Below are 56,135 nucleotides of genomic sequence, written 5' to 3' on the forward strand. Positions count from 1 at the left end.
CTTGTAGACCGCTTCGATGCGCGCCACGGCTTCCGCCAGCGGCAAGCGGCCGGAATAGATGTCGAGCCCCTCGCCGACCAGCTTGGGCACGGTGCCTAGCCCGCCGGCCACCCGCGCCGAGCGGATGTTGCAGAATGACGGCACCGGTTCGGCGAACATGCGCGGGTCGAGTTCCCACGGCTCCCGATTGACGTCGAGATAGGCGCGCGGGAAGTTTGCCGCCAGCATCGGCGCCCCGAGCGCGACGGCGCCGCCGAACAATTCCTCGACATAGCAGTCCTCAGAGCGGCGGATGGCGTTGCGGTCCAGCTTGGCCATAGCCATGAACCGGTCCGGATAGTAGCGGCCGCTATGCGGCGAGTTGAAGAGGAAGGGAACGCGCTGTTCGGCGCCCGATCGGATTTCGAAGGGTGGAACGACCGAAAAATCCTCGGCTGCCGTTTTCAATTTGGACGAACCCGGGAATACCAATGCATCATGATGGGAAAGTGCCACCTCGCCGCCCGCATGTCCAGCCGCCGAAGCGCCAGCCAAATCAGGATTGTGCGGCCAACGTTCACTTGATGTTTACCGTCACCTCCTCATATACAGCATGGTTAACGGGCTTGCCGCACGGCATTGTCGGTTGGGTGATTCGGACGGGACAACATGGCACGCATTCTGCTGGCGGAAGACGACGACGACATGCGCCGGTTCCTCGTCAAGGCGCTGGAGCGCGCCGGTTATCAGGTCAGCGATTTCGACAATGGCGCCAGCGCCTATGAGCGGCTGCGCGAGGAACCTTTTTCGCTGCTTTTGACCGACATCGTCATGCCCGAGATGGATGGCATCGAGCTCGCCCGACGCGCCACGGAGATCGATCCCGACCTCAAGGTGATGTTCATCACCGGCTTCGCCGCCGTCGCGCTGAACCCTGATTCCAAGGCGCCGAAAGACGCCAAGGTGCTATCGAAGCCGTTCCACCTGCGCGACCTCGTCAACGAGGTCGAAAAGATGCTGCAGGCCGCCTGACGCGCTTTTTGTCGCGTCTTGACCGACGCCGCAAGCCAGGCGTTCTTTCCCTTTTCCCGCTATTGACGTGCCGAACCAAAAATGGTGTATGCGCGGCTTCGGATGGGCGTGTAGCTCAGCGGGAGAGCACTGCATTGACATTGCAGGGGTCACAGGTTCAATCCCTGTCACGCCCACCATCCAAATGATCCCTCAATTGGCCGTCGGTATTTTTCGTCGACTGAGGTTCCCGGCCAATACCGGCCTCAGGCCGCACCGAGGCGCAGATCGCCGGTCTCGACGTGCTCCAGAAACCAGGCATAGGTCTGTTCCAACCCGCTGCGCAGCGAGTAGCGCGGGCGCCAGCCGGTGGCGAACAGACGCGACACGTCCATCAGCTTGCGCGGCGTGCCGTCCGGCTTCGTCGCATCGAATGTTATTGCGGCATCGGCGCCAGCGACCGACACGATGGTGCGGGCAAGATCGGCAATGGTGATGTCTTCCCCCGAGCCGACATTGATGTGGCTGTCGCCCGAATAATTCTTCAGCAACCAGACCAGCGCGTCGGCGGCGTCGTCGACATGCAGGAATTCGCGCATCGGCGTGCCCGATCCCCACACCTCCAGGCTCTTGCGGCCGGCGCGCCTGGCCTCGTGCGCCTTGCGCATCAGAGCGGGCACGACATGGCTGGAATTGAGGTCGAAATTGTCGCCCGGACCGTAGAGATTGGTCGGCATCGCCGAGATGTAGTCGACGCCGTACTGGCGCCGATAGGCCTGGCACAGTTTCAGCCCGGCGATCTTGGCGATCGCATACCATTCGTTGGTGGGTTCGAGCGGCCCGGTCAGCAAGGCGTCCTCGGAGATCGGCTGCGCCGCGAATTTGGGATAGATGCAGGATGAACCGAGAAACAGCAGCTTCTGCACCTCGTTGCGGAAGGCGCTGTCGATGACATTGTTCTGCATGACGAGATTGTCCTGCAGAAAATCGACCGGAAGCCTGTTGTTGGCCAGGATACCGCCAACCTTGGCCGCCGCCATCACCACTGCATCCGGCTTGCGGTCTGACATCCAACGCCGCACGCCGGCCTGGTCGAGAAGATCGATCTCGGCGCGCGAGGCGGTCAGGACCTCGCAATCCTCGTCGGCCAATCGGCGCAGGATGGCCGAGCCGACCATGCCGCGATGTCCGGCCACGAAAACGCGCTTGGCCTGAAGGTCGAAGGTCATCAGCTTACCCCAATGCAGAACGGCAGCTATGCCAGTTGGCCGGCGGAGCGCCGGATCGGCTTCTCTGTTGCCGGACGCATACCGCATACAGATTTGCCCAGACAAGGCAAATCGCAAAGCCACCCGAAGCAACCTTTGGATCGGACGCTGTAGCGCTCGCGATCAGACGCCCGCTACCGTGCAGAGGCTTGTCATTCTGGCAATGGCAAGCTCGGGGTCGGCCAGCAACCCTGCCTGGTCGGCAAGGCGAAAGACATCGGCATAGTGACGGATGCCGCGCGCCGATTGCATGCCGCCGACCATCGAAAAATGCTCCTGATGGCCGTTCAGCCATGCCATGAAGACGATGCCGGCCTTGTAGTATTCGGTCGGCGCCTCGAAGATCTTGCGCGACAGCGGCACTGTCGGAGCCATCAGCGCGTCGTAGCCCGCGCGGTCGCCGTCGGCCAGCTTTGCCAGCGCCGCATTGGCGACCGGCGCGATCGCATCGAAAATGCCGAGCAGCGCGTGCGAATGTCTGTCGCCGTCGCCGGCGATCAGCTCGGGGTAATTGAAATCGTCGCCGGTGAACATCAGCACGCCCTCAGGCAGCCGGTCCCTGAGCGCAATCTCCTTGCCGGCATCGAGCAGCGATATCTTTATGCCTTCGACCTTGCCGGCATGGCGTTCGATGATCGCGACCACCGTCTCCAGCGCAGTTTCGAAGTCGCTGCTGCCCCAGTAGCCTTTCAGCGCCGGGTCGAACATGTCGCTCAGCCAGTGCAGGATGACCTTGCCGGAGGCCTGGGACAGGATGCGGTCGTAGACGCCGATATAGTCGTCGGGGCCTTTGGCGACCGCCGCCAGCGCCCGGCTGGCCATCATGATCGCCTTGCCGCCAAGCCCTTCGATGAAGCCGAGCTGTTCTTCATAGGCCGCGATGACATCGTCTAGCCTGCTGGCGCCCCCCGGCGCCAGATGGTCGGTGCCGGCGCCCGACGCAAGATCGGCGCCTTCGACGCTGTGCGCCTCGGCGATCGAGCGGCGGATCAATTCTTTGGCATTCGCCCAGTCGAAACCCATGCCGCGCTGAGAGGTGTCCATCGCTTCGGCGACACGGAAGCCAAGCCGCCAGAGGTGACGGCGAAACGCCATCGTCTTGTCCCAGTCGACCGCGGGCCTCGACCACGGATCGGTCATGGCGAGGGGATCGGCAACGACATGGGCGGCGGCGTAGGCGATGCGCGAGAAGCGAGCGCCGGCCACAGGCTGCACCGGCTGGCCGACAAGCCGGTAGCGGACACGGCCGGCGCCTTCCCCGGGCAAGGTGATGTCCATGGCTCTCTCCCTTACCAATGCCTATTAAATGGAACGTTCCAACAAATCAAGATATTTTGCCGCCTGCCTCGTGCAGCGAAAATTGCTGCATCGCAGTAGCCGAAAGCCCTGTTTGCCGGAGGATTGCGCCGCCGAGCCGCATTTTTCCCGGCTTCGCAAAAACGCGATTGACTCAAATGCGCCGCAGGGATTAGATCGTTCCAATAAATCGCACAAGAAGCCACCGGGAGGACAGATCTGGATGGCCAGCCGGGCCAAGGCAACGATACTCGACATCGCCCGTGAGGCGGGCGTGTCCAAATCGACGGTGTCGCTGGTGCTGCAAGGCAGCGGGCTGATCCGGCCCGAAACCGCGCTCAAGGTGCGCAAGGCGATCGAGGACGTCGGCTATGTCTACAACCGCGGCGCCGCCAATCTGCGCAAGGCCCATTCCAACGTCATCGGCATGGTCATCAACGATCTCACCAATCCGTTTTTCGCCGAGCTCGCGGTCGGCATGGAGCGCGTCTTCCAGTCGGCCGGCGTCGTGCCTTTCATCGCCAATACGGCCGAAAACCCGGTGCGCCAGGAAGAGGTTCTGAAATCGCTGATGGAGCAGGGTGTCGCCGGGCTCGTCGTGTCGCCGGCGCGCGGCACCACGCCTGGCGCGTTCCGTCGCCTTGAGACCGCAGGCGTTCCGGTCGTCTTCGTCATGCGCCGGCTTCCCGAAAGCCGTATCCCGGTGATCACGCCCGACAATCATCGCGGCGCCTATCTCGCCACCGCCCATCTGATCGGCAAGGGCCATCGCCGGCTGGCCTTCTTCGGCGGCTCGTCCGACCTTGTCGTCTATCACGAGCGCCTGGGCGGCTTTCGCGAGGCCTGTGAAGCGCTCGGCATCGAACCGGCCGACAGGCTGGTCTTCGAGGGCGAAACCAGCCGCAAGGGCGGTATTGCCTGCCTGGAAACCGCACTTGCCATGGCCGCGCCGCCGACCGCGGCCCTTTGCTTCAACGATGCGGTCGCCTTCGGCGTCTTGCTGGCGCTGCGCAAGCGCGGCCTGGAACCCGGCGCGGACTTTGCCGTCGTCGGCTTCGACGACGTCGCCGAGGCCGAGCACTATATGCCGGCGCTGACCAGCGTCGCGGTGAACACCGCCGGCCTCGGCGAGCGCGCCGCCCATGTCGTGCTGAAGATGATCCAATCGCGCACCACGCGCGCCGAGGATCATATCGGCGCCGTCAACCTCGTGGTCAGGGAAAGCTGCGGCCCCGATCGCAAGGAGCATGGCTGTGCAGGAATGGGAGACGCGGCATGACCGTCAGTTGGGGGCTGATCGGCGCCAGCACGATCGCAAGACAGTTCATGATCGGCGCCATCCGCGCGCAGAAGGACGGCGAGATCGCCGCGGTGATGAGCTCCAGCCCGGAGCGCGCCGCCACTTACGCCAGTGAAAATCGCATTCCGGCGGCGGTCTCGACGATTGATGAATTGCTCGGCTCCGACATCGACGCCGTCTACATCTCGACCACCAACGAATTGCATCTCGAACAGGCACTCGCCGCCATCGAGGCGGGAAAGCATGTGCTGTGCGAAAAGCCGCTGGCACTGACCAGCGCCGACGCGCGCAAGATGGTCGCGGCGGCCAGGGCCGCCGGCGTTGTGCTCGGCACCAATCACCATCTGCGCAATGCCGGCTCGCATCGGGCGATGCGCGAAGCGATCGCTGCCGGCCGCATCGGCAGGCCGATCGCCGCGCGCGTCTTCCACTCTGTCTATCTGCCGGAACACCTGCAGGGCTGGCGCATCGCCAGGCCGGACGCCGGCGGCGGCGTGGTGCTCGACATCACCGTCCACGATGCCGATGCGCTGCGGTTCGTGCTCGGCGACGATCCGGTCGAGATCTCGGCATTCACGCAGTCGGCCGGCATGGCCGCCGGCGGACTGGAAGACGGCGCCATGTGCCTCTGGCGCTTCGCATCGGGGATCATTGCCCAATCGCATGAGGGCTTCACGACAAAATTCGCCGGCACCGGCTTCGAGGTGCATGGCAGCGAAGGCTCGCTGATCGCCAAGGATGTGATGACGCAGAAGCCGCTCGGCTCTGTGTTGCTTCGCACGGCACAGGGTGAGGAGGAATTGAGCTTCGACCGCGAAGACCTCTATGCCCGTTCGCTGCGCCAATTCCACGCGGCGATCCGCGGCGAGGGCCAGCCTTCCGCCACCGGCGAGGACGGCGTCTGGTCGCTGACATCAGCCGAAGCGGCATTGCAATCGGCCAGGTCCGGCAGGGCCGTTGCCATCGACCCGAAGCTCGGGAGCGCAGCGTGAGCAAGCTCGTTTCCGCGGCTGAGGCTGCCGGCCTGATCAGGGATGGCGTGGTCGTTTCCGTGTCGTCGTCGAGCGGCCTCGGCTGCCCGGATGCGGTGCTTGCCGCGATCGGCGAGCGCTTCGACGCCGAAGGCCATCCCAGGGACATCACGACGCTGCACCCGATCGCCGCCGGTGACATGTACGGCATCAAGGGCATCGACCATCTAGCCAAGCCCGGCCTGTTGAAGCGCACTTTGTGCGGCTCCTATCCGTCCGGGCCTTCATCGTCGGAACCGCCGCAGATCTGGAAGATGATCGGCGACAATACGGTCGCCGCCTACAACGTGCCGTCCGGCATCCTGTTCGACATGCATCGTGAGGCCGCCGCCAAGCGCCCCGGCGTGCTGACCAAGGTCGGGCTCGATACCTTTGCCGACCCGCGCCACCAGGGTTGCGCCATGAATGCTGCCGCCAGCGAGCCGATCGTTTCGGTGCAGCAGTTCGACGGCGAGGAATGGCTCTATTTCCGCTCGATCGTACCGCAGGTCGCGATCATTCGCGCCACCACGGCGGACGAGCGCGGCAACCTTACCTATGAGCATGAGGGTGCCTATCTCGGCGGCCTCGAACAGGCGCTGGCCGCCCGCAACAATGGCGGCATCGTCATCGCGCAGGTCAAGCGCGTCGTCGAGAACGGCACGCTGAAGCCGCACGATGTGCGCGTGCCCGGCGTGCTGGTCGACCATATCGTGGTGGCGCCCGACCAGTTGCAGACGACGCTGACGCCCTACGATCCGGCCATCTCCGGCGAGATCTTCCGGCCGCTGTCGAGCTTTCGCAACGCCGAGATGAACGTCCAGAAGGTCATTGCGCGCCGCGTCGCCATGGAGCTTGCCGACGGCATGGCGGTCAATATCGGCTTCGGCATCTCGGCCAATGTGCCGCGCATCCTTATCGAGGAAGGCCAGCACGGCAAGGTCACCTGGGTCATCGAACAGGGCGCGGTCGGCGGCGTGCCGCTGCTCGACTTCAAGTTCGGCTGCTCGTCGAACGCCGACGCCTTCATGCCCTCGCCGCACCAGTTCATCTATTTCCAGGCCGGCGGCTTCGACGCCTCGCTGCTGTCCTTCCTGCAGATCGACCGCCACGGCTCGGTCAATGTCTCGAAGCTTTCGGCGCGGCCGCATGTCACCGCCGGCGCCGGCGGCTTCGTCGACATCACCGCGCGAGCGAAGAAGATCGTCTTTTCCGGTTTCTTCAATGCCGGCGCCAAGTTGTCGCTTGCCGGTGGCGGCATCCGCATCGACCAGGAGGGCAAGGTCAAGAAAGTCGTCGGCGAGGTCGAGCATATCTCCTTCTCGGGCAAGCGTGCCGTCGCGCAGGGACAGGATATCACCTATGTCACCGAGCGCTGCGTGATGAAGCTGACACCGGCAGGGCTGATGGTGACCGAGCTGGCGCCGGGCATCGACCTTGAGCGCGATGTGCTGGCGCAGGCCGAGATCCCGCTCGCCGTCGCCAACGAGCTGAAAATTACACCGGATGCGCTCTACTGGGACCGGCCGATCGGCCTGTCGCTCAATGGCGGCGCATCGCTTGGAGGCGCACATGGCTGAGCGTCTGGTAATCTTTGAAACCGACGGCCCCATCGGCATTGTCACACTGCGCCGGCCGGAGAAATTCAACGCGCTCGATATTCCGATGCTGCGGGCGCTGGAAGCGGCACTCGACGAGGCCGAGACAGCAACCGGCGTCCGCGTCGTGCTGATCTGCGGCGAAGGCAAGGGCTTTTGCGCCGGCGGCGATGTCGAGGCTTGGGCGGAAATGAGCGCCGCCGATTTCCAGGTGCAATGGGTGCGCTACGGCCATCGCGTCTTCGACCGGCTGGCGCGGCTGCGGCAGCCGACGATCGCCGTGCTTGCCGGCCATGCGCTGGGCGGCGGGCTGGAACTGGCGGCCGCTGCAGACTTCCGCGTGGCGGAAACACAGGTGAAGCTGGGGTTCCCCGAAACCTCGATCGGCGTCGTTCCCGGCTGGTCCGGCACCCAGCGCGCCGTGCGCCGCTTCGGCGCGCAGGCAGTGCGGCGGATGGCGCTCGGCGGCGAAGTGTTTCTGGCTACCGAGGCTCTTGCTCTGGGGATTGTCGACCGGGTGGTCGAGACCGGTAAGGCGTTCGCTGAAGCCAAGGCCTGGGCCGGCAAGATCGCCGAGCGCGGCCCGCTCGCGACCGAAGCCGCCAAGCTGATGATTGCCATCGCGGAGGGCGAAGAGAGTGCTGCCGCGACCGAAGCGCTGGCCAGCGGCTTCATCGCGCTGACAAGCGATCTCAGGACCGGCGTCGATGCTTTCAACGCCAAGCAGAAACCGGCGTTCTCAAGATCTTAGGACCTGAAACGCACATGAACGCACCTCTCAACATCGCCATGCCCGCCGAGGCAGCCGCAGCGCCGAAAAGCTACCGGCTGCTGATCGGCGGCAGGTTCGTCGACGCCCAGGACGGCCGCACGCTGGAGCGCAGCAGCCCTGGCCACGGCTTCACCGTCTCGCGCTATGCACAAGCCGGCGCGGCGGACGTGGAGGCTGCGGTACAGGCCGCGCACAGGGCCTTCGAGACCGGCCCGTGGCCGCGCATGAAGGCCGCCGAGCGCGCCGCGATCCTGCTCAAGGCTGCTGACCTGATCGAGGCGCGGCTGGACGAGATTGCCCGGCTCGACGCACTGGAATCCGGCAAGCCGATTGCGCAGGCGCGCGGCGAGATCGGCGGCGCCGTCGATATCTGGCGTTATGCCGCGGCACTTGCCCGCACGCTTCACGGCGAAAGCTACGCCAATCTCGGCGATGCCATGCTCGGCGTCGTGTTGCGCGAACCGATCGGCGTCGTCTCCATCATCACGCCGTGGAATTTCCCGTTCCTTATCGTCAGCCAGAAGCTGCCCTTCGCGCTCGCCGCCGGCTGCACGGCGGTGGTCAAGCCGAGCGAGATGACCTCGGCCTCGACCTTTGTGCTCGGCGAGATCCTGATGCAGGCCGGCCTGCCGAATGGCGTCGTCAACATCCTTGCCGGGTTGGGCGCCGATGTCGGCGCACCGATGGTCAGCCATCCGCTGGTCGAGATGGTGTCGTTCACCGGCTCCACCCGCGTCGGCAAGATGACCATGGCGTCTGCCGCCAACTCGCTGAAGAAAGTCGCGATGGAGCTCGGCGGCAAGAACGGCCAGATCGTCTTTCCCGATGCCGACCTCGAGGCCGCCGCCGACGCGGCGGTGTTCGGCGGCTTTTTCAATGCCGGCGAATGCTGCAATGCCGGCAGCCGGCTGATCGTCCATGAGGCGATCGCCGACGAGTTCCTCGGCGCCGTCAATGCCCTCACCGCCAAGGTGGTTGTCGGCGACCCGCTCGACGACCGCACCAAGGTCGGCGCGATGATCTCCGCCGACCATATGGCCAAGGTCACCGGCTACGTGACGGCAGCGGAAAACGGCGGCGGCCGGATCTGTAGCGGCGGCAATCAGCTTGCTTCGAGCGCCGGCCAGTATCTTGATCCGACCATCGTTCGCGATGTCACCGAAGACATGGCCATTGCACGCGAGGAAGTGTTCGGTCCGGTGCTCTCGGTGCTGACTTTTGAATCGATTGAAAGGGCGTTGCACATCGCCAACAACACGCCCTATGGTCTGTCGGCGGGCGTGTGGAGCGCCAGCATCGATACCTGCATGTCGGTGGCGCGGAATGTGCGTTCGGGAACCGTTTGGGTGAACACGTTCATGGAGGGTTACCCCGAGCTGCCTTTCGGCGGCTACAAGCAGTCCGGTCTCGGACGCGAACTCGGCAAGCGCGCCGTCGAGGATTATACCGAGGAAAAGACAATCCAGTTTCATCGCGGCCAGCGCACCGGATGGTGGGTCGGCTGAGTTGGGAAGAACCCGGCGGGCATCCGCCGGTCGTGTAAGTTCAACAAGGGAGGAAGTACATGTTGCGCAAACTGCTTATCGGGACGGCTCTCGCATCGGGCGTTGCGTTCGCGGCCCATGCCGAGGACGTCAAGGAAGTCCAGATGCTGCATTGGTGGACGTCGGGCGGCGAAGCTGCCGCTCTGAACGTGCTCAAGCAGGATCTGGCCAAGGAAGGCTTTGCCTGGAAGGACGTGCCGGTGGCCGGCGGCGGCGGCGACGCTGCCATGACCGCGCTGAAGGCGATGGTGGCAGCGGGCAACTACCCGACCGCCTCGCAGATGCTTGGCTATACCGTGCTCGATTACGCCGCAGCCGGCGTTATGGGCGACCTGACCGAGACGGCGATAAAGGAAGGCTGGGACAAGTCCGTTCCCGCGGCCCTGCAGAAATTCTCCGTCTATGACGGCAAGTGGGTCGCGGCTCCGGTCAATGTCCACTCGGTCAACTGGCTATGGATCAACAAGGCGGTGATGGACAAGATCGGCGGCACCGAGCCCAAGACCTTCGACGACTTCATTGCGTTGCTGGACAAAGCCAAGGCGGCGGGCGTCATCCCGCTCGCGCTGGGCGGCCAGAACTGGCAGGAAGCGACAATGTTCGACTCAGTCGTGCTGTCGACCGGCGGGCCTGAGTTCTACAAGAAGGCCTTCAACGACCTCGACGAGGAGTCGCTGAAGTCCGACACGATGAAGAAGTCGTTCGACAATCTCGCCAAGCTCGTCACCTATGTCGACCCGAACTTCTCGGGCCGGGACTGGAACCTCGCCACCGCCATGGTCATCAAGGGCGATGCGCTGGTGCAGGTGATGGGTGACTGGGCCAAGGGCGAATTCAACGCCGCCAAGAAGGTCCCGGGCACCGACTTCCTGTGCTACCGCTTCCCGGGCACCGACGGCAGCGTCGTCTACAACTCCGACATGTTCGGCATGTTCAACGTTCCGGAGGACCGCAAGGCCGCCCAGATCGCCCTGGCCACCGCCACGCTGTCGAAGAGCTTCCAGTCGGCCTTCAACGTCGTCAAGGGCTCTGTCCCGGCCCGCACCGACGTGCCGGACACCGACTTCGACGCTTGCGGCAAGAAGGGCATGGCCGACCTGAAGGCCGCCAATGAAGGCGGCACGCTGTTCGGTTCGCTGGCGCAGGGCTATGGCGCGCCTCCCGCGGTTGCCAACGCCTACAAGGATGTCGTCTCGAAATTCGTGCACGGCCAGATCAAGACCTCGGACGAGGCCGTGACCCAACTGGTCAGCGCGATCGAAGACGCCAAGTAAGGCACCCGCCCATGTGAATGATCTCCCCGGCGCAAGCCGGGGAGATCCCCTGCGGCGAGGTTTTGCGGTTGCGCCGACCGGCACGCTTTCGTGCCGCAGAGCCCGAGACAGCAGAATTCCGGACCCGCCATACGGAATGGACAGATGAGCACAGTTGCTGAAACCAGTATCACGCTGACGCCGGAGCACGATGCCCGTCCGGGCGCCACGGTGCGCTCGCGCCTTCAGAATGCGCTGCCGAAGCTCGTGCTGGCGCCGAGCTTCGCCGCCACAATCGTCTTCGTCTACGGCTTCATCCTGTGGACGATCTATCTGTCCTTCACCAATTCCAAGACCTTTCCCTCCTATGCGATCACCGGGCCACGCGCCTATCAGCGGCTATGGCGCTGGACTTTCGAAAGCGATCCGCCGTCCTCCTGGTACACGTCGATCACCAATATGGGGATTTTCGGCTTCCTCTACATTTCCATCTGCCTGGCGCTCGGCCTGTTCCTGGCGATCCTGCTCGACCAGAAGATCCGCGGCGAAGGTGTGCTGCGGCCGATCTACCTCTACCCGATGGCACTGTCGTTCATCGTCACCGGCGTTGCCTGGAAATGGTTTCTGGACCCCGGCCTCGGCCTCGAGCAGACACTGCACCAATGGGGCTGGACGAGCTTCCATTTCGACTGGATCAAGAACAAGGATTTCGTCATCTACACGGTGGTCATCGCCGGCGTCTGGCAGGCGTCGGGCTTCATCATGGCGATGTTCCTGGCCGGCCTGCGCGGCATCGACGGCGAGATCCTGAAGGCGGCGCAGATCGACGGCGCCACCACCTTCCAGCTCTACCGTCGCATCGTCATCCCGCTGCTGCGGCCGATCTTCCTGTCCGCCTTGATCGTCCTCGCGCATCTCGCCATCAAATCCTACGATCTGGTGGTCGCGCTGACCAGCGGCGGGCCGGGCGGTTCGGCCTGGCTGCCGTCCAACTTCATGTATGAGTACACCTTCAAGCGCAACGAGATGGCCGTCGGCTCGGCCAGCGCCGTGATCATGCTGATGACCATCACCGCGATCATCGTTCCCTATCTCTATTCCGAGCTTCGGGAGAAGCCGCGATGAGCGCCGTGGCCACTCCTGCTCGCCAGAGCACTGGCGGTATCAGCGCCAGGACGGTCAACCGTATTGTCATCTACGGGCTGCTGGCGCTGTTCGCGCTGTTCTATCTGATGCCGCTGTTCGTCATGCTTGTGACCTCGTTCAAGACCATGGACGAAATCCAGAACGGCAACATGCTGGCGCTGCCGCAGGAGCCGACCTTCGCACCTTGGATAAGGGCGTGGAGCGAGGTTTGCTCGGGTCTCACCTGCGTCGGCATGAAGGGTTATTTCTGGAACTCGATCAAGATGGTGGTTCCGGCCGTCATCATCTCGACCCTGCTCGGCGCGCTCAACGGCTATGTGCTGACGAAGTGGCGCTTTCGCGGGGCGACGCTGGTGTTCGGGCTGATGCTGTTTGCCTGCTTCATTCCGTTCCAGTCCGTCCTCTTGCCGATGGCAACGATCCTCGGCAGCCTCGGCCGGTTCGGCGTCAAGCTGCAGAACGCGACCGGCCTCACCTTCGGCTTCGGCAATCCGACCGTGAACCTGGTGTTCGTTCACGTCGTCTACGGCATCGGCTTCACCACCCTGTTCTTCCGCAATTATTACGAAGCGTTTCCGAACGAGCTGGTGAAGGCGGCGCAGATCGACGGCGCCAGCTTCTTCCAGATCTTCCGGCGCATAATGCTGCCCAACTCGCTGCCGATCATCGTGGTGACGGTGATCTACCAGTTCACCAACATCTGGAACGACTTCCTCTTCGCTTCCGCCTATGCCGGCTCAGGCGACGTGATGCCGATGACGGTGGCGCTGAACAATGTCGTCAACACCTCGACCGGCGTCGTCGAATACAACGTCAACATGGCGGCGGCGATGATCGCCGCGCTGCCGACGCTCCTCGTCTACGTGCTCGCCGGCCGCTATTTCGTGCGCGGCCTGATGGCCGGCGCCGTCAAAGGATAATCGCATGGCTTTTCTGGAAATTGACGGGCTGAAGAAGCGTTTCGGAGCGGTCGAGATCCTGAAAGGCATCGACCTCGACCTGGAAAAGGGCGGCTTCCTCGTGCTGGTCGGGCCTTCCGGTTGCGGCAAGTCCACGCTGCTCAACACTATTGCCGGCCTGGAAACCATCACCGAAGGGGAAATCCGCGTCGACGGACGCACGATCAACGATCTCCACCCCTCCAAGCGCGACATCGCCATGGTCTTCCAGAGCTACGCGCTCTATCCGAACATGACGGTTGCCGGCAATATCGCCTTCGGCATGGAGATGCGCGGCGTGCCGGCCGGCGAGCGCCAGAAGGCGATCGACAAGGTGGCGAAGGTCCTGCAGATCGGCCATCTGCTGAAGCGCAAGCCAAGCCAGCTCTCCGGCGGCCAGCGCCAGCGCGTCGCCATGGGCCGGGCGCTGGTGCGCGATCCAAAGCTGTTCCTGTTCGACGAGCCTTTGTCCAATCTCGACGCCAAGCTGCGTGTCGACATGCGCATCGAGATCAAGCGCCTGCACGCCACCACCGGCACCACCATCGTCTACGTCACCCACGACCAGATCGAGGCGATGACGCTGGCCACCAAGATCGCGGTGATGCGCGACGGCGAGGTGCAGCAGTTCGGCACGCCAGCCGAAATCTATAACAACCCGGTCAACCTGTTTGTTGCCGACTTCATGGGCTCGCCGGCGATGAACCTGATCCCGGCGACGATCGGCAGCAACGGCAGCGGCTTCTCCGTCGTCATGGAGCGCGAGGCGCGCCAGCCGATCTCGCTGCCGCTGGGCAATGCGCCGGCCGGCCTGTCGGCATTCCAGGGAAAACCGATCATCTTCGGCGTCCGCCCGGAAGCACTGACCGATCCCGAGGGTGCCGAACGCAACGCCTCGAACATCGCCCGCGCCGACTGTCACATCGAGGTCATCGAGCCGGCCGGCTCGGATACGTTCGCGGTCACCAATCTCGGCGGCAAGGCGGTGGTGGCGCGGCTGCGCGCCGATGCCAAAATCCAGCCCGGCACGGTCACGCCGCTCGCCTTCAACCTGACCAAGGCGGTGTTCTTCGATCCGGCGACCGAGAAACGCATCGTCTAACGGCCATGACAAATCCCGACATCGTCATCATCGGCTCCGGCATAGGCGGCGCCACGATCGCCTCCGGCCTTGCCGGCAGTGGCGCCTCGATCCTGATGCTGGAGCGCGGCGAAGCCCTGCCGGCAACGCCGCACACACGCGACACCCGCGCGATCTTCGTCGATGGTCATTATCGGCCGAAGGAGATGTGGCTCGAGGCCGGCGGAGCGCCTTTCAACCCGGGCAATTACTACTATGTCGGCGGCAATTCGAAATTCTACGGCGCTGTGCTGATCCGCTACCGCAGGGAAGACTTTTCGGAGATGGAGCACTATGGCGGCATCTCGCCGGCCTGGCCGTTTTCCTATGAGGAATTCGAGCCCTGGTATTCCAAGGCCGAGCAGCTTTTTCACGTGCGCGGTGCACTCGGCGAAGACCCGACCGAGCCGTTCCACTCTACGCCCTACCCTTTCGGGCCGGTACCAGACGAGCCGTCGATCGCGCGTGCGCGCGCCGAGTTGAAGAGCCTAGGCCTGCATCCGGCATCGCTGCCGCTCGGCGTCGACATCGAAGCCTGGCTGAAAGATGGCAGCACGCCGTGGGACGCGTTTCCCAACACCGGGACCGGCAAGATCGACGCGCAATCCGGGCCGTTGGCAGCAGCCCTTGCCGATCAGAATATCCGGCTTGAGACCGGCGCCCATGTCGAATATCTCGAGGCATCGCCGGACGCCAGGACGATCGAGACCGTCCATTACCGCCAGAACGGTGCGCTGAAGAAAGTCGCGCCGAAGCTGGTGATCCTGTCGGCCGGCGCGGTCAATTCAGCCGCCGTCCTGCTGCGTTCGCCTTCCCCTTCTTCCAAGGGCAAGGGAGGTGGCAAAGGCCTGGCCAACCGTTCCGACCAGGTCGGCCGCAACTTCATGAACCACAATTCGAGCGCCATGCTGGCGATCGATCCACGCCGCCGGAACAAATCCGTCTACCAGAAGACGCTGATGCTGAACGATTATTATCTGTCCGACGGCAAGGGCGGCAAGCCGCTCGGCAATGTCCAGCTCCTCGGCAAGATCGACGGCAACATCCTCAAGGCCAATGTCAGGCGCGCGCCCAAATTCGCGCTCGATTTCATGGCCGGCCACGCCGTCGACTGGTATCTGATGTGCGAGGACCTGCCCGATCCCGAGAGCCGCATCACGGTCGACGGCAAGGACATCGTCATGCAGTGGCGGCGCTCTAACATGCAGTCGCTCGACGGACTGACCAAGGTGATGCGCGAGAATTTCCGCGCCTGCGGCTATCCGATCGTCCTGTCGCGTCCGTTTGACAAGCGCACGCCCTCGCACCAATGCGGCACTGTGAAGATGGGCAACGATCCAGCGACCTCGCCGCTCGATCCGTTCTGCCGCTCCTTCGACCACAGCAATTTATTCGTCGTCGATGCCGGCTTCCTGCCGAATTCGGCCGCCGTGAATCCGGCGCTGTCGATCGCCGCACAGGCGCTGCGCGTCGCCGACCATATCCGCAAGACGGAGCTCGCAACATGAGCCGCCCGGCAGCGATCGTCACCGGCGGCGCGCGCGGCATCGGCCTTGCCTGTGCCGAGGCGCTGGCCAGCGCCGGCTTCGATATTCTGGTCGCCGACCTTGCTGACGAAGCCGCAGACGGGCTCGCCGCCGACATCACCGGGCGCGGCGCGAAATTCGCCTATGTCAGCTGCGACATCGCCGACCTCGACGGCCACGCAGCGCTGATTGATGCCGCGACAAGCGCCTTCGGCCGCATCGACTGCCTGGTCAACAATGCCGGCATCGGCACTGTCCTGCGCGGCGATCTGCTCGAGCTCAAGCCGGAAAATTTCGACCGGGTGCTCGGCATCAATCTGCGCGGCACCGTATTCCTCAGCCAGGCCGTCGCCAAAGCGATGCTCGGCCTGCCAAGCGATGGTGCGAGATCGATCATCACCATCACTTCGGTCAGCGCCGCCATGGCCTCGCCGGAACGTTCCGATTACTGCATCTCCAAGGCTGGGCTTTCGATGTGGGTGAAGAACCTGGCACTGCGGCTCGCCGCCGAAAATATCGCCGTGTTCGAGGTGCGCCCGGGCATCATCCGCACCGACATGACCGCCGGTGTGACCGCCAAATATGACGGGCTGATCGACGGCGGGCTGGTGCCGGCGATGCGCTGGGGCGAGAGCGAAGATATCGGTGCCGCCGTGGCGGCGCTCGCCGGCGGCAAGTTCGGCTTTTCGACCGGCTCGGTCATCAATATCGACGGCGCGCTGTCGGTGCCGAGGCTATGAACAGGTGATGCCATGACCGACTACATAATCGTCGGCGCCGGCCCGGCCGGGTGCGTACTCGCCAACCGGCTGAGCGAAGATCCGTCGCATCAGGTGCTGCTGCTCGAAGCCGGCGGCAAGGACTGGCATCCGTTGATCCACATGCCGGCCGGTTTCGCCAAGATGACCAAGGGCATCGCCGCCTGGGGCTGGTCGACGGTGCCGCAAAAGCACATGCAGGACCGTGTCTTCCGATACACGCAGGCCAAGGTGATCGGTGGCGGCTCTTCGATCAACGCCCAGATCTACACGCGCGGCAACGCCCGCGACTACGACGCCTGGGAGAAGGAAGAAGGCCTTGCCGGCTGGGGCTATCGCGACGTGCTGCCCTATTTCAAGCGCGCGGAGAACAACCAGCGTTATGCCAACGATTTCCACGGCGACCAAGGCCCGCTCGGCGTATCGAACCCGATCGCGCCGCTGCCGATCTGCGAGGCCTATTTCCGTGCCGGACAGGAGATGGGCATCCCCTTCAATCCCGACTTCAACGGGGTAGCCCAGGAGGGCGTCGGTTATTATCAGCTGACGCAGAAGGACGCGAAGCGCTCCTCCGCCTCTGTCGCCTATCTCCGGCCGATCCGCGAGCGAAAGAATCTCACCGTCAGGACCGGCGTTCTGGTGACGCGCATCGTCGTCGACAAGGGCCGCGCCGTCGGCGTCGAGATCGTCGACAGGCCGGGCGGCCAGCCAACGATCCTGCGCGCCGAGCGCGAGGTGATCGTCTCGTCCGGCGCCATCGGCTCGCCGAAGCTTTTGCTGCAGTCGGGCATCGGCCCGGCCGACCATCTGAAGGCGGTCGGCGTGACACCGGTGCACGATCTGCCCGGCGTCGGCTCCAACCTGCAGGATCATCTCGACCTGTTCGTCATCGCCGAATGCACCGGCGATCACACCTACGACAACTACGCCAAGCTGCACTGGACGGCGTGGGCCGGGCTGCAGTATCTGCTCCTGAAGAAAGGCCCGGTAGCCTCCAGCCTGTTCGAGACCGGCGGCTTCTGGTACGCCGATCCGACCGCCGCCTCTCCCGATATCCAGCTGCATCTCGGCCTCGGCTCCGGCATCGAGGCCGGCGTCGAGAAGCTGAACAATCCGGGCGTGACACTGAACTCGGCGTTCCTGCGCCCGCGCTCGCGCGGCACCGTGCGGCTGAACAGTGCCGATCCGGCCGACCGCCCGCTGATCGATCCGAATTATTGGTCCGATTCCTATGACCGCGACATGTCGATCAAAGGGTTGAGGCTGGCGCGCGAGATCATGCGGCAGAAGGCGCTGGCCCCCTTTGTGCTGCGCGAGGTACTGCCGGGACCCGACCTGCAGAGCGGCGACGAGCTGTTCGACTACGCTTGCCGCAGTTCCAAGACCGACCACCACCCGGTCGGCACCTGCCGCATGGGCCACGATGCGATGAGCGTGGTAACGCCAGATCTCAGGCTGCGCGGTATCGAGGGCCTGCGCGTCTGCGACGCCTCGGTGATGCCGCGCATCCCCTCCTCCAACACCAATGCCCCGACGATCATGGTTGGCGAAAAAGGCGCCGATCTGATCCTTGGCCGCGAGCCGCTGCCGCCGGCGGTGTTTTCCACCAACCGAGCGGCATGAGGGACAAAGAATGATCAGGCACTGTGTCTTCGTCAGATTTCGCAACGATGCCGCCGACGCCGAGCGCGCGGCAATCCATGCCGATCTCGAAGCGTTGCGGGCCGTGATCGACGGCATGGGCAAGGTCGAATTCAGCGCTAATACCAGCCCGGAACCCTTCGCCCGCGGCTTCACGCACGGCTTCACCATCGACTTTCGCGACGCTGCGGCACGCGATGCCTATCTGGAGCATGAAGCGCATCAGCGAGCCGGCGCAAAACTGGTCGCGGCGCTCGAAGGCGGCACCGACGGGCTGATGGTGTTTGATCTGGAGATCGCGTGACTATCCCATTCTCAGCGCAACGACGCCGGCAACGATGCTAAGCACCGCGGCACCTCGCCATGCCGTCATCTTCTCGCCGAGCGCGAAGACCGAGATCATCATGGCGAACAGGATCGATGTTTCGCGCAGCGACGCCACCGAGGCGATCGGCGCCTTGGTCATCGCCCACATCACGATCCAGTAGGCGCCGCCGCTGAGCACGCCGGTATAGATTCCGGCCTTCCAGTCGCGCGCCAGCACCGGCAGCGCCTGTGGGCCGCGAGAGACGACGCATAGCACCAGCGCCCACAGCGCATCGCAGACGAACAGCCAGGCGGCATAACTCGACGCGGTGGCGGCCAGCCGCGCGCCGCTGCCGTCCGACAGCGTGTAGCTGGCGATGAAGATCGATGTGCCCAACGCGAAACCGACGGCGCGCAGGTTCAATTTCTCCAGATGCGCGCCGCCGCGAAACGACAGCACCAGCGTGCCCGCCGACAACAAGAGGATGCCGAGAATGGCGAGCGGCGCCGGCATCTCGGCAACCACCACAACGCCCCCCAAAGCGGCCAGCAATGGCGCGGTGCCGCGCGCCAGCGGATAGGTCTGGGCGAAATCGCCGGCCTTGTAGGCGCCGATCAGGAACGTCCTGTAGCCCATGTGGAAGACAACCGAGGCGAGGATGTATGGCCACACTTCCGGCTTCGGCACCTCGACGAAAGGCAACGTCACCAGCGCAGCGGCACCCATGCCGAGCGTCATCAGTGTGATCGACAGGAAACGGTCGAGATGGACCTTGACCAGCGCGTTCCAGATCGCATGCATGGAAGCGGCGGCGAGCACCGCGAAAAAGACAAACAGGCTCATCGGCGGTTCATCCGCCGCCCGTCCCGATGACGATCGGCGTCTCCAGGTCGATATCGACCCAGAGCGGAAAATGGTCGGAAGCGATTTGGCCGATATCGGCGCTGACCGAGCGCACGCGCCCGGCAAACATGCCGCCGACGAAGCAATGGTCGAGCCGGCGCTTTGCCAGCCTGCCATCGATAGTCTTCACATGGGTGTGGAAATCCGCTGTCGGTTCCATTGCGACGGCGGCGACATCGACAAAACCGTCGAGATAGGCGGCACCGCGATGATAGGGCGCGCTGCCGACAATGCGCCGGTACTCGGCGCTATCCGGCTCCATGTTGAAGTCGCCCAACCAGATCGCCGCTACGGGGTTTTCTGGCTCCTGTTCGCCATTGCTCCAGTTGCGCGCCGGCTCGTCGTCGGCGCCGCTCCATGGGCCGCCCTCGGACGGCGCACGGCGATGCTCGGCGAGCAAATAGTCGATCTGCTCCAGCCGCTCCTCGGCCGCGATATGCGCCAGATGCAACGACAGCACCCGCACCGGACCGGCAGGGGTGCGGATCATGCATTCGAGTGCGGCATTGCGGGTGTTGAGCGGCCGCAGCGTGCGCCTGAGCGGCAGCGTATGCAGCCGCGACCAGACGATCGGAAGCTTCGACAGAACCATGGTGCCGAATTGCCGCCGCCGGTTGACGATGCGGCCTTCACGCCGGTGGCTGGCATCCATGTCGAAGGCCGGCCCGTAGACCCAATGGTAGTCGGGCAGAAATTGCGAAAGAAGTTCCGGCTGGTCGTCCTCGTTGCTGCGCAACCAGTGCCGTTCCACCTCCTGCAAGGCGACGATGTCGGCGCCGGCCACGACCTTGGCACAACGCGCCAGGTCGTAGCGGCCATCGCTGCCGAAGCCGTACTGGATGTTATAGCTGACCAGCTTCATTGCTTATCCGGCTCAGTTTCCTGCTGGCAGTAGCCGTTCGCTGACAGCCTTGCAATGTGCACCCGGGCGGAGGGAGCTTGGGCCAGATGCTAAGTGGTCAGCGGCTGGAACCGACCGGGCGGGGATGCTGCCAGTTCCGACCAGTCGATTTCTTCCTCAAGGCGGTGGTAGGCTTCGTCGCCGATCGTTCCGTCGATGCGCAAACGCTCCAGCGCATCGCGCTGGCTCTTGATGGCGTAGAGACGCAATCTGTCATACTCGGTCGCCGCCTGGGCATCCTCCGGGTTTTCGGCGATGGCGCGCTGGGCGGCATATTGCTCTCGCACCGCCCCGGCCGCGCTCGATGTCTTGCCGCTGAGCACGTCCAGCGCCGCCTGCATGATGGCGACGCGCGCCTGCGCCACCTCCCGGTCGACCGTCCGGTCGAGGTCGAGATTGAGCAGAAGCAGCAACGGTTTCAGGCTGACGCCTTGCAGCACCAACGTGCCGAGCACGACCGTGAAAGCGGCGAGCACGATCGGATCACGGCCCGGAAAGTCGGCCGGCAAGGCGAAGGCTGCCGCAAGCGTCACCAGGCCACGCATGCCGCACCAGCCGATGAGCACGCCGCCGCGGAATGTCGGTGCGTCCTTCCGCCTGTCCTCGTCGCCCAGACGGGCCAGCGCTCTGAGGATCGCGCCGCAGCCCAGAACCCAGACGAGCCGTGATACGATGACGACGGCCAGCACAGCCAGGGCAAAGACGAACGCCTCGCTTTGTCCTTGCTCGGCAAGTCGCCCGACGATGGACCGCGCTTGCAGGCCCATCAGAACGAAGGCCAGCACGTTGAGCACGAACACCGCCGTCTCCCAGACCGAGTAGGAGCTGACACGATTCCTTGCCGGCATGCGGCGCGGCGATGTACGTGCGATCGTCATGGCATAGACGACGATCGTGATGATGGCGGAAAGCCCTATCCTGTCGGCCAGGATCCAGACGCCGAAGGTTGAGGCGAATTGCACCACGGTGCCGCTCGCCGGGTCGTCGATGCGGCCGAGTATGGCGAGAGACAACCGGCCGAGCACATAGCCTGCGGCAAGGCTGCCGACCGTCGACAGCAGGATCATTGGAACGGCACTGCTCAACAGGATGGAGCCGGCGGCTGCGGAAACCGACATCCTGTAGATCAACAGCGCCGTGGCGTCGTTGAGCAGGCTCTCGCCTTCCAGGATGGCGGTGATGCGGTGCGGCACCTTGAACTGTCCGAGCACGGCCGCCGCCGCCACCGCATCGGGCGGCGCCACGATCGCGCCGAGCGCTATGGCCGCGGCAATGGGCAGGCCTGCCATCGTCCAGCCGACCAGCGCGACCGTCACGGTGGTGAAGATGACGGCGCCAAGCGCCAGCAGGATGAGCGAAACCTTGTAGCGGTTGAGATCGCGCAGCGACGTGTCATAGGCCGCGTCGAGCAGAACCGGCGCGATGAACAGAGCGAGCGCCAGCTCCGGGTCGATCTCGATGGTCGGGGCAAACGGCAGGAAGGCGATGCCGGCGCCGGCCAGCGCCAGCAATGACGGATAGGGAATCTGCAGACGCCGCGACAGCGCGGTCAGTGCGACCGCGATGAGAAGCAGGACAAGCGTGAGTTCAAAAAGCGCCATGCCTTATCGTAGCGGTGAAGCCGGGCGATTGGCACTGCAAAAACGGCGACGGCTTTGGCTGCTCGTGAATGGTGAATGGCTGCGTGCAGAGGAATTTCGGCGCGTAAAGCGCATTCTTACTATTCACTATTCACTATTCACTATTCACCATTCACTCTTCTCCTAATGCAGCACCAGCATGTCGCCCGACGAGAACGAAATCTCGGCCTTTTCGCCGACGGCCGGCGGCGGTGTGGCCGGACTGTTGAACGTGTCGAGCGAGACCGTGCTGCCGCCGATGCCGACGCGAACCCGGATGACCGAGCCGAGGAAATGCACCTCGGCGATTTCGCCCGAAAGGCTGGAATCGCGGCCGGGGTGTCGGCCGAGCGAGATCGCCTCGGGCCGCAACGCCAGCGACAGCGTGTCGCCGGATTTCGAGCCGTTGAGCTTGCCCTTGAGCGAGACCTCTTGCGAGTTGACGCGCACCTTGCCCGAAGCGGCGTCGGTGACCGTGCCTTCGAGCACGTTCAGCGTGCCGACGAAATTGGCGACGAATTTGGTTGCCGGCCGGTTGTAGATCTCGAACGGCGTGCCGACCTGCTCGGCCTTGCCGCCATACATGACGGCGATGCGGTCGGAGATCGACAGCGCTTCTTCCTGGTCGTGGGTGACGAAGATGGTGGTGATGCCGAGCTTCTTCTGGATCGAGCGGATTTCCTCGCGCAGCGACACGCGCACCTTGGCGTCGAGCGCCGACAGCGGCTCGTCGAGCAGCAGCAGTTTCGGCTTGGGCGCAATCGCCCGCGCCAGCGCGATGCGCTGCTGCTGACCGCCGGAGAGCTGATAGGGATAGCGGTCGCCCATCTGCGGCAGCTTGATGATGTCGAGCATTTCGGCAATGCGCCTGTCGGCATCGGCCTTCGGCATACCGGCGACCTTCAGCCCGAACCCGATATTCTGTGCCACCGTGAGGTTCGGAAACAGCGCATAGGCCTGGAACACCATGCCGATATTGCGCTGATTGGGTTTCAGCCGGGTGATGTCCTTGCCGGCCACGACGACCTTACCGGCGCTTGGCTCCTCGAAGCCGGCGACCATGCGCAGCACCGTCGTCTTGCCGCAGCCCGACGGGCCAAGGAATGAGACGAATTCGCCCGGCTCGACGTCGAGGTTGAAATCCTGCACCACCGTGGCGGCGCCGAAGGATTTTCGCACCTGCTGGATTGAGAGGAATGGCTCGGCCATGGCTTTTTCTTTCGGCTTGTCGATCAGTTCGGGCTGTTCGCCGATCGCGGCGCGAAGCGCGACAGTATCTGGATCAGCGACATGCAGCCCCAGGTAATGGCGAAGGCGATCACCGCAAGGGCGGCGGGTTCATAGGCACGGTTGGCACCGATGTTCTGCAGATAAGGGCCGAAAGCCGGGCGGCTGAGCAGGCTGGCCATGGTGAATTCACCAATGACGATGGCGAAAGTCAGGAAGGCACCGGACAGCACTGCGATCAGCACGTTGGGCAGGATCACGCGGCCAATGATCGTGCCCCAGCCGGCGCCCAGAATTTGCGCGGCTTCGGTCAGCGTGCGCACATCGATGGTGCGCAGGCCGGTGTCAACGGCCCGATACATATAAGGCAGAGCCAGCGTCGTATAGCCAATGACCAGCAACGCGTTCGCGCCCCAATTGCTACCCAGGAACGGCAATGGCGAATTCGAACCGTACATCCTGATATAGCCGAAAACGATGACGATGGCCGGAATGACCAGCGGCAATAGGGTGATGAATTCGACGATTGGCCGCAACTGCGGCAGACGCAACCGGATCCAGTACGCCGCCGGCACCACGATCAGCACGCCGAGAATGATGGTGCAGACGGCCGCGATGACCGAAAACAGGAAGGTTGACTGGAAGCGCGCGTCGCCCAGCACGACCTGATAGGCGTCGAATGAATGAACGCCGCGCCGCATGCGCAGCGAGAATTCCACCGTCGCAATCAGCGGAATGAAGAAATAGGCGGCCCCGACAATGAATAAGACCCAGGCCCAGAACTTACCCGACTTCATTTGAGCCACCTTTCGGAGCGAGTCCGAAACCAAATGTAGAAGACATTCGCAAGGCCGGTGATAACGATCATGCCGAAGGCTATGGCATAAGCGAGTTGTGGGTTGTGCAACACGTCGCCATTCATCTGCGAGTAGAGCTTAATGGGAACGATATTAAGCGTCGGACCGGCGAACGCATAAGCAGTCGCGATGGCGCCGAAAGCGTTGGCGAACAACAAGATGACCGTGCCGAGGAAGCTCGGCCATATCACAGGGATGACCACCATGCGCCAATACTGCGACTGAGTGGCGCCGAGTGTGGCGGCGGCCTCTCCCCATTCCTTCTTCAAGCCGTCAATGGCCGGCACGATGATGACCACCATCAGAGGTATCTGGAAGAACAGATAGACCGCAATCAACCCCGATGTGGTGAGAAAGTTGAAGCCCATCGCGTAGATGTTGATATTGAGGACGTCACGCAGAAGCGTTGTGACGATGCCGACACGGCCGAGCGTAGCCAAGAATGCGAAGGCGAGCGGCAAGCCGGCGAAATTCGAGGCGACGCCCGAAAAGGTCAGGGTCGCGGAGCGCGTCCAGCTTGGAAGTCCGCCGCGCACTATCGCGATCGCTATTGCGAGCCCAGCAAACGCCCCGATGATGGCCGACCAGAAACTGATCTTGATCGAAGACCAGTAGGAATTGCTGATCGAAGGATCGCTGACCAGCTGCAAGATGTTGTCTAGCGTGAACTGGCCTTCGCTGCCTTGGAAAGCCCCCACGACGAGATAGAGCGTGGGCAGGATCAGGAACATCAGGGCGAAGATGAAGAACGGCGCCACTCCGATCCATTGCGTCGGCAAACGGAAGGCGGTCGCCTCCTTCGGTGGCGCCGGCTTGGTGGCAGATGCCTGATTTGAAAGCGAGAGATCGGCCATGGCCGGCTACCGTCTGCTAGAGAGCCGGGCGGCCTCGCGACCGCCCGGTGGATTCAAGTCTTACTTGACGTTGGCGCCGACAGTGGCGTCCCAGTTCTTGCTGATGGCTTCCTTCGCCTTGCCCTGCTCGTCGAGCGACGGGAACACCGCCGCCGCATAGGACTCGGCCGGCGGCAGCTTGGCCATCACGTCGGCCGGAAGCTTGCCGTTCTTGGCGAGGTCATTGAAGCGGATGGGGTGACAATAGCCCTTCAGCCAGCCGATCTGGCCTTCGTCCGAGTAGAGGTATTCCATCCAGAGCTTGGCTGCATTTGGATGCGGCGCATAGGCGCTGATTGCCTGCACGTAGACACCGGCGACGACGCCGGTCTTCGGCACGATCACGTCGACGGGTGGGTTGCCCTTCAACGTGTCGCGGCCAGCGAGCGCATTGTAGTCCCAGTTGATTAGGATCGGGGTCTGGCCCTGTGCGAGCGTTGCTGGCTTGCCCACGACCGGGACGAAATTGCCGGCAGCGTTGAGCTTCTTGAAGAAGTCGAGGCCAGCCGTGCCGGCGGCTTCACCAGCGGCCGCGCCACCGGAAAGCCCGGCAGCGTAGACGGCCTGGATGGCTTGGTTCGACACGCGTGGGTCACCGGCCAACGCGACCGAATTGGCGAATTCCGGCTTCAGGAGGTCCGCCCAGTCGGTAGGTGATTCCTTGATCAGGTCCTTGTTGACCATAAATGACAGAACACCGTAATAATCGCCGTACCAGGCGCCTTCGGCATCCTTGGCGCTGTCGGGGATCGAGTCCCAGGTCGACACTTTGTAGGGCATCAGCAGGCCGTCGGCCTTGGCGGTCGGGCCGAAGCTCAGGCCGACGTCGATGACGTCGGGCGCTTGCGGGCCCTTGTTGTCCTTGTTGGCCTTGATCGCCTCGACCTCGTCGCCGGAGCCGGCATCGGGGTTGAGCTCGTTGACGGTGATCCCCGGATATTTTGCCTTGAAGCCGTCGATGACCGCGCCGTAGCCGCACCAGTCATGCGGCAGCGCGATGGTGGTGAGCTGGCCTTCAGTCTTGGCTGCGGCGACCAGTTCATCCATGGACTGGGCCGACGAGATGGCAGAGGTCGCCATCAGGGCGACGGCCGAAAGGGAAAGCAGTTTTCCCGTGAATTTGAACATGTGTTCTCTCCGTTGAACTGACGCCGTTGGACGCCTGCGATGCGGTATCGTTTTCGTGTGACAGCCAGATGAAAGCTTTGTGAAAGCGATGCCCCGCAGTATGAAAAAGTAAACTCTTTTTAACCGACTGTAGCAATCGCTTCGCGATTCTTTTTCCGGCTAACTAGTTTCGATCTTGCCTTTCATCTTTCCCCCTTTCCTTTGCCTCTTTTCCCAAGTCGATTTCCGATGCGAAAATTTCTCAGACGGTGCCGGCGATGGCGTTTTCGAGCAGCGTCAGCGCCGCCTTCTTGGTCAGCTTGACCGGGTTGCCGCCGGCGGTCGGATCGACCACCGCCATGTCGGCAATCAGGCCCTTGCGTTTCTTGTCCATGTCGAGCCCCTTGATCAGGCCGGGCAGCGCGTGCGGCACCTTGAGCTCCTTGCGCAGCTTGACAACAGCCTTGGCAAAACCGTCGAAGCCGCCCTTGATGCCGCAATAGGCGGCGAGCCGGGCTATGCGCGGCTCGATCGCCTCTCGGTTGAAGGCCAGCACGTAGGGCATGAACACGGCGTTGGTCATGCCATGATGGGTGTCGTAGAGCGCGCCGATCGGATGCGACAGCGAATGAATCGCTCCAAGCCCTTTCTGGAAGGCGGCCGCTCCCATGGCAGCGGCGCTCATCATGTTGGCGCGGGCGACCAGATCCTTGCCGTTGCCATAGGCTTTCGGCAGGTTTTCGAAGACCAGCCTTATGCCTTCCACGGCGATGCCGTCGGCCATCGGGTGATAGCCCGGCGCGCAATAGGCTTCGAGGCAATGGGCAAGCGCATCCATGCCGGTGCCGGCGGTGATGAAGCCCGGCATGCCGACCGACAGCTCCGGATCGGCAATGACGATCGCCGGCAAAAGCTTTGGATGGAAGATGACCTTCTTGGTATGGGTCGCCTCATTGGTGATGACGCCGGCGCGGCCGACCTCCGAGCCGGTGCCGGCCGTGGTCGGCACGGCGATGATCGGCGCGATCGCATCGGCATCGGCGCGCGTCCACCAGTCGCCGACATCCTCGAAATCCCAGACCGGCCGCGTCTGCCCGGCCTGGAAGGCGATCAGCTTGCCGAGGTCGAGCGCCGAGCCGCCGCCAAAGGCAATGACGCCGTCATGCTTGCCCTTCTTGAACACGGCAATGCCGGCGGTCAGGTTGGAATCCACCGGGTTCGGCTTGACCTCGGAAAATACGCCATACGGCACCTTGGCGTCGTCCAGTATTTTCAGCGTCGAGGCGACGACCGGCAATTTGGCCAGCCCCGGATCAGTGACGAACAGCGGCCGCTTGATGCCGGTCGCCGCCAGCACCTCCGGCAGCTCCTTGATGCGTCCGGCGCCGAAGCGGACGGTCGTCGGGTAATTCCATTTGGAAACGAGTTTTGTCATTTCGACCTTCTTGACTGCTTTCGTGCTCTCGGATGTCGTCAATTCACAAAGGTATTGGCCACACGGTCTGACCGCATCATGTACGGAATCCAGACGGCTGCGGCCCAGACGGAACGGTAAATTCCGCGCATCGTTTCGCCGTCGAACGCATCAGCCAAGGTTGGAAAGCTCTCGCGAAAAACCAGATGCGCGGCCCATGGGTCGAGGATGGCATATACCGGCATCGCGACTGCCCAAATCATGTACCAGCCCGGGAATATCTCCCAGCGCTTGAACATGAAGAACAATAACAGGACCGGGGCTGTAAGGCTTAGAACGCCTGCTGTCACCAGTTCGGCAACGAGCAGCGCACCTTGAGAAAAACTGAAGGCCTGCCAGTCGAAGCCGAGATAGTCGGTATTGTGCAGTTGTACCAATCCCAGTATCGGCGTGAGCATCAACCCGAGCATCGGCAGGACAAGCCATCCGCCGATACCCTCGGGACCCTCACCATCTGGCAGCGCCGATTGTTGTGTATCCGCCATTACTCCCCCTCAACAGCGATCGCATGCCTGTCGATCGCCACCTTAGATCACCTCGCGCAGATGGTATGATTTCGGCCTGGTCAGATTGTCGTAGCCGATGGCCGACAGTGCCGCGCCCTTGCCGGTGTCCTTGACGCCGGTCCAGACCAGCGCCGGGTCGAGATAGTCGCAGCGGTTCATGAACACGGTGCCGGTCTCGACACGATCGCCGATCGCCGCCGCATGCTCAATGTCGCGCGTCCAGATCGAGGCCGTCAGCCCATAGGGGCTGTCGTTCATCAGCGCGATCGCCTCCTCGTCGTTGCGCACCTTCATGATGCCGACGATCGGGCCAAAGCTTTCCTCGCGCATGACGCTCATCTGGTGGTCGACCTGGGTCAGCACTTCCGGCGCCAGATAGGGCGAACCTTGCCTGTCGTTGGCCACCTTCATATCGATGTGCGCCCTGGCGCCCTTGCGCAACGCCTCGGCCTTCTGCTCGCGGATCAGGTCGGCGAAGCGCGCCTGCGCCATCGGCCCCATGGTGGTCGCCTGGTCGAGCGGATTGCCGACGACGTAGTTCCTGGTCTCGGCAATGAAGCCCTCGACGAATTCATCGTAGACCGTCTCATGCACATAGACGCGCTCGATGCCGCAGCAGCACTGGCCGGAATTGTAGAAAGCGCCGTCGACCAGATTGGCAACGGCATGGTCCATCTTTGCGTCCGGCAGCACATAGGCCGGATCCTTGCCGCCGAGTTCGAGGCCGAGCGTCATGAAGGTGCCCGCCGCCGCCTTCTCGATGGCGCGGCCGCCGGCGACCGAGCCGGTGAAGTTGACATGGTCGATCTTGCCGGAGCCGAGCAGCCTTTCGGTCTGCGCGTGGTTCAGGACGAGGTTCTGGAACAGGCCCTTGGGCAGGCCGGCCTTATCAAACGCCTGCTGAAACCGCTCGCCGACCAACAATGTCTGTGCCGCATGCTTGAGGATGACAGCGCTGCCCGCCATCAGCGCCGGCACGATGGTGTTGACGGCAGTGAGATAGGGATAGTTCCACGGCGCGATCACCATGACCACGCCGAGTGGCACCTTCTTCACATAGCGGCGAAAGCCGTCCTTCGGATTGGAGGCCATGACCGGCTTCAGGGCCGCCTCGGCGATCTCGACCATGTAGCTGACGCGTTCCCTGACGCCGCCGAACTCGCCGCCATAGCGCACCGGCCGGCCCATCTGCCAGGCGATCTCCGGCACGATCTCGTCGGTCATGGCGACCAGCGCTTCCAGCATGGCAAGCATGTATTTGCCGCGCTCGATGACCGGCGTCTCAGCCCACTTCTCCTGTGCCGCCTTGGCACGTTCGACCGCGGCACCGATCGCCTGGTCGGTGGCAAGAGGCCGTTCGGCATAGATCGAACCGTCGACGGGGGATTTTATCTTGACCGTTTCGGTCATGCCTTGGGTCCTCGCATTCTACAATAATGTCGTTGGTTAGCGCCGCCCCTCATCCGCCTGCCGGCACCTTTTCCCGTATACTGACGGGGAGAAGGGACAAGCTCAGCGGCGGGCCCCCTCTCCCCCGTTCTTCACGGGAGAGGCTGAGGGTGAGGAGCGGCGCCAACGTTGCCAGATTATTCAATACCGCTCGAACCCCCTGTGCAGTTCCCAGTCCGTAATCCGGCGGTCGTACTCGAACTGTTCCCAGTGTGCCGTGTGGACGTAATGTTCCAGCACATCGTCGCCGAGCGCTTGCCTCAGCATTTTCGATTCCGCCAGCGTCGCGGTGGCGTCGCGCAATGTCTTTGGAATTTCAGGCAGCTGCGAGGCCTGGTAGGCATCACCGACGAAGGGCTTCTGCAGTTCAAGCTTTTCATCGATGCCGGCAAGCCCGGCCGCGATCAGCGCGGCGAAAGCCAGATAGGGGTTCAAATCGGCGCCGCCGATGCGGCATTCCATGCGGATGCCCTTGGTGCCCTCGCCGCAAAGACGGAAACCGGCGGTGCGGTTGTCCTCGCTCCACATGATCTTGGTCGGCGCAAAGGTGCCGGCCTGGAAGCGCTTGTAGGAGTTGATGTAGGGCGCCAGGAACCAGGTGAATTCCTTGGCATATTTGAGCTGGCCGGCCGCCCATTGCTGGCCGAGTGTCGACAGCGTCCACTCGGCATTTTTGTCGTAGAACAACGGCGTCTTGCCGTCGGCGCTCCACAGCGAATTATGGATGTGGCTGGAATTGCCGGCGAGCCCGTAATTGTACTTGGCCATGAACGAGATCGCCTTGCCTTCGGACTCGGCGATTTCCTTGGCGCCGTTCTTCAGGATGACGTGGCGGTCGGCCATGTCGAGCGCCTCGGCGTAACGGACATTGATCTCTTCCTGGCCTGGCCCCCACTCGCCCTTCGAATTCTCGATCGGGATGCCGGCCGCCTCCATCTCGTTGCGCAGCCGGCGCATGACGCCTTCTTCCTTGGTGGTGATGCCGATCTGGTAGTCGCCGATGTAGGGCGATGCCGTCTCGAGGCCCTGCCAGTGCTTCTTGCGGGCGGAATCGTAGGTTTCGCTGAACAGATAGAATTCGAGCTCGGAAGCGAAATAGCCGATATAGCCGCGATCCTGCAGCCGCTTGACCTGCTTCTTCAGCATGGCGCGCGGCGAATGCGCCAGGTCGTCATGGGTATGGTGGTCGAGCACGTCGCAGATCACCAGCGCCGTCTTCTCCAGCCACGGAACGAGCCGCAGCGTCGCAAGGTCCGGCTTCATGACGAAATCGCCATAACCCTTCGACCAGCTCGCCGCCTTGTAGCCGGGCACCGGTTCCATATCGATGTCTGCCGCCAAGAGATAGTTGCAGCCATGCGTCTCGTCATGCGCGGAATCGACGAAATAACGGGCCAGGAACCGCTTTCCCGCGAGCCGCCCCTGCATATCGACGATGCAGGCCAGCACCGTGTCGACCTCGCCGCTGGAGACCGCTTGCTTCAACTGATCGAACGAGAAATTTCCGGCCATTCCTTTGGCACTCCAGCGCTTTGTCGTTTCGGGCTTGTCACTTTGAAAAGGAAACGAAAACCACGGCCGGCGCGAATGCCGGCCATGGTCGTGAGAGGGGGTCAGGCGCCGGCTTCGCCTATGGCTAGCTCGGCTGCCTTGATCGCCGCCTGACGCTTTGCGATCTGGTCGCCGATGGGCGGACCCTGGAAGCGGCGGTTCTCGAAACCGAACCAAAGCACCGCGGTCAGCACAATGAAGCCCAAGGTGATATAGAGCACTTTGTCGTTCGGCGGCTGGATGGCGATGTAGAAGATGATCGCCATGCCGATGACCGACAGGATGCAAAACAGCTTGAACAGGCCGGCGCCGAGGTTCCATGGGCCGGGGTTCGGCCATTTTTCCGTTCCGAAAGCCATCATGCCGAGCACGATCGGAATGATGAAGGACAGAAACAGGAACACCAATGTCGAATTGACGACGATGGTATAGATGTTCGTGCCGCCGACCGAGATGAACTGGGCAAGAAAGACATAGATTACCTCGAGCACAGCAGCCGTCCAAATCGCATTGACCGGCGTGCGCCAGGTCGGGCTGACCTTGGCTAGCGAGGCCGAGCCGACCGGCATGCCGCCGTCACGCGAGAAGGCGAAAAGCATGCGCGAGGCAGAGGTGACCGTTGCCAGACCGCAGAGGAACTGCGCGATCAGGATGCCCAGATAGAGCAGTGTCTTCAGCCACGCCGGCAAGATCGCGTCCATCGTGGCGAAGAACACGCTCCAGCCCTGCTTGGCGCCGGCCGCCAGATCCGGAATCGCCAGTACGATCGCGCACAGCATCACCCAGCCGATCAGCGACGACCAGACTACGGACGAAACGATTGCCCGCGGAACCGAGTGCGCCGCCCTCAACGTTTCTTCCGAAGTATGCGCCGACGCGTCATAGCCAGTGATGGTGTAAACCGGCAGCAGCAGGCAGAGCAGGAAGAGATACGTCATGGAATCGGACTGCGGGAAAACACCGCCGCCCGCGTCGCCCGAATAGTTCGTGAACGTCCACAGCCGTGTGATGTCGATCGCTGGAGCAAACATCAGGCAGGCGACGATCAGCACGGCTGTCGTTGCCAGGATCAGGAAGCCGGAGGCGTCCGTCAACATAGCCGTCAATTTGATGCCGAAATGATTGAGCAGCGCCTGCAACACGGTGATGAAGGCGACAAACCCGACGATCTCACCAGGCGTGCCAGTCATGCCGAAGGCTCCGCCGAAAGTGCCGACGAAGAAGAAAGCAGTACCGATGTTGATGGCGCCGAGCACGGTGATCAGGCCGAGCAGATTGAGCCATGCGGTGAGCCAGCCAGTGAAACGGTTCCCTAGGATGGATGCCCAGTGATAGAGGCCGCCGGCGGTCGGAAATGCAGAGGCGATCTGGGCCATGGCGAGCGCGAAAAATCCCGAAACCATGCACCCGACGATCCAGCCGATGCCAGCGCCGGCGCCACCGATGGACGACGTCGCTTGCGCGAAGGAATTGATGCCGCCTGAGAGGATGCAGATGATCGAGAACGAGATCGCGAAATTCGAGAAGCGGCTCATGCTTCGCGACAGTTCCTGAGCATAGCCCATTCCGTGGAGAACTTTCAGGTCCTCCTTCTTGTCAACTTCGCTGTAACCCGGTGCTACCATTTTAAAGTCCCCTTTTGGTTTCTTAGCTGGCCGATTGAACTGACTTTCCGACTGCGCTTGGTCTGGAGTCCTTGGCCGCTTCGGGCTCCAGATTGAGAAAAATACCGGTGAGCAGATCCGCCCATTTCCGCTGCCCGGCCGCGCCGGCGATCTCGTCGTTGCGGATTTCAATCATTGCGCAGGGCAGCCCGCGCGAGCGCGCATGGCGTTCCAGCGTGAAATAGACCCGGTCGGCCGGCGAATAGGGTTCGTTGACGCCGACGCTGACGCCGGCAAGCCGCTTCAGTGTCGCGATCAGCGGCGCCGCCAGCCGGCGATCCTCGTCGTGGATGATGCCGATGTGCCAGGGCCGGCTTTTGCCTTTGTAGAGCGGCGTGAAGGAATGGATCGAGACCAGCCTGGTCTCCCGCCCGGCCGCCAGGCGCTCGTCGATGACCGTTGCGATCCGCTCGTGAAACGGTCGCCACGCCAGCGCGATGCGCGCCTCCCGCTGGTCGGCCGAAAGTCCCTGGTTGGCCGGGACCACGGTTTTTTCGCTGGCGCTGACCGTCACTATCAGGTCCGGCGCGTCGAGCGGGCGGTTGCAGTCGATGATGAGCCGCGAGATGCAGGTCTCGACCAGCGTCGCATCGAGCGCCTCGGCCATGCGGCGCGCCACCGGCAAGGCGCCGGGATCCCAGGCGATGTGGCGGGAAAGTTCCTCGGCGGCAAGGCCGAGCGTTCCGAATTCCGGTGGAAGGAAATTGGAGGCGTGGTCGCAGGTCAGCACGAAAGGGCTTGATCCGCCGGGGTTCGTCACCCTTACGGTTTCAGGCGATGCAAGGCTGGCGGGCCGTGCTGTCTCCATTGTCTGCTGTCCCCGGGGAGCGCTGTATCGTATGTTACGTATTTTGCCTCATTGCGTCCCTGCGGATGATTTCATACAGTTTGGCCGGCTTTGTCAAACGCGATTTCGATAATGCGCTAACGGCACGGCCAGGGTGGGGAAAAAGCATGGTTTCGAGCATTGCCGAACTGATCTCCGACCGTATCGGCACCATGCCGGCCGGCGAGCGGCGCGCAGCGCAAGCGCTGATCGCCAGCTATCCGCTGATCGGGCTGAAGACAGTCGCCGAATTCTCGGCTACGGCCGGCGTATCATCGCCGACGATCCTGCGTTTCGTCGCCCGGCTCGGCTTCCAGAACTATCCGGAATTCCAGTCGGCGCTGCAAGACGAGCTGGCGGCGCAATTGCAGTCGCCGGCTTCGCGCACGCTCAATCCCCCCTCGCAGGGCAGCAGCGCCGTGTCGCCGATGCTGGAGGCGACCCTCGACAACATGCGCGAGACATTCCGGCATCTCTCGGACAAACAGCTTGCCGACATCGTCGCCAAGCTAGCCGACCGGCGCGGCAAGACATTCCTGATCGGCGGCCGCTTCACCGACCCGCTGGCGCGCTACATGGCCGCCCACCTCGCCATCATCCAGCCCAACGTTTTTCACCTCGGCGGGCAGGAAAGCGTCTGGCGCGACCGACTGATCGACATGGGCAAGCGCGACGTGCTGGTGATCTTCGACATCAGGCGCTACCAGGACAGCTTGGTCCGTTTCGCCGAGACGGCCAACCAGCGCGGCGTGCAGATCGTGCTGTTTACCGACCAGTGGCTGTCGCCGATCGCCCGCTTCGCCCGCCATGTCATCGCCGGGCGCACCGCCGTGCCTTCGGCCTGGGACTCATCCGCCGCGCTTTTCGTCGTTGCCGAAGCCCTGATCGGCGCGGTCACAAGGCAGCTCGAAGCCGACGGCGCCAAACGCATCCGCGAACTGGAAAGCCTGCGGTAGAGCTCCTCCGGAAAGGCACGCCTTTCGCTTCGGTCTAGTCCACTAGAAAACTGATCATCTGCAGGATCAGGATCAGCAAAAGGACGCCAAAGACAGTCGCAACCACCGCTGCCAGCAGGACGGTGCGTTGTTTCTTACCCATGGCTTTCCCCCCGACAGCATAGTCCCCGTCCACGACTGCGAATATCAGTCCCGCCCCACTGCTCGGCCACCTCCCAACTCCTCAAGACCCGCCTGCGGCTTGGGCGGAGGAGTAATGACGACTGGTTCACGTGCGAAATGAACCGCTTACCAAGGTGCTCGCTAACGGGCACGGCCGCATCATTCATCCGACCCATGTCACGGCCGAATGACCACCTTGCATTTCGGGCTTAACCATTCAGCCGCTAAGCGTGCCCCACTCCAGCTACTTTACCCATGGCAAGCATGATCGAAGTTCGGCTAACCTTGTCGACGTGAAGCCGCTTCCTTGAACCAAAGCGCGGTGAACTGCGCGGAGGAATTCGATGAGCTATCTGGACGAGCTGTTCTCAGTCGCCGGCAAGACGGCGCTGGTCACCGGCGCCGCGACCGGCATCGGCCGCATGGCGGCGACCGCTCTGGTCATGGCCGGCGCCTCGGTGATGATTGCCTCGCGCAAGGGCGAGGACTGCGCCAAGGTTGCCGGCGAGTTGAACGGACTTGGCGCATCCGGCCGGGCGGAAGGTTTTGCCGGCGACGTCTCCAGCGAGGCCGGCATTGCGGCGCTTGTGGCCGAGGTCAGGGCGCGGACCGAGCGGCTGCATATCCTGGTCAACAATGCCGGCATCTCCTGGGGCGCGCCGCTGGAAAGCTTTCCCTACCATGCCTGGGCCAAGGTGTTCGGCGTCAACGTCAGCGCGGTCTTCCACCTGACGCGCGAATTGCTGCCTCTGCTCGAGGCGGCCGCCGGCGATGCCGACCCGGCCCGGGTGATCAACCTCGGATCGGTGATGGGCACGCAGCCGTTGGCCGAAGATGCCTACTCCTACTCGGCCTCGAAGGCCGCGGTTCACCACCTGACGCGCATCCTGGCAATCGAGTTCGCCGCCCGCCGCATCACCGTCAACGCCTTTGCGCCTGGCCCTTTCCAGAGCCGGATGACGGCCTTCGCCACCGGCACCGAGGACCAGGCAAGACACATCGGCAACCACGTTCCGATCGGCCGCATCGGCGCACCGGATGACATTGCCGGCGCAACGCTCTATTTGTGCAGCCGGGCCGGCAGCTATGTCACCGGCGCCATCCTGCCGATCGATGGCGGGCAGTCGGTGCAACACGGGCTGACATTGTTCAAGGAATGAGACGCACGCCATCCGGCAACGAAATGCCGGGGGTGAAGATGGAGGACATCAGCGTGGAACCGATCAGTCTCGATGTGCTTCTGGCCAACGTCGGCAAGGAAGTCGGCGTGTCGCCATGGCGGGTCGTCACCCAGCGCATGATCGACCAGTTCGCCGATGCCACCGACGACCATCAGTTCATCCATTGCGATCCGGAACGCGCCAGCCGCGAAACACCGTTCGGCGGCACCATCGCGCATGGCTTCCTGTCGCTTTCGCTGTTGTCGGCGATGACCTTCGAAACCATGCCGCCGCTGGAAAACAGCAAGATGGGCGTCAATCATGGCTTCGATTCGCTGCGCTTCCTGGCGCCGGTGAAGACCGGCTCGCGCATCCGCACCCGTTTCGTGCTGGCCGACGTCAAGGTCAGGCCGTCGGGGTGGGTGCAGACGGCGCACGACGTGACGATCGAGATCGAGGGCTCGAAGAAACCGGCGCTGACCGCGCGCTGGCTGACGCTGACGCTGATCGAACGCCAGCCGGAAGCGGTCTGACTCTCGTCGGGCGGAGAAGCCCGAATCTATCTGTGCCAAACCTATTTGGCTTCGGCCGCGACGTACTTCATGTGGCGGCTGACCTGCAGCGCAATGTAGACGACCAGTGAACAACCGATTGGGAACACGATCTCGTTGAGGCCGGTTGCGATCGCCTGTGGCATTGCGAGAGCAGCGTCGTTCGCCGCGGCCGTCTCGATGGTCAGCACCGTGATGCCGCCGCCGAATACCGCGCCTATCAGGGCGCCTGCCAGCGCGAAATGGAGCGGACGCGGTTCTTCCTTCGATGCCAGCGACGCCAGTGCCCAGCCGAGCAGCCCGTATTCGATAGCCCGCAGCACACCGAGCGTCGTGAGCGACAGGATGGCCGGCTTTGCCGCCGCGTCCAGCGCGCTGACCATAACCTTTTGCGTCCCTTTGGCGATGCCCATCGCCAGTGGCGCCGAAATCGCACCGATCAGGCCACCGAGCGAGGCTCGCACCTTGGTGAGCGCCGTGCCGAGGCTGACGCCCGCGCAGACGAAGAACGACCAGGTCACGCCTTGCGCCAGTTCGATCAGAACCTGCGTCGTCGCCGGGTAGGCACCTGCCGCAAATCTGACGGTCAGAATGAGAGCTTCCATGGCGAAGCCGAGCGCGATCGCCAGCCATGCGACCATGACGACGCGCCTGAGCGCCATCCTGGCGCGATGAGAAAGCGGGTCCACGTCCGGCACGCCGGACGAAAGCTCAGTTCCGGTCATAACGGCCTCCCGAAACGAAATTTTTGCAGAGCCGCGAATTAGTCTTTGTCTGTAACAGTCCGATGTTGCCGGCTTTATTGCCTGGTTACATCGTTTTGTGAGGTCAAGCCTCTGCTTCACACCGCCCTTGCCCGACGCCGTACAGCGTATATATGCTGCATCCAGCATCAGTCATAAGGCAGTAGAAAGTTGCAGCTAAGCGTCCAGGAGCGCCGCGAAAAACAAAAGGCCGAACTGCGTTCCGAACTTGTCGACGCCGCGCACAAGCTTGTCCAGGAAGAAGGCTATGACGGCCTCACCATCCGCAAGCTCGCCAAGCGCGTCGGCTATGCGCCGATGTCGGTCTATTCCTATTTCGCCGACAAGCAGGACATCCTGTTCGCGCTGGCCGAGGATGCCTTCGAGACCCTGGCCAGGCGCATCGCAAATCATACGGCCGACGACCCGATCGAGGCGCTCAAGGCGGTGCTTGTCGAATACGCCGCCTTCGGGCTGGAAAATCCCAACGAGTACCGCACCGTGTTCATGACCGAAAAAGTCAAGCCGCCGACCGGCAAGACCTTTGCCGAGATGGAAGGCGGCAACCCGGCGATGAAAGTGCTGATCGAGAGGGTCGAAGCCTGCGTTGCCGCCGGCAGGCTCAAAGGCGATCCACGCGCCATCGCCACCATGCTGTGGGCGGTCGGCCACGGCGCCATCTCGCTGCTGATCACCTTCCCGTTCTACCCGTTCGGCGACCAGACGACGTTCATCACACGGATCGGCGACATCATGCTCGAAGCCATCGCCGCGCACGAGATTGCGCCGCTCACGCCGCCCGTCAACTGCTGAAGAGCGGCGCTCCTCCCGATCTGCAGGATCTTCTCCGAACGATCCGCGCCACAGCGCCGAGCGTTCGGCAATTCTCCGTACGCGTACGATTCTGCTTGAACATCGGGAGTCCAGGGCGTATCTGTACGCAATACCGTACAAGTACGAGAAATTCAATAGCTGAACCGGAGACCGACGATGAAGAAGGCAATCCTCACGCTCGCCGCCCTGCTGGCGCTCTCTGGCGCCGCATTTGCCGGCAGCAGTCAGACAGGCAAGCAAGAAGCGGCCTGCATCGACACCAAGGCTGATGTGAAGCTCGATTGCGCGCCGACCGGATCGCTTGAAAACGCCGATGCCGCGGCCCACAAGGCCGGCAGCAAGGGCCCGAGGCTCGGCATCGGCATCGACCCGTGGATCGTGCCAAGCAGCTTCTGAGCCGACGGGCGACAACACGCGGTGATGAACCGAAAGGGCGGCAGCAATTACCGGCCGCCCATCGTGCTGCCTCAGCCCTGCTTTTTGTCACCCCGCGCAGATCACTTCTTGCGCTTCTGTCCCACCACCCTTTTGGGCTTGCCGGGTCTTGCCGGTGCGCCGGGAATGGCCGTTCCGGTGATCGATACCGGATCGCTGGCCGGGAATGTATCCTCGAGGCCTTCCTCGAGTTCCTCTTCGATATCCGTCCCAGTGCGCTGCTCGTCTTCGAAAGAGCGCACGGCCGGCGTCTTGACCGGCGACTTCGGCGCGGAGTTCGGCGGCATTTGCGTTCTCCCTCGGCTCGCTGTCGCAGAACGGGCGGGCGCGGCGAACATGCCTATGCTGCCGCGTCGCGCGCCGCCTCCGACAGAAAAGTAAAGACATAATCGGAAAAGGAACGCCAGCATTCGACGCGGAACGCGTCGGCCGCCGTGCGCAACAGCACGATTTCGACCTTGCCGAGAATGGTACGCGACGCCGCCCCGACCGGAAAGACGTCGAGCGACAGATCCTGCGGGCAGCCGGCATTGATCGTCGCCGCGGCAGCCGGACCGGTAACCGATATGGCGACGTTGCGGTGCGAGATGCCGACCGCCGAATGCAGTACGGAAATGCTGGCGCAGTCGGCGAGCGGATCTTTTCCGCTCTCGTCGATGACCAGCCATTCGTCCGGCCCGAGCCACAAGGCCGTGCGTCCGGCCTTTGCCGCCGAGGTTTTCGGCCTTTGCGGCAGGACGACGCCGAGCGCTTTCGAAAGTGCCGCAATCGAGGCTTCCGGCGCGCGCAGCGATATGCGCTCGGCCGGCGGCAGCACGGCAAGTGTAACGCCGGCGGCGGAAAGCGACTGGCCGGCGAGAGCTGGACGGCGTTCGACTGAGGGTCCGGCGGCGTCGGTTTTCAAAGCGGCTTTAGCCATTGAGGCGCTCCCCCTTCTCGTCGAAGAACACCATGCCGGTGACCTCCACCTCGATCATCCCGTCCGGCATCGGCACATAGAGCGTCTCGCCCGTCCGATCGCGGCCGCCGGCGACCAGCCCCAGCGCGATCGAGCGGCCGCAATTTTGCGACCAATAGCTCGAGGTGACATGGCCAATCATCTTCATCGGGATTGCCTGCTTCGGGTCCGCGACGATCTGCGCGCCCTCCTCCAGCACCACCTTGGGATCCCTGGTCTTCAGGCCGACAAGCTGCTTGCGGCCCTTGGCGACCAGGTCCGGCCGCGCCATGCCGCGAATGCCGACGAAATCGGTCTTCTTCTTGCCGACGGCCCAGTCGAGCCCGGCATCGTTCGGCGTCACCGTCCCGTCGGTATCCTGGCCGACGATGATGTAGCCCTTTTCGGCGCGCAGCACATGCATCGACTCGGTGCCGTAGGCACAGGCTCCGTGCTTCTGGCCCTCGGCCCATAGCGCTTCCCAGACCGCCTCGCCATAATCGGCCGGCACGTTGACCTCGAAGCCGCGCTCACCGCTGAACGACATGCGAAACAGCCTTGTCGGCACGCCGCAGATCCTGCCTTCGCGCACCGACATATGCGGCAGCGCCTCATCCGACATGTCGATGCCCTCGACCAGCGGCGCAATGATGTCGCGAGACTTCGGTCCCTGCACGGCAATCACCGCCCACTGCTCGGTGATCGAGGTCAGCCAGACGTTGAGATGCGGGAACTCGGTCTGGAGATAGTCTTCCATATGGTTCATGACCCGCGGCGCGCCGCCCGTCGTCGTCGTCACATGGAAACGGTCGGGTGCAAGCCTGCCGACGACACCGTCGTCATAGATGAAGCCGTCCTCGCGCAGCATGATGCCGTACCGGCAGCGGCCGGGCTCGAGCTTCTCCCATGGATTGGTGTAGAGCAGTTCCATGAATTTGGCCGCATCCGGCCCGACCACCTCGATCTTGCCCAGCGTCGAGGCGTCAAACAGGCCGGCCGTCTTGCGCACCGTTATGCATTCGCGGTCGACGGCGGCATGTATGTCCTCGCCCGGCTTCGGGAAATACCAGGCGCGCTTCCACTGGCCGACATCCTCGAATACAGCGCCCTGGCGCTCGGCCCAGGGATGGATCGCCGTCTTGCGGGTCGGGTCGAACAGGGGACCCCGCGCGTGGCCGACGATCGAGCCGAATGTCACCGGCGTATAGGGCGCGCGGAACGTCGTCAGCCCGACCTGCGGGATCGGCTTGCCCAACGTCTCGGCGGCAATCGCCAGGCCGTGCATGTTGGAGGTCTTGCCCTGGTCGGTCGCCATGCCATTGGTGGTGAAGCGCTTGACGTGCTCGATCGAGCGCATGCCCTCGTGCACTGCCTGGCGGATGTCCTTGGCGGTGACGTCGTTCTGGAAGTCGACAAACGCCTTGACCGTCGTCTCCGATCCGGCACCGGGTGCTGCACCCAGCATGCCGCGCGACCAGCTCTCGCCGGCGTTGACCTTCGGCTTGGAGCCCTTGGCCGGCCTGCTGCCGGCGTCCTTGGCCGCCTTGGCGCCCGCTGCATAGGCCTCGTCGATCGTCGCCGACAGCCCGTCGGTACCGTTGCAGGCGCCGACCGAGACGCAGTCCTGCGCATAAATTCCGGGCACGAAGCGCTTGGTCTCGTCATTGAAGGCGACCTTGCCGCGCGATTGCGAGAACAGATGCACCGATGGCGTCCAGCCGGCCGACATCAGAATCGCGTCAACCGGGATGGTGCGCTCGCCGCCGCCATTCTTCGGCTGCACGGTCATCGACGACACCCGCAATTTGCCGCCGGCGCGGATCACCGCGCGGCCGAAATTGACCTCGATGCCGAGCGCCCTCGCCTCGTCGATCGCCGGCCCGGTCGGGTTGTCGCGCAGGTCGACGATCGCCGCCACGTTGATGCCGGCCTTTTTCAGGTCGATCGCCGCCGCATAGGCGGAATCGTTCGCCGTATAGACGCCGATATTCCTGCCGACGGCGACGCCGTAATGGTTGAGATAGGTGCGCGCCGCCGACGCCAGCATGATGCCCGGCCGGTCGTTGTCGGCAAACACCATGTGGCGCTCGATGGCGCCGGTCGCCAGTACCACGCGTTTAGCGCGAACCTGCCACAGCCGCTCGCGCGGCAGGTCGCGGCCGGGGTTCTGCAGATGGTCGCTGACGCGCTCGACCAGCCCGACGAAATTCTGCGCGTAATAGCCGAAGGCCGTGGTACGCGGCAGCACGCGGACATTGTCCATCGCGCTCAACTTGGCGAGAGCCGATTGCGCCCAGGAAAAACCGTCCTGGCCTTCGATCTTCGCGCCGCTCTCGAAGCGCAGGCTGCCGCCGAATTCCGCCTGCTCGTCGGCAAGGATGACGCGCGCGCCGGTCTCGGCCGCGGCCAATGCCGCGGCGATGCCCGCGGCACCGCCGCCAAGCACCAGCACCTCGCAATGGGCGAAGCGCGCCGAATAGTGGTCGGGATCCGGCTGGTCAGGAGCGACGCCAAGACCGGCGGCGGCGCGGATCTTGGGTTCGTAGAGGTTTTTCCACGCAGCCTTCGGCCACATGAAGGTCTTGTAGTAGAAGCCGGCCGAAAGCATCGGCGAGGCAATACTGCTGACGGCACCGACGTCGAAAGCGAGCGACGGCCAGCGGTTCTGCGACTGTGCGGTCAATCCGTCATAGAGCTCCTGCACCGTGGCACGCACGTTCGGCGTCTTGCGTGCCGCGTCGCGCTTGATCTCGACCAGCGCGTTCGGCTCTTCGGCGCCGGCCGACAGCAAGCCGCGCGGCCGGTGGTACTTGAACGAGCGGCCGACGAGATGGACGCCGTTTGCAAGCAGCGCCGAGGCCAACGTATCGCCCTCGATGCCGGTATAGGGGCGGCCGTCGAAGCTGAAGCCAGCTATCTTTGCCTGTTTGAGCCGCCCGGCGCCGGCAATGCGGAACGTGGCGCTCATTTGGCGGCTCCCGGCAGCTTTACGGGCTTCGGCTCGCCGGCCTTGTAGGTCATCAGGAACCTGTCGCTGACGGTGTCGCGCACGGCGTTGAAGAACCGCGCGCAGCCATGCATGTGCCGCCAGCGCTCATAGATGATCCCCTTGGGGTTTGAGCGGATGAAGAAGAACTTTTCAAAATCGTCGTCGCTCTCGCTGGCGATGTTTGGGGAACGCGCGATATGCGCCTCGCCGGCGTTGCGGAATTCGAGCTCCGGACGCTCTTCCTCGCAATAGGGGCAGCGGATGAGAAGCATGGTTGGTCCTACAGTTCGCCGTGGCCGACGCGAGCGCCGGCAGGTTGGTCGCAAAGCCTCTGGCCCATCGTCACGAAGGGCGCGACCAGCCGGATGCGCTCCTCGATGCTGGCTACCGGGCGGAAAAGGTCGCGATACGCCATATTGCCGACCGAAAGCGTCATCGGTTCGGTCGTCACGATGACGTAGCGCCGCTCGAATTTTTCGCCCTCCTCGAGATCGGCTGGCCGGTTCTCCATAAAGGTGACCACTCTCTGACCGGCGCTCCAGGTGCAGGCGAGTACACCCTCGTCGACGGAAAACGGCCAATCTGCTTCATTGCCGGCGCGGCTGATGGGCTGCAGGCGCACCTCCTCTGGCGTGGGGATATGGAACAGGCCTTGCTCGCCGGCGAGCATCAGCGGCATGGCGACGGCCATCTCGGTCATCATCAGTGCGCCACCGCTGCCGCCGCCGCCTCGTCGATGAGGCGGCCGGTGCGGAAGCGCTCGATGGTGAAGGGCGCGTTGATCGGGTGCGGATCGTCTCTGGCGATCGTATGGGCAAAGACATGGCCCGAACCCGGCGTCGCCTTGAAGCCGCCTGTGCCCCAGCCGCAATTGACATAGAGGCCGGGCACCGGCGTCTTGGCTAGGATCGGCGAACGGTCCGGCGTCACGTCGACGATGCCGCCCCATGAGCGCAGCATCTTCATGCGCGTGAAGATCGGGAACATCTCGCAGATGGCGTCCAGCGTATGCTGCAAAATGTGCAGCCCGCCGGTCTGCGAATAGGAGACATATTGGTCGGTGCCGGCGCCGATGACCAGTTCGCCCTTGTCGGACTGCGAGATATAGGCATGCACGGTGTTCGACATCACCACGCAAGGCACCACCGGCTTGACCGGCTCCGACACCAGCGCCTGCAGCGGATAGCTTTCCAGCGGCATGCGCACGCCAGCCATGTTCATGATCACCGATGAGTGCCCGGCGGCAACCACGCCGACCTTCCTGGCACCGATGAAGCCGCGCGTCGTCTCGACACCGGTGACCGCGCCGTTCGGCGCCCGTTTGACGCCGGTGACCTCGCAATTCTGGATGATGTGGACGCCGCGCGCCGAGGCGCCGCGCGCATAGCCCCAGGCGACGGCATCGTGCCGCGCCGTGCCGCCGCGGCGCTGCAGGGAGGCGCCCATCACCGGATAGCGCGCATTGCGCGAAATGTTGAGCGGCGGGCAGAATTCCTTGGCCTGCTCCGGCGTCAGCCATTCATTGTCGATGCCGTTCAGCCGGTTGGCATGGACGTGCCGCTTCAGGACCTGGATGTCATGGATGTTATGGGCGAGCATCATGACGCCGCGCGGCGAATACATGACGTTGTAGTTGAGCTCCTGGCTGAGCCCGTCCCACAGCTTCAGCGCATGGTCGTAGATGCCGGCGCTTTCGTCATAGAGATAATTGGAACGGATGATGGTGGTGTTGCGGCCGGTATTGCCGCCGCCGAGCCAGCCTTTTTCCAATACCGCGACGTTGGTGACGCCGTGCACGGTGGCGAGATAATAGGCGGTGGCCAGGCCGTGGCCACCGGCGCCGACGATGATGACGTCGTACTCCTTCTTCGGCTCCGGTGAGGACCATTGTTCCTCCCAGCCCTTGTGACCGCGCATGGCCTCGCGGGCGATGGCGAATACCGAGTATTTCTTCAACGTCGCAGGCCTCGCAAATGGCGGCCGGGCGGATCGGTCGACCCCGGCGCGCGAGCTGTATCACTAGCGAAACGGCGCTGCCAGCCTTGCACTGTTTGCGACGGCGCTTGCCGTTTTGCGCCGTGGTGAAAAAGCCGCATGCGGGCTGGTTGATGCAATTGCCATCCATCACTATCCGTCGCCTGGCGATCGGAGGATTATGGCGGTGGCTAACGTCTGGTGGAATCTGACATTGCGCTTCATGCTGGAACTCGCCGCTTTGCTCGGCCTCGGCATGGCGGGCTGGAGCCTCTCAGCGGGCATGTGGCGCTGGACCCTTGCCGCGGCATTGCCGTTCGTTGCCGCCGCGCTCTGGGGTACGTTCGCGGTGCCGAACGATCCGAGCCGGTCGGGGCGGGCGCCGGTTCCGGTGCCGGGCGGTTTGCGGCTGGTACTCGAGCTCGTCATCCTGTTCGGCGGCGCTGCGGGATTCCACCTGGCCGGTTACACGACAGCCGGCATTGCCGTCGCCCTGCTGATCGCCGTCAGCTACGCATTTTCGCTCGATCGGCTCGGCTGGCTGCTCAAGCAATAGTCGCCTTGCACCGTTTGCGACGGCGCTTGCCGTTTTGCGCCGTGCTTTCACTGATCGCTGTTCTGAGCTTCGCCTTTTGACGGGTCAGCCGGAGCACGCTTCAGGATGGACGGCCCGATTGCATAGATCGGCCGCAAATAACCCTCACGGCAATCGGCGGCGATTTTACGAATTTCCGCATCGTCTGACTGCTCCACCATGGCCACGAAGCGCTCGATGATCACCTGGCGCGGCCTGATAGCCACTGCCGCAGCAAAGCGCCTCAACACGGCATCCGGATGCGCGAGCAACCGTGGCAGGTCCTTGGTGCTCGGCATGTTATATTGACCATAAGCATTGACCAGTGTCTTGAAAGCCGAGTCCGGACGCAGGGTAGCGGCATTTTCCACCGCAAGCCTTAGCTGCCAGCGCTCCGCAAGGCAGATGAACTGGACGACCCCCCACCGCACACCGGCATGTTCGTCATCCAGCCGCAGCATGAGGCGACCGAGAACGGCTCCATCGGCCGGCGTCGTGCATCCCAGAAGCGCCTCGATCGCGTCGAACCGGATACCCGAAGATTCACTGTCGAGCAGATCGGCGATCTCCGCGACGACGCAATTCATCTTGTAACTCATTTTGGAATTGGCTTCGGCCACCAAGTACGCGGCGGCGGCCTGCGTATGAAGGTTGCCGGACGTCAGCAGCGGCCGGAGGTTTTCTAACGGAAAGCCTTTGCCAAATGCCGATTGAAGAGCGGACGTCAACTCGCTGTCGCCCTCGAAGCCGGGGGCCAACAACTTGCTCATTATGTCTTGGGGGGTCATTGGAATGGGTGGCGCGTCCACCCGCGAGTTTTGGATGACGATCCGTAGCCTGGTGGCAAGCGGACGTCAAGAAGGGCTGTCGAGGGCAGCGCAGGTATCGGGTGGCTCGCGCCGGCCCGATTTGCGACCAAGCATCCCGATTGCCGGCAAAATCCGGCGCGAAAGAAGGATGCAGAAAATGTTCGCACTTACCGACAAGGTCGCCATCATCACTGGCGCCAGTTCCGGCATCGGCCGCGCCACGGCCAAGCTCTTTGCCGAGCAAGGCGCCAGGCTCGTCGTCGCCGCCCGCCGCCAGGCGGAACTCGATACGCTGGTTGCCGAAATCGAAGACGCCGACGGCACGGCTATCGCTCTTGCCGGCGATGTCCGTGACGAAGCCTATGCGAAAGCCCTCGTCGACCTGGCGGTCGAGAAATTCGGCGGGCTCGACATCGCCTTCAACAATGCCGGCTCGGTCGGTAGGATGGGGCCGATTTCGGAGCTATCGCTGGAGGGCTGGCGCGAGACGCTCGATACCAATCTGACCAGCGCCTTTCTCGGCGCGAAATACCAGGTGCCGGCGATGGTCGAACGCGGCGGCGGGTCGTTGATCTTCACCTCGACCTTCGTCGGCTACACGGTCGGCATGCCCGACATGACCAGCTATGCCGCGAGCAAGGCCGGACTGATCGGATTGACGCAGGTGCTGGCCGCCGAATTTGGCGCCAAGGGGATTCGAGTCAACGCGCTGCTGCCGGGCGGCACCGACACGCCTTCGGCAACGTTCAAGACACCTGAATCGCGAGCCTTCGTCGAAAACCTGCACGCCTTGAAGCGCGTCGCGCAGCCTGACGAGATCGCCCGCTCGGCGCTCTATCTGGCTTCCGATGCATCGAGCTTCACCACCGGCGCGGCGCTGTTCGCCGACGGCGGCGTCTCGATCACCCGGACGTGAAGCGTTTCGCGGTTGGCGTCGGCCCGCCAGCCGCAATGTCAGCCCGCCAGCCGCAATGCCGGAAAAACCGGTCTTGCTTTTCCCGGCGATTTGACGATTCCGTCTTCTCCTCGAAAACGGGTTGGAAACATGCTGCTGATCAGGACGTATATCGCTGCAAGCGCAATCGAAGGCGTCGGCGTGTTCGCCGCCGAGCCGATCCGGAAAGGGGCGCAGATCTGGCGGCTCGATCCGGACTTCGACCGGCTGATCCCGATGGAAAGATACGAGACGGCGCCGCCGCACCTCAAGGAATTGCTCGACAGATATGCCTATCCCAGTCCGGACCGGCCGGGCTTCATGGTCTATGAGGTCGACAATGGCCGCTTCATGAACCACGCCGACAAGCCGAACACCGACTTTTCGCAATATGGCGGGGCCACCGCGACCCGCGACATTGCCGCCGGCGAGGAAATAACCTGCGACTACGGCGAGTTCTTCGAGGGTTTCGAGCAGCTCCACCTGGCCACGGCGTAGCGGCGCCTATCTGGCCCAAGGCGAATTTTGTTCTTGCTTTGTGCCGGCAGCTATGCTATTAATTTCTCCATGGTGCTGATTCACACCAGCGACCCGCCGCCGAGGCGGGTTTTTTCGTTTCGGGATTCGGCGGCCTCAGGCTTCGGTCTTTTCGGCGGTGAGTTTCACCCCTAAGGCCTTCACCACGCCAAGCAATGTCGAGAGGCGCGGGTCGCCATCGGGGCTCAGTGCCTTGTACAGGGCCTCCCGGGTGACGCCGGCATCTTTCGCCACCTTGGACATGCCACGCGCGCGGGCAACTATGCCGAGAGCATTCGCGATATAGCCGGTATCGCCCGTGGCAAAGGCGTCGGCAAGAAGTTCGGCCTGGGCCTCCGCGCGGCCGAGATGTTCGGCAGGATCAAAAGGCAAGGTCTCGTGGGGCATTTCAGATCTCCTTGGCCATTTCAATGGCCTTCCTGATATCGCGCTTCTGCGAGGACTTGTCGCCGCCGCAGAGCAGGATAACGAGCGCGCTGCCGCGCTTGACGAAGTACAGTCGGTAACCGGGACCGTAGTCTATCCGAAGCTCGCCGATGCCATCGAAGAACTTCACGTCTCCCATCAGTCCGGACTGGATACGTGCCACGCGGATCGCAATCCGCTCGGCCGCCCGCATATCGTTTAGACCCTTGAGCCAGTCCCGGAACTCGGCGGTTTGTTCAACGATGGTCACTCGTGAACTATAGTTCACAGATTGAAAAAATCAAGCCGCCATGTGGGACTGTCGTGCCCGCCCGGACGGCACCGCCTCTCAATCGGCTGTGGACAGAGTCCCTTGATTCTGCTATCAGCCGCCCCAATTCGTGGTGTAACGCGCCGCGGAGGCTTGCGGCTATGGCCGCTTGCCTGTTGATTTCAAACCCGAAAGACAGGATTGCACGTGCAGGTACTCGTCCGCGACAACAATGTTGATCAGGCGCTTCGCGCGCTCAAGAAAAAGATGCAGCGCGAAGGCATCTTCCGCGAAATGAAGATGCGCGGACATTACGAAAAGCCCTCCGAGAAGCGCGCCCGTGAAAAGGCGGAAGCCGTGCGCCGTGCCCGCAAGCTGGCCCGCAAGCGCGCCCAGCGCGAAGGCCTGCTGCCGATGACGCCGCGTCCGGTCGCGGCCGGTGCTGCCGGTGCCGGTGCTCCGCGTCCGCCGCGGTTCTGACGTCAATTTTTCGTCCTTTTCCAAGGATATCCAAGGTGGCGCGATGCGGAATCGCCGCCACCTTTTTGTTGTGAGTTCGACCCGGTCCGAGAGGACCGGTTGGGAGAGATGCCGGTTCGGAGGGGGAACGGACCAGACGGCGCAGTAAGGACAGGGCAGACATGGACGCAATCACCGTAGAGCGCAGAACCGCGTGGCGCGGCCTCGCCCTGACGGCAGCCCTGCTTTCCGGGATGGCGCTTGCCAGCTGCCAGAGCGTTCCGACCGGCGAGTTCAACAACATCGACAAGGCGCAAGGCTCGAGCGAGAACATCTCCTCGCTGTCGGCGGTGATCCAGCGCAACCCCCAGGATCCGGAAGCCTATAATGTGCGCGGCTCGGCCTATGGCCGCGGCGGCCAGTACCAGGCGGCGCTGAAGGACTTCAACACCGCCATCCAGCTCAATCCGAATTTTTACCAGGCCTATTCGAACCGTGCGCTCATCCAGCGCTTCCTCGGCGATCAGGCGAGCGCGCTCGCCGACTACAATCGCTCGATCCAGATCAATTCCAACTATGACGCCGCCTATATCGGCCGCGGCAATCTCTACCGCAGGGCGGGCCGGGTCCAGGAAGCCTTCAACGATTTCCAGAAAGCCATCCAACTCGACACGACCGATGCGCGCGCCTATCACAATCGCGGCCTGATCTACCAGAGCCAGGGCCAGCACGCCTTTGCCATCGAGGATTTCTCGACCGCCATTTCGTTGGCGCCGGACGCCTCCGAGCCCTACAACGGGCGCGGCCTCTCCTACCTTGCCATGAACGACGAGGACAATGCCTTCGCCGACTTCAACATGGCCATCAAGCTCGACGGCAAGAATGCCGAGGCCTGGTCCAACCAGGCGTTGATCTACGAGCGGCGCGGCGACAAGGTCAGGGCCGCGAAATCCTACCGCGAGGCCGTGCACCTCAATCCGACCTACCAGCCGGCCAAGGACGGCCTGGCCCGCACCAGTGCCGGCTGAGCGGCCGGTTAATCGGGCCTCCGTTTCCGCACTCCGACAACCCTGCGTTTAGCTTCGCCTTGCTGGCGCCAAGTTTTCGGCGGAACGCTCGGCGTGCTCAGCCGTTTGTACAAGGCAATTTCGAAAGGACCCTGCCATGATCAAGAAACTCGCTTGTGCCGCTGTTCTCGCCACGACCGTCGTTGCCGCTCCCGCCAGCGCCAGCAAATTCCAGCTCGGCGTGCTCGACTGCACCATCGACGGCGGCACGGCCTATCTCGTCACCTCCAACAAGGGTGTTTCCTGTGTCTTTCGTCCGCATCGTGGCGGCCCCTCTGAAGTCTATACCGGGGTGATTTCCAAGCTCGGCGTCGATGTCGGCCGGACGCATCAGGGCCAGCTGGTATGGGCGGTTCTGGCGGCGACCCGCAACCACGATGAAGGCGACCTTGCCGGCAGCTACTATGGCGTGAACGCCGAGGCCAGCGTGGTCACCGGTGGCGGCGCCAATCTCCTGGTCGGCGGCCTCGACAGCGCCTTCTCGCTGCAGCCGCTCAGTGTCCAGGCACAGACCGGCGTCAACCTGGCGGTCGCCGTCACCTCGCTCGACCTGATCCACTCGTTCAAATAACGGCGCAGCATGGCTCCCGAGCGGCGGGGAGCGTAGGTGTCGGCCTGCGAATGGCTGCCGAAGGCTCATAGATTCCGGCAGGCCCACTCCGCAGAGGATGGGCCGCCCTGATGTTCAAAGTTGCGGCGCTCGAAGATCACGGCATGGCAACTGTGTTCATGCCGTTACCGTCACCGAAGATTGCGGCGATCCAATATTGCTTGTCTTCGGTCTGACCAGAATCTCAACGCCTCGTCCCCCACCGCACAATTTTGAAATCCGCCACGTCAACGGCGATCAAGACCGCTTGATCTCAACTACGGTTGAGGTTCTAGAAGTCCTCCCATACTGCGGCATGTACTCATTTGGACGTGAAGAACGCTCCAATACTTCAGACCAGCGTCTGAGAAAGCCTGGGGGACCGGATGACCAAGACAAGCACAAACAGGGTCGACTGGCGCGCGCTGTGGGCGAGCGGCGACCTGGCGCGCTTCTGCTTCATCAGCCTCGGCATCCTGCTGCACGCCACCAACGAAACCATGGTGGCAACGGTCATGCCGGCCATGGTCGGCGAACTCGCCGGCGTGCAACTGGTCGGCTGGTCGCTGGCGATCTACGAGCTCGGCGCCATCGTTGCCGGTGCGGCCGCCGGACGGCTGGTGAGCTATGTCGCGCTGCGCACCAACATGATGGTCGCCGCAATGCTCTATGCCGCCGGCGCGCTGGTCTGCGCCACCGCGCCTTCGATGCCGCTGTTCCTCTGCGGCCGCCTGATCGAAGGGCTCGGTGGCGGCGCGATGGTGTCGCTCGCCTTCGTCTCGGTCGAGCGGCTGTTTGCCCGCGCGATCTGGCCGCAGCTTTTCGGCGTCATGTCGGCGATCTGGGGCGTCGCCGCCTTCAGCGGCCCCGTGCTCGGCGCGGTCATGACCGAATTGCTGTCCTGGCGCTGGGCCTTCGGCGTCTTCACCCTCGGCGGCACGGCGATGGCGCTGGCAAGCTTCATCGTGCTCGATACACCTGAAGCGACAAGGCCGCAGGCGACGGGCGGCTCGGCGCCGCCCTTTCCCTTTGCGGCGCTTGGCTGCCTCGCCGTCAGCGTCGTGCTGATTGCCACCGCCGGCGTCGACATCGCCCTGCTGCGCTCGTCGCTGCTGCTCACCCTCGGCCTGATCGGCCTGGCGCTGTTTATCTATATCGACGCACTGAAGCCGCGCTCGCGCCTGTTCCCGTCGCGGCTGTTCTCATGGCGCTCGCCGGTCGGCGCGGGCATGACCATGGTCGCGGCGTTTTCGGTGGCGACCTGCTCCTTTGCCGTCTACGGTCCGCTGCTTCTGACCAGCCTGCACGGCATTCCGATCCTGACCACCGGCTACATCATCGCCGCCGAATCGATCGCCTGGTCGATCCTGTCGATCCTCGTCGCCAATGCGCCGCCGGAACGCGAGCGGCTGATCATCGTCGGCGGGGCGCTGATGATCGCCACGGGCGTCGCCGGTTTCGCCTATACGGTGCCGGCCGGCTCTATCCCGTTGATCCTGCTTTGTGCCTTGCTGCAAGGCGGCGGTTTCGGCATCGCCTGGCCGTTCGTCACGCGTGTCATCGTGGCATCGGCCAAGGAAGGCGAGCAGACGATCGCCTCGGCCGCTGTGCCGACCATGCAGCGCATCGGTTATGCCGTGGGGGCGGCACTGACCGGCATCGTCGCCAACGCCAGCGGCTTTTCCGAAGGCCTGAACCGTGAGGCCGCGGCAAGTGTCGCCGCCTGGCTGTTCCTGGCGTTTATCCCGCTCGGAATCCTGGGATGCCTTGCCGCCTTGCGGATTTCGGGGGCGACCGACACGAAGCCGGCGAAGCTGTCAATCTCCGTGGGGGAGATTGACTAGACAACGACCGTCTTCATCCGGTCGGCGATCAGCGCCGCGAGCCGCGTCGCCACCTCGTCCTTGCTCATCTCCGGCCATTCCTCGACGCCGGCCTTCGAGACGATCCGCACCTTGTTGCGGTCGCCGCCCATCACGCCCGGGGAACCATCTTCATGGGAGACATCATTGGCAACGATAAGATCGGCGCCCTTTTTTGCAAGCTTGGCCTGGGCATTCCTGACCAGGTCCTGCGTCTCGGCGGCGAAACCGACCACCAGCATCGGCCGCTTTTTGTGATGCCCGACACCGGCGAGAATATCGGGATTTTCCACCATCTGCAGCGCCGGTGGCCCCTCGCCCGCCACCTTCTTGATCTTTTCCCCGGCCGAACTTTGAGTGCGCCAGTCGGCGACAGCCGCGACGAACACTGCCGCGTCGGCCGGCAGCAGCTGCTCGACGGCGTCCTTCATCTCGACGGCCGTTTCGACGTGCAGCGTGGCGACGCCGGCCGGATCGGCAATGCCGACCGGGCCGGAGACGAGACGCACGTCGGCACCGAGCCTGGCCAGCGCCACCGCGATGGCGTGGCCCTGCTTGCCCGACGACCGGTTGGCGATGTAGCGGACCGGGTCGATCGGTTCATGCGTCGGCCCGGAGGTGACGATGATCTTCCTGCCCGCCAGCGGCTTTGGCCGGCTGTCGAGCAGCGCCTCGATCGCGGCGACGATCTCCAGCGGCTCGGCCATGCGGCCCTCGCCCACCTCGTTGCTCTCGGCCATCTCGCCCTTCGCCGGGCCGACGAATGCGACGCCGTCCTTGCTCAGCGTCGCGCGGTTGCGGCGGGCCGCCGGATGCGCCCACATTTTCGGGTTCATCGCCGGCGCCATCAAAACTCGCTTGTCGGTGGCGATGAGCACGGTCGAGGCAAGGTCGTTGGCATGGCCATTGGCGAGCTTTGCCATCAGGTCGGCGGTGGCCGGCGCCACGACCAAAAGGTCGGCCTCGCGCGACAGCCTGATATGGCCGATGTCGTGCTCGTCCTGCCGGTCGAACAATTCGGTGAAAACATGGTCGGCCGACAGCGCCCCGGCCGACAGCGTAGTGACGAACTCCTGCGCCGCCGCGGTCATCACCACCCGCACTGCCGCGCCGCGCTCGCGCAGCCGGCGGATCAGGTCGAGCGCCTTGTAGGCGGCGATGCCGCCGCCGATGATCAGCAGGATGCGCTTGCCGGAGAGGATGCCTCGCGGGCTGGAGACGGCGACCACCGGCGCTGCTGGACTCTGCGAACTCGTCAGTTCGCGCAGTGTTTTCTCGATCTGGTCGATGCGACCGGCCGAACCGAACTGACCTTCGACCGCTGCGCGGATCATCACCCGCGCCTGGTCTTCCATCGACCGGCCATTCTCCGCCGCCAGTCGGCGCAGCAGGTCCTTGACCTCGTCATCAAGGTTGCGGATCGTGATGCTGGCCATCTGATTGCACCTTGCCCGGAATTGCTGAGTGCAATGATAGCAATGCAATCACTTTGCAACAAGCGCTAGAAAATACGCCAGGCGATATACACCAGCGTCAATGCAATCACCCACAGCGCCAGCCGGCCGGAGCGGGTGTAGCGCGCCTCGGCCTTGCCGATCGCGCGTGCGGTCCTTTCGTCGAAGCGCAGGCCGTGTTCGGCCATCAGGTCGATCTCACGCGACAGCCGCTCGGTGCGGGCGGCGAGGTCCGGTGCCTGGCGGGCCAGCGCCAGCAGCGCGTTGGCACCGTCGCGCGCATCGGCCAGCAGGGCGCGCGGGCCGAGGTTGCGGGCAATCCAGCCGCTCACCACCGGCTCCGACGTCTTCCACATGTTGAAGGCCGGGTCGAGCGTGCGGGCGACGCCTTCGACGACGACCATGGTCTTCTGCAGCAGCACCAGCTCGGACCGCGTCGCCATGTCGAAGAGGTCGGTCACTTCGAACAGCAGCGTCAGCAGCTTGGCCATCGAGATGGTCTCGGCAGGCTGGCCGTGGATCGGTTCGCCGATCGCCCGGATCGCCTGGGCGAAGGCCGCGACATTGTGCTGGCGCGGCACGTAGCCGGCCTCGAAATGCACCTCGGCGACGCGCTGGTAATCGCGCGTGATGAACCCGTAGAGGATTTCGGCGAGGAAGCGGCGCTCCTTTTTGCCGAGCCGGCCGGCAATGCCGAGATCGACGGCGACGATGGTGCCATCGGCTTCTATAAACAGGTTGCCCGGGTGCATGTCGGCGTGGAAGAAACCGTCACGCAGCGTATGGCGCAGAAACGACTGAACGAGGTTGGCGGCAATCGCCTTCAGGTCGTGGCCGGCGGCGGTCAGGCCGGCAATATCGTTCATCTTGATGCCGTCGACCCACTCCATGGTCAGCACGTCACGACCGGTGCGCTCCCAGTCGACCGACGGCACACGGAAGCCGGGATCGTCCTTGGTATTCTCGCCGAGCTCCGAAAAAGCCGCTGCCTCCAGCCTCAAATCCATTTCGATCTTGGTAGTCTGGGCCAGCGTCTCCGTCACCTCGACCGGCCGCAGCCGGCGCGACGACGGGATGTACTTTTCCTGCAGCCGGGCGGCGAGGAAATAGCTTTCGAGATCGCGAAAGAAGCGGCGGCGCACGCCCGGCCGGATGACCTTCACCGCCACTCGCCTAACGACGCCGTCCTGCAGCGTTTCGGCGGTATGGACCTGGGCGATCGAGGCGGCGGCGACGGCCTCGCCAAAACTGACATAGAGCTCGTCGACCCTGCGTCCGAGCGAGGCCTCTATCGCGGCGACAGCCTCGGCCTTGGGAAACGTCTGCATCTTGTCCTGCAGCATGGCAAGATCAAGCGCGATATCGTTGCCGACGACATCCGGCCGTGTCGCCAGGAACTGGCCGAGCTTGACGTAGGACGGGCCGAGCCGCACGACCGCCTTGGCCAGCCTGTCGCCGCGCTCATAGGCAAGCGCCCGACGGCGGGTGAACAGCCGGGCCATGCGCCAGCCGAATTTCGGCAAGCCGAAGAGCTCGTCACCGGGCAAAGCCGCGATGACACCCTCGCGCACAAGCACCCAGCCGGCCCGCACGAGCCTGAAACCAGCGCCGATGCTGCTCATGGCTGGCTTTGCCCTGCCGGTTTCCTGAACTGGCGCAAGGCACGTCGGAAAATGCGGGCCAGCCTCAAAGCTTCCAGCCCGAATGAAGCGCGGCGATGCCGCCGGAATAATTGCGGAATGAGGCGCGCTCGAAGCCTGCGCGCGAAATCATCGCCGCGAAATTCTGCTGATTGGGAAACTTGCGGATCGATTCGACCAGATAGGAATAGGGCTCGTCATCGCCGGTCACCACCTTGCCGATCCGCGGAATGGCGTTGAACGACCATGCTTCATAGACCTTGTCGAGCAGCGGCATCTCGACCTCGGAGAATTCAAGGCAGAGAAAGCGCCCGCCAGGCTTCAGCACGCGATAGGCTTCGGCAAGCGCCACATCGATGCGCGGCACGTTGCGGATGCCGAAAGCGATGGTGTAGGCGTCGAAAGTAGCGTCGGCAAAAGGCAGTTCCTCGGCATTGGCTTCGACGAAATCGGTATTTGCCGACAGGCCTTTTTTCTCGGCCCGGTCGCGGCCGACGGCGAGCATCGAGCCGTTGATATCGAGAACCGTTGCATGAGCGTGCCTGCCGCTCGCCTCGACGATGCGGAAGGCGACATCGCCGGTGCCGCCGGCAACGTCGAGAACGCTCCAGCCCGGCCGCTTCGGTGGATTGAGCCAGGCGACCATGGCGTCCTTCCACAATCGATGCAAGCCGGCCGACATCAGGTCGTTCATCAGGTCGTAGCGGTTCGCCACCTTGTGGAAAACATCATTGACCAGGGACTGCTTGTCGCCTGGCCCTACCCGCTTGAAACCATAGGAGGTTTCCATGCCGCCCGCAGCAGTGGTTCTTTCAACCGACATCGTTTTGATCCGCCATAAAATCGGCGGGACCATAGCCGATCGATGGTGCGGGCGCTATTGTTTAAGGCGCGGTGTTCGGCCGCGCTTCGAAGCAGGTTCCGGAAAAGTGTCACACGGTTTTCCGACAGGAACTTGCGTCATAAGAAAAAGCCTGACGGGATAATTGAATGCCTTTGAAAGCAGAACTGCACTGCCACATCGAAGGGGCAGCGGCGCCTGAACTCGTCCTCCGCCAGGCTGAGAAATACGGCAAGGATGCCTCGCCCTACATCCAGGACGGCTCCTTCGTCTGGCACGACTTCACCTCTTTCCTCGCCGCCTACGACTTCTCGTCGGACCTGTTCCGCACCGAAGAAGACTATGCGCGGCTGGCCGACCATTACCTGACCAGCCTCGCCCGCGACGGCGCCATCTATTCCGAGGTTTTCACCTCGCCCGACCATGCCAACAAGGCCGGGCTGTCGCCAAAGGCCTATACCGACGCGCTCGGCGAAGGCATGGCCCGCGCCAAGGCGAAGACCGGCAT

Annotated in this window: 56 protein-coding genes and 1 tRNA gene (2 of these 57 running past the window's edge); 28 read left to right on the forward strand and 29 right to left on the reverse strand. The window is 63.5% G+C overall.

The window, feature by feature from the left end; translation table 11 throughout:
• Positions 1 to 495, reverse strand: partial view of an N-formylglutamate amidohydrolase gene (locus NKH28_RS12185; protein ID WP_352539364.1) — the 5' portion only. It extends 447 nt beyond the left edge of the window; 495 of the gene's 942 nt are visible here — the first part of the coding sequence; it begins with the start codon at positions 493 to 495; the stop codon falls past the left edge of the window.
• A 153-nt stretch (positions 496 to 648) separates the two neighbouring features.
• Here NKH28_RS12185 and cpdR point away from each other — a divergent pair, with 153 nt between their 5' ends.
• Both cpdR and NKH28_RS12195 read left to right on the forward strand, forming a co-directional pair.
• Positions 649 to 1,011, forward strand: a complete 363-nt coding sequence (gene cpdR / locus NKH28_RS12190; RefSeq protein ID WP_006199474.1) for a cell cycle two-component system response regulator CpdR — start codon at positions 649 to 651, stop codon at positions 1,009 to 1,011.
• A gap of 104 nt (positions 1,012 to 1,115) precedes the next feature.
• A tRNA-Val gene (locus tag NKH28_RS12195) sits at positions 1,116 to 1,190 on the forward strand.
• 66 nt (positions 1,191 to 1,256) lie between these two features.
• Here the strand turns inward: NKH28_RS12195 and fcl are convergent.
• Together fcl and NKH28_RS12205 are read right to left on the reverse strand one after the other, a co-directional pair.
• On the reverse strand, positions 1,257 to 2,219 hold the full coding sequence (gene fcl, locus NKH28_RS12200) for a GDP-L-fucose synthase (protein WP_352979008.1): 963 nt from the start codon (positions 2,217 to 2,219) through the stop codon (positions 1,257 to 1,259).
• 162 nt (positions 2,220 to 2,381) lie between these two features.
• Positions 2,382 to 3,536, reverse strand: a complete 1,155-nt coding sequence (locus tag NKH28_RS12205) for a dihydrodipicolinate synthase family protein (protein ID WP_352979009.1) — start codon at positions 3,534 to 3,536, stop codon at positions 2,382 to 2,384.
• Between the two features lie 241 nt (positions 3,537 to 3,777).
• Here NKH28_RS12205 and NKH28_RS12210 point away from each other — a divergent pair, with 241 nt between their 5' ends.
• The 13 genes from NKH28_RS12210 (at position 3,778) to NKH28_RS12270 (ending at position 18,464) form a co-directional block, all read left to right on the forward strand.
• Complete coding sequence (locus NKH28_RS12210) at positions 3,778 to 4,833, forward strand: LacI family DNA-binding transcriptional regulator (RefSeq protein WP_352588151.1); 1,056 nt, start codon at positions 3,778 to 3,780, stop codon at positions 4,831 to 4,833.
• The gene (locus tag NKH28_RS12215; protein ID WP_352979011.1) at positions 4,830 to 5,846 is read left to right on the forward strand and encodes a Gfo/Idh/MocA family protein; all 1,017 of its coding nucleotides are present in this window, start codon (positions 4,830 to 4,832) and stop codon (positions 5,844 to 5,846) included. Before NKH28_RS12210 ends, NKH28_RS12215 begins: the two co-directional genes overlap by 4 nt.
• Positions 5,843 to 7,444, forward strand: coding sequence for an acyl CoA:acetate/3-ketoacid CoA transferase (locus tag NKH28_RS12220; RefSeq protein ID WP_352979012.1), 1,602 nt, complete (start codon positions 5,843 to 5,845; stop codon positions 7,442 to 7,444). The genes NKH28_RS12215 and NKH28_RS12220 overlap by 4 nt, the downstream gene beginning before the upstream one ends.
• Positions 7,437 to 8,213 carry an enoyl-CoA hydratase/isomerase family protein gene (locus NKH28_RS12225; RefSeq protein WP_352469513.1) on the forward strand — a complete coding sequence of 259 codons (777 nt, stop codon included), beginning with the start codon at positions 7,437 to 7,439 and terminating at the stop codon, positions 8,211 to 8,213. Before NKH28_RS12220 ends, NKH28_RS12225 begins: the two co-directional genes overlap by 8 nt.
• Positions 8,214 to 8,227: 14 nt before the next feature.
• Positions 8,228 to 9,739 carry an aldehyde dehydrogenase family protein gene (locus NKH28_RS12230; RefSeq protein WP_352767112.1) on the forward strand — a complete coding sequence of 504 codons (1,512 nt, stop codon included), beginning with the start codon at positions 8,228 to 8,230 and terminating at the stop codon, positions 9,737 to 9,739.
• Positions 9,740 to 9,798: 59 nt separating this feature from the next.
• Positions 9,799 to 11,052, forward strand: a complete 1,254-nt coding sequence (locus NKH28_RS12235) for an ABC transporter substrate-binding protein (RefSeq protein WP_031194023.1) — start codon at positions 9,799 to 9,801, stop codon at positions 11,050 to 11,052.
• 144 nt (positions 11,053 to 11,196) lie between these two features.
• Positions 11,197 to 12,156 carry a carbohydrate ABC transporter permease gene (locus NKH28_RS12240; protein WP_352469510.1) on the forward strand — a complete coding sequence of 320 codons (960 nt, stop codon included), beginning with the start codon at positions 11,197 to 11,199 and terminating at the stop codon, positions 12,154 to 12,156.
• Entirely contained in the window at positions 12,153 to 13,097 is a 945-nt protein-coding gene (locus NKH28_RS12245) for a carbohydrate ABC transporter permease (protein ID WP_023675367.1), read from the forward strand. Before NKH28_RS12240 ends, NKH28_RS12245 begins: the two co-directional genes overlap by 4 nt.
• 4 nt (positions 13,098 to 13,101) lie before the next feature.
• Positions 13,102 to 14,217, forward strand: coding sequence for an ABC transporter ATP-binding protein (locus NKH28_RS12250; protein WP_023675366.1), 1,116 nt, complete (start codon positions 13,102 to 13,104; stop codon positions 14,215 to 14,217).
• Positions 14,218 to 14,222: 5 nt separating this feature from the next.
• Positions 14,223 to 15,743, forward strand: coding sequence for a GMC oxidoreductase (locus NKH28_RS12255; protein ID WP_352979014.1), 1,521 nt, complete (start codon positions 14,223 to 14,225; stop codon positions 15,741 to 15,743).
• On the forward strand, positions 15,740 to 16,501 hold the full coding sequence (locus NKH28_RS12260) for a 3-ketoacyl-ACP reductase (RefSeq protein ID WP_352469507.1): 762 nt from the start codon (positions 15,740 to 15,742) through the stop codon (positions 16,499 to 16,501). The genes NKH28_RS12255 and NKH28_RS12260 overlap by 4 nt, the downstream gene beginning before the upstream one ends.
• Positions 16,502 to 16,513: 12 nt before the next feature.
• Positions 16,514 to 18,142: a GMC family oxidoreductase gene (locus NKH28_RS12265; RefSeq protein WP_352979016.1), complete on the forward strand. Its 1,629-nt coding sequence runs from the start codon at positions 16,514 to 16,516 to the stop codon at positions 18,140 to 18,142.
• 10 nt (positions 18,143 to 18,152) lie between these two features.
• Positions 18,153 to 18,464: a Dabb family protein gene (locus NKH28_RS12270; protein WP_352682488.1), complete on the forward strand. Its 312-nt coding sequence runs from the start codon at positions 18,153 to 18,155 to the stop codon at positions 18,462 to 18,464.
• Here NKH28_RS12270 and NKH28_RS12275 read toward each other — a convergent pair whose 3' ends face one another.
• The 13 genes from NKH28_RS12275 to NKH28_RS12335 form a co-directional block, all read right to left on the reverse strand.
• Positions 18,465 to 19,310, reverse strand: a complete 846-nt coding sequence (locus tag NKH28_RS12275) for an EamA family transporter (protein ID WP_352539371.1) — start codon at positions 19,308 to 19,310, stop codon at positions 18,465 to 18,467. It abuts the gene before it with no gap.
• Positions 19,311 to 19,317: 7 nt separating this feature from the next.
• Entirely contained in the window at positions 19,318 to 20,232 is a 915-nt protein-coding gene (locus NKH28_RS12280) for an endonuclease/exonuclease/phosphatase family protein (RefSeq protein WP_352767697.1), read from the reverse strand.
• Between the two features lie 89 nt (positions 20,233 to 20,321).
• A complete protein-coding gene (locus NKH28_RS12285; RefSeq protein WP_352620344.1) occupies positions 20,322 to 21,872 on the reverse strand; it encodes a cation:proton antiporter in 1,551 nt (516 codons plus the stop codon).
• Positions 21,873 to 22,034: 162 nt separating this feature from the next.
• Entirely contained in the window at positions 22,035 to 23,099 is a 1,065-nt protein-coding gene (locus NKH28_RS12290) for an ABC transporter ATP-binding protein (protein WP_352690465.1), read from the reverse strand.
• Positions 23,100 to 23,122: 23 nt separating this feature from the next.
• Positions 23,123 to 23,914, reverse strand: a complete 792-nt coding sequence (locus tag NKH28_RS12295) for an ABC transporter permease (RefSeq protein WP_352690462.1) — start codon at positions 23,912 to 23,914, stop codon at positions 23,123 to 23,125.
• Positions 23,911 to 24,828 carry an ABC transporter permease gene (locus NKH28_RS12300; RefSeq protein ID WP_502898191.1) on the reverse strand — a complete coding sequence of 306 codons (918 nt, stop codon included), beginning with the start codon at positions 24,826 to 24,828 and terminating at the stop codon, positions 23,911 to 23,913. Before NKH28_RS12300 ends, NKH28_RS12295 begins: the two co-directional genes overlap by 4 nt.
• A 60-nt stretch (positions 24,829 to 24,888) precedes the next feature.
• A complete protein-coding gene (locus tag NKH28_RS12305; protein ID WP_352979019.1) occupies positions 24,889 to 25,995 on the reverse strand; it encodes an ABC transporter substrate-binding protein in 1,107 nt (368 codons plus the stop codon).
• Positions 25,996 to 26,236: 241 nt separating this feature from the next.
• On the reverse strand, positions 26,237 to 27,409 hold the full coding sequence (locus tag NKH28_RS12310) for an iron-containing alcohol dehydrogenase (protein WP_352979021.1): 1,173 nt from the start codon (positions 27,407 to 27,409) through the stop codon (positions 26,237 to 26,239).
• Between the two features lie 38 nt (positions 27,410 to 27,447).
• Entirely contained in the window at positions 27,448 to 27,933 is a 486-nt protein-coding gene (locus tag NKH28_RS12315; protein WP_352979023.1) for a DUF2569 domain-containing protein, read from the reverse strand.
• A 42-nt stretch (positions 27,934 to 27,975) separates the two neighbouring features.
• Positions 27,976 to 29,364, reverse strand: coding sequence for an aldehyde dehydrogenase family protein (locus NKH28_RS12320; protein WP_352682481.1), 1,389 nt, complete (start codon positions 29,362 to 29,364; stop codon positions 27,976 to 27,978).
• A 180-nt stretch (positions 29,365 to 29,544) separates the two neighbouring features.
• Entirely contained in the window at positions 29,545 to 30,915 is a 1,371-nt protein-coding gene (locus tag NKH28_RS12325; RefSeq protein WP_352469498.1) for a glutamine synthetase family protein, read from the reverse strand.
• A 101-nt stretch (positions 30,916 to 31,016) separates the two neighbouring features.
• A complete protein-coding gene (locus NKH28_RS12330; protein WP_352448255.1) occupies positions 31,017 to 32,579 on the reverse strand; it encodes an amino acid permease in 1,563 nt (520 codons plus the stop codon).
• A gap of 22 nt (positions 32,580 to 32,601) precedes the next feature.
• Complete coding sequence (locus tag NKH28_RS12335) at positions 32,602 to 33,426, reverse strand: N-formylglutamate amidohydrolase (RefSeq protein WP_352979025.1); 825 nt, start codon at positions 33,424 to 33,426, stop codon at positions 32,602 to 32,604.
• Positions 33,427 to 33,572: 146 nt separating this feature from the next.
• Between NKH28_RS12335 and NKH28_RS12340 the strand changes: the two genes are divergently transcribed.
• The 3 genes from NKH28_RS12340 to NKH28_RS12350 all read left to right on the forward strand — a co-directional run bounded on the left by NKH28_RS12340 (position 33,573) and on the right by NKH28_RS12350 (position 36,255).
• Positions 33,573 to 34,400: a MurR/RpiR family transcriptional regulator gene (locus NKH28_RS12340; protein ID WP_352469495.1), complete on the forward strand. Its 828-nt coding sequence runs from the start codon at positions 33,573 to 33,575 to the stop codon at positions 34,398 to 34,400.
• Positions 34,401 to 34,906: 506 nt separating this feature from the next.
• Positions 34,907 to 35,722 carry an SDR family oxidoreductase gene (locus NKH28_RS12345; protein ID WP_352832493.1) on the forward strand — a complete coding sequence of 272 codons (816 nt, stop codon included), beginning with the start codon at positions 34,907 to 34,909 and terminating at the stop codon, positions 35,720 to 35,722.
• A 38-nt stretch (positions 35,723 to 35,760) separates the two neighbouring features.
• Complete coding sequence (locus tag NKH28_RS12350; RefSeq protein WP_031211357.1) at positions 35,761 to 36,255, forward strand: MaoC family dehydratase; 495 nt, start codon at positions 35,761 to 35,763, stop codon at positions 36,253 to 36,255.
• 41 nt (positions 36,256 to 36,296) lie between these two features.
• Here NKH28_RS12350 and NKH28_RS12355 read toward each other — a convergent pair whose 3' ends face one another.
• Entirely contained in the window at positions 36,297 to 36,998 is a 702-nt protein-coding gene (locus NKH28_RS12355) for a hypothetical protein (protein ID WP_352469493.1), read from the reverse strand.
• Positions 36,999 to 37,187: 189 nt separating this feature from the next.
• Between NKH28_RS12355 and NKH28_RS12360 the strand changes: the two genes are divergently transcribed.
• On the forward strand, positions 37,188 to 37,829 hold the full coding sequence (locus NKH28_RS12360) for a TetR/AcrR family transcriptional regulator (RefSeq protein WP_352469491.1): 642 nt from the start codon (positions 37,188 to 37,190) through the stop codon (positions 37,827 to 37,829).
• Positions 37,830 to 38,006: 177 nt separating this feature from the next.
• Positions 38,007 to 38,246 (forward strand): DUF680 domain-containing protein, encoded by a 240-nt coding sequence (locus NKH28_RS12365; protein ID WP_352539382.1) that lies wholly within the window; start codon positions 38,007 to 38,009, stop codon positions 38,244 to 38,246.
• 101 nt (positions 38,247 to 38,347) lie between these two features.
• Here the strand turns inward: NKH28_RS12365 and NKH28_RS12370 are convergent, their stop codons facing one another.
• From NKH28_RS12370 to NKH28_RS12395, 6 genes are read right to left on the reverse strand one after another with little or no spacing between them, the layout of a single operon-like run.
• Entirely contained in the window at positions 38,348 to 38,572 is a 225-nt protein-coding gene (locus NKH28_RS12370; RefSeq protein WP_352539383.1) for a hypothetical protein, read from the reverse strand.
• A gap of 53 nt (positions 38,573 to 38,625) precedes the next feature.
• Entirely contained in the window at positions 38,626 to 39,204 is a 579-nt protein-coding gene (locus NKH28_RS12375; RefSeq protein ID WP_352539384.1) for a sarcosine oxidase subunit gamma, read from the reverse strand.
• A complete protein-coding gene (locus NKH28_RS12380) occupies positions 39,197 to 42,190 on the reverse strand; it encodes a sarcosine oxidase subunit alpha (protein WP_352539385.1) in 2,994 nt (997 codons plus the stop codon). Before NKH28_RS12380 ends, NKH28_RS12375 begins: the two co-directional genes overlap by 8 nt.
• A complete protein-coding gene (locus tag NKH28_RS12385; RefSeq protein ID WP_023675338.1) occupies positions 42,187 to 42,483 on the reverse strand; it encodes a sarcosine oxidase subunit delta in 297 nt (98 codons plus the stop codon). Before NKH28_RS12385 ends, NKH28_RS12380 begins: the two co-directional genes overlap by 4 nt.
• Positions 42,484 to 42,491: 8 nt before the next feature.
• On the reverse strand, positions 42,492 to 42,914 hold the full coding sequence (locus tag NKH28_RS12390) for a hypothetical protein (protein WP_352488693.1): 423 nt from the start codon (positions 42,912 to 42,914) through the stop codon (positions 42,492 to 42,494).
• On the reverse strand, positions 42,914 to 44,167 hold the full coding sequence (locus tag NKH28_RS12395; RefSeq protein ID WP_352448264.1) for a sarcosine oxidase subunit beta: 1,254 nt from the start codon (positions 44,165 to 44,167) through the stop codon (positions 42,914 to 42,916). The genes NKH28_RS12390 and NKH28_RS12395 overlap by 1 nt, the downstream gene beginning before the upstream one ends.
• A gap of 199 nt (positions 44,168 to 44,366) precedes the next feature.
• On the opposite strand from NKH28_RS12395, the gene NKH28_RS12400 reads away from it, so the two are divergent.
• Entirely contained in the window at positions 44,367 to 44,741 is a 375-nt protein-coding gene (locus NKH28_RS12400; protein ID WP_352539386.1) for a DUF2568 domain-containing protein, read from the forward strand.
• A gap of 47 nt (positions 44,742 to 44,788) precedes the next feature.
• On the opposite strand, the gene NKH28_RS12405 is transcribed toward NKH28_RS12400, so the two are convergent.
• Positions 44,789 to 45,529 (reverse strand): hypothetical protein, encoded by a 741-nt coding sequence (locus NKH28_RS12405; RefSeq protein WP_023675334.1) that lies wholly within the window; start codon positions 45,527 to 45,529, stop codon positions 44,789 to 44,791.
• 196 nt (positions 45,530 to 45,725) lie between these two features.
• Between NKH28_RS12405 and NKH28_RS12410 the strand changes: the two genes are divergently transcribed.
• Both NKH28_RS12410 and NKH28_RS12415 read left to right on the forward strand, forming a co-directional pair.
• Positions 45,726 to 46,484, forward strand: a complete 759-nt coding sequence (locus tag NKH28_RS12410; RefSeq protein WP_352979028.1) for an SDR family oxidoreductase — start codon at positions 45,726 to 45,728, stop codon at positions 46,482 to 46,484.
• A 129-nt stretch (positions 46,485 to 46,613) separates the two neighbouring features.
• Entirely contained in the window at positions 46,614 to 47,000 is a 387-nt protein-coding gene (locus NKH28_RS12415; RefSeq protein ID WP_352454023.1) for an SET domain-containing protein, read from the forward strand.
• Positions 47,001 to 47,135: 135 nt separating this feature from the next.
• On the opposite strand, the gene NKH28_RS12420 is transcribed toward NKH28_RS12415, so the two are convergent.
• Both NKH28_RS12420 and NKH28_RS12425 read right to left on the reverse strand, forming a co-directional pair.
• Positions 47,136 to 47,426, reverse strand: coding sequence for an addiction module antidote protein (locus NKH28_RS12420; RefSeq protein WP_352448268.1), 291 nt, complete (start codon positions 47,424 to 47,426; stop codon positions 47,136 to 47,138).
• Position 47,427: 1 nt separating this feature from the next.
• A complete protein-coding gene (locus tag NKH28_RS12425) occupies positions 47,428 to 47,715 on the reverse strand; it encodes a type II toxin-antitoxin system RelE/ParE family toxin (RefSeq protein ID WP_352448269.1) in 288 nt (95 codons plus the stop codon).
• A gap of 207 nt (positions 47,716 to 47,922) precedes the next feature.
• Here NKH28_RS12425 and rpsU point away from each other — a divergent pair, with 207 nt between their 5' ends.
• From rpsU to NKH28_RS12445, 4 genes are all read left to right on the forward strand, one after another.
• On the forward strand, positions 47,923 to 48,195 hold the full coding sequence (gene rpsU / locus NKH28_RS12430) for a 30S ribosomal protein S21 (RefSeq protein ID WP_023675331.1): 273 nt from the start codon (positions 47,923 to 47,925) through the stop codon (positions 48,193 to 48,195).
• 161 nt (positions 48,196 to 48,356) lie between these two features.
• A complete protein-coding gene (locus NKH28_RS12435; RefSeq protein ID WP_352469482.1) occupies positions 48,357 to 49,202 on the forward strand; it encodes a tetratricopeptide repeat protein in 846 nt (281 codons plus the stop codon).
• A 136-nt stretch (positions 49,203 to 49,338) separates the two neighbouring features.
• Positions 49,339 to 49,812, forward strand: a complete 474-nt coding sequence (locus NKH28_RS12440) for a DUF992 domain-containing protein (protein ID WP_352488689.1) — start codon at positions 49,339 to 49,341, stop codon at positions 49,810 to 49,812.
• A 404-nt stretch (positions 49,813 to 50,216) separates the two neighbouring features.
• Positions 50,217 to 51,674: an MFS transporter gene (locus tag NKH28_RS12445; RefSeq protein WP_352979030.1), complete on the forward strand. Its 1,458-nt coding sequence runs from the start codon at positions 50,217 to 50,219 to the stop codon at positions 51,672 to 51,674.
• Here NKH28_RS12445 and coaBC read toward each other — a convergent pair.
• The 3 genes from coaBC to ubiE form a co-directional block, all read right to left on the reverse strand.
• Positions 51,671 to 53,128 carry a bifunctional phosphopantothenoylcysteine decarboxylase/phosphopantothenate--cysteine ligase CoaBC gene (coaBC, locus tag NKH28_RS12450; protein WP_352979032.1) on the reverse strand — a complete coding sequence of 486 codons (1,458 nt, stop codon included), beginning with the start codon at positions 53,126 to 53,128 and terminating at the stop codon, positions 51,671 to 51,673. The genes NKH28_RS12445 and coaBC overlap by 4 nt on opposite strands.
• 65 nt (positions 53,129 to 53,193) lie before the next feature.
• Complete coding sequence (gene ubiB, locus NKH28_RS12455; protein ID WP_352539391.1) at positions 53,194 to 54,768, reverse strand: 2-polyprenylphenol 6-hydroxylase; 1,575 nt, start codon at positions 54,766 to 54,768, stop codon at positions 53,194 to 53,196.
• Positions 54,769 to 54,832: 64 nt separating this feature from the next.
• Positions 54,833 to 55,609, reverse strand: a complete 777-nt coding sequence (gene ubiE, locus NKH28_RS12460) for a bifunctional demethylmenaquinone methyltransferase/2-methoxy-6-polyprenyl-1,4-benzoquinol methylase UbiE (RefSeq protein ID WP_352469477.1) — start codon at positions 55,607 to 55,609, stop codon at positions 54,833 to 54,835.
• A gap of 167 nt (positions 55,610 to 55,776) precedes the next feature.
• Here ubiE and NKH28_RS12465 point away from each other — a divergent pair, with 167 nt between their 5' ends.
• Positions 55,777 to 56,135 carry the start of an adenosine deaminase gene (locus NKH28_RS12465; RefSeq protein WP_352469476.1) on the forward strand. The gene runs 616 nt beyond the window's last position, so only the first 359 of its 975 coding nucleotides appear in the window; the start codon lies at positions 55,777 to 55,779; its stop codon lies off the right edge, out of view.

Origin of the sequence: Mesorhizobium sp. M1227 (genome assembly GCF_040318315.1) — a bacterium.
GTDB lineage: Bacteria > Pseudomonadota > Alphaproteobacteria > Rhizobiales > Rhizobiaceae > Mesorhizobium.

Coding starts and splice junctions, on each gene's coding strand:
- cpdR (WP_006199474.1), top strand. CDS start 649: ATGGCACGCATTCTGCTGGCGGAAGACGACGACGACATGCGCCGGTTC.
- fcl (WP_352979008.1), bottom strand. CDS start 2,219: ATGACCTTCGACCTTCAGGCCAAGCGCGTTTTCGTGGCCGGACATCGC.
- NKH28_RS12205 (WP_352979009.1), bottom strand. CDS start 3,536: ATGGACATCACCTTGCCCGGGGAAGGCGCCGGCCGTGTCCGCTACCGG.
- NKH28_RS12210 (WP_352588151.1), top strand. CDS start 3,778: ATGGCCAGCCGGGCCAAGGCAACGATACTCGACATCGCCCGTGAGGCG.
- NKH28_RS12215 (WP_352979011.1), top strand. CDS start 4,830: ATGACCGTCAGTTGGGGGCTGATCGGCGCCAGCACGATCGCAAGACAG.
- NKH28_RS12225 (WP_352469513.1), top strand. CDS start 7,437: ATGGCTGAGCGTCTGGTAATCTTTGAAACCGACGGCCCCATCGGCATT.
- NKH28_RS12230 (WP_352767112.1), top strand. CDS start 8,228: ATGAACGCACCTCTCAACATCGCCATGCCCGCCGAGGCAGCCGCAGCG.
- NKH28_RS12235 (WP_031194023.1), top strand. CDS start 9,799: ATGTTGCGCAAACTGCTTATCGGGACGGCTCTCGCATCGGGCGTTGCG.
- NKH28_RS12240 (WP_352469510.1), top strand. CDS start 11,197: ATGAGCACAGTTGCTGAAACCAGTATCACGCTGACGCCGGAGCACGAT.
- NKH28_RS12245 (WP_023675367.1), top strand. CDS start 12,153: ATGAGCGCCGTGGCCACTCCTGCTCGCCAGAGCACTGGCGGTATCAGC.
- NKH28_RS12250 (WP_023675366.1), top strand. CDS start 13,102: ATGGCTTTTCTGGAAATTGACGGGCTGAAGAAGCGTTTCGGAGCGGTC.
- NKH28_RS12255 (WP_352979014.1), top strand. CDS start 14,223: ATGACAAATCCCGACATCGTCATCATCGGCTCCGGCATAGGCGGCGCC.
- NKH28_RS12260 (WP_352469507.1), top strand. CDS start 15,740: ATGAGCCGCCCGGCAGCGATCGTCACCGGCGGCGCGCGCGGCATCGGC.
- NKH28_RS12265 (WP_352979016.1), top strand. CDS start 16,514: ATGACCGACTACATAATCGTCGGCGCCGGCCCGGCCGGGTGCGTACTC.
- NKH28_RS12270 (WP_352682488.1), top strand. CDS start 18,153: ATGATCAGGCACTGTGTCTTCGTCAGATTTCGCAACGATGCCGCCGAC.
- NKH28_RS12275 (WP_352539371.1), bottom strand. CDS start 19,310: ATGAGCCTGTTTGTCTTTTTCGCGGTGCTCGCCGCCGCTTCCATGCAT.
- NKH28_RS12280 (WP_352767697.1), bottom strand. CDS start 20,232: ATGAAGCTGGTCAGCTATAACATCCAGTACGGCTTCGGCAGCGATGGC.
- NKH28_RS12285 (WP_352620344.1), bottom strand. CDS start 21,872: ATGGCGCTTTTTGAACTCACGCTTGTCCTGCTTCTCATCGCGGTCGCA.
- NKH28_RS12290 (WP_352690465.1), bottom strand. CDS start 23,099: ATGGCCGAGCCATTCCTCTCAATCCAGCAGGTGCGAAAATCCTTCGGC.
- NKH28_RS12295 (WP_352690462.1), bottom strand. CDS start 23,914: ATGAAGTCGGGTAAGTTCTGGGCCTGGGTCTTATTCATTGTCGGGGCC.
- NKH28_RS12300 (WP_502898191.1), bottom strand. CDS start 24,828: ATGGCCGATCTCTCGCTTTCAAATCAGGCATCTGCCACCAAGCCGGCG.
- NKH28_RS12305 (WP_352979019.1), bottom strand. CDS start 25,995: ATGTTCAAATTCACGGGAAAACTGCTTTCCCTTTCGGCCGTCGCCCTG.
- NKH28_RS12310 (WP_352979021.1), bottom strand. CDS start 27,409: ATGACAAAACTCGTTTCCAAATGGAATTACCCGACGACCGTCCGCTTC.
- NKH28_RS12315 (WP_352979023.1), bottom strand. CDS start 27,933: ATGGCGGATACACAACAATCGGCGCTGCCAGATGGTGAGGGTCCCGAG.
- NKH28_RS12320 (WP_352682481.1), bottom strand. CDS start 29,364: ATGACCGAAACGGTCAAGATAAAATCCCCCGTCGACGGTTCGATCTAT.
- NKH28_RS12325 (WP_352469498.1), bottom strand. CDS start 30,915: ATGGCCGGAAATTTCTCGTTCGATCAGTTGAAGCAAGCGGTCTCCAGC.
- NKH28_RS12330 (WP_352448255.1), bottom strand. CDS start 32,579: ATGGTAGCACCGGGTTACAGCGAAGTTGACAAGAAGGAGGACCTGAAA.
- NKH28_RS12335 (WP_352979025.1), bottom strand. CDS start 33,426: ATGGAGACAGCACGGCCCGCCAGCCTTGCATCGCCTGAAACCGTAAGG.
- NKH28_RS12340 (WP_352469495.1), top strand. CDS start 33,573: ATGGTTTCGAGCATTGCCGAACTGATCTCCGACCGTATCGGCACCATG.
- NKH28_RS12345 (WP_352832493.1), top strand. CDS start 34,907: ATGAGCTATCTGGACGAGCTGTTCTCAGTCGCCGGCAAGACGGCGCTG.
- NKH28_RS12350 (WP_031211357.1), top strand. CDS start 35,761: ATGGAGGACATCAGCGTGGAACCGATCAGTCTCGATGTGCTTCTGGCC.
- NKH28_RS12355 (WP_352469493.1), bottom strand. CDS start 36,998: ATGACCGGAACTGAGCTTTCGTCCGGCGTGCCGGACGTGGACCCGCTT.
- NKH28_RS12365 (WP_352539382.1), top strand. CDS start 38,007: ATGAAGAAGGCAATCCTCACGCTCGCCGCCCTGCTGGCGCTCTCTGGC.
- NKH28_RS12370 (WP_352539383.1), bottom strand. CDS start 38,572: ATGCCGCCGAACTCCGCGCCGAAGTCGCCGGTCAAGACGCCGGCCGTG.
- NKH28_RS12375 (WP_352539384.1), bottom strand. CDS start 39,204: ATGGCTAAAGCCGCTTTGAAAACCGACGCCGCCGGACCCTCAGTCGAA.
- NKH28_RS12380 (WP_352539385.1), bottom strand. CDS start 42,190: ATGAGCGCCACGTTCCGCATTGCCGGCGCCGGGCGGCTCAAACAGGCA.
- NKH28_RS12385 (WP_023675338.1), bottom strand. CDS start 42,483: ATGCTTCTCATCCGCTGCCCCTATTGCGAGGAAGAGCGTCCGGAGCTC.
- NKH28_RS12390 (WP_352488693.1), bottom strand. CDS start 42,914: ATGATGACCGAGATGGCCGTCGCCATGCCGCTGATGCTCGCCGGCGAG.
- NKH28_RS12400 (WP_352539386.1), top strand. CDS start 44,367: ATGGCGGTGGCTAACGTCTGGTGGAATCTGACATTGCGCTTCATGCTG.
- NKH28_RS12405 (WP_023675334.1), bottom strand. CDS start 45,529: ATGAGCAAGTTGTTGGCCCCCGGCTTCGAGGGCGACAGCGAGTTGACG.
- NKH28_RS12410 (WP_352979028.1), top strand. CDS start 45,726: ATGTTCGCACTTACCGACAAGGTCGCCATCATCACTGGCGCCAGTTCC.
- NKH28_RS12415 (WP_352454023.1), top strand. CDS start 46,614: ATGCTGCTGATCAGGACGTATATCGCTGCAAGCGCAATCGAAGGCGTC.
- NKH28_RS12420 (WP_352448268.1), bottom strand. CDS start 47,426: ATGCCCCACGAGACCTTGCCTTTTGATCCTGCCGAACATCTCGGCCGC.
- NKH28_RS12435 (WP_352469482.1), top strand. CDS start 48,357: ATGGACGCAATCACCGTAGAGCGCAGAACCGCGTGGCGCGGCCTCGCC.
- NKH28_RS12440 (WP_352488689.1), top strand. CDS start 49,339: ATGATCAAGAAACTCGCTTGTGCCGCTGTTCTCGCCACGACCGTCGTT.
- NKH28_RS12445 (WP_352979030.1), top strand. CDS start 50,217: ATGACCAAGACAAGCACAAACAGGGTCGACTGGCGCGCGCTGTGGGCG.
- coaBC (WP_352979032.1), bottom strand. CDS start 53,128: ATGGCCAGCATCACGATCCGCAACCTTGATGACGAGGTCAAGGACCTG.
- ubiB (WP_352539391.1), bottom strand. CDS start 54,768: ATGAGCAGCATCGGCGCTGGTTTCAGGCTCGTGCGGGCCGGCTGGGTG.
- ubiE (WP_352469477.1), bottom strand. CDS start 55,609: ATGTCGGTTGAAAGAACCACTGCTGCGGGCGGCATGGAAACCTCCTAT.